This is a genomic window from Desulfacinum infernum DSM 9756, assembly GCF_900129305.1.
GTDB classification, from domain to species: Bacteria; Desulfobacterota; Syntrophobacteria; order Syntrophobacterales; family DSM-9756; genus Desulfacinum; species Desulfacinum infernum.
The window spans coordinates 1-56648 of sequence record NZ_FQVB01000009.1; the positions used below are offsets into that span (position 1 = coordinate 1).

Below are 56648 nucleotides of genomic sequence, written 5' to 3' on the forward strand. Positions count from 1 at the left end.
CATCGACGAACTGGGATATCTGCCCATGAGCCGGCAGGCACGCTACAACCTCTTTCAGCTGGTCAACGCCCTTTACGAATACCGTTCCGTGATCATCACCACCAACAAGGAGTTTACCGCCTGGGGCGAGTTCTTCCATGACGACAACGTCGTTGTGCCCATCGTGGACCGCCTCATTCACCATTCACACATCTTCATCATGGGAGGGGAAAGCTATCGACTGAGACAGAAACGACAAGGCTGATTTTTTCGTCCCAAGTGGGTCAAAATTGTTGTCCAAAAAAGGGTCAAAATAATTGGCCATTGACAGTGGATTGGGCGGAATCATAATCGCGGTTAACCTCATCAGGAAAAAGGGATGTTATAGAGATGGTGTAGAATCGGAAGGCTGAATATGGCCTGGGTTGACGAATAGTTGAAGGCCGTGCTGGAAGGGTATTCCAACCTCTTGAAGGAACAGAAGCTGGCCCCGCACAAGCATCAACGCCACCTGGTGCGGTGGGGAGTGGAGTTCCTGCATTTTGCCAGAGAGGATGGCGACTACACTTTCAGGGAAACTTTCAACCTGTTGGTGAACGCGCTGGGCAAGCGCGCTGGCGTCAAGGCGTGGAAAATCCAGCAGGCTGGGGACGCCATCCTCATTTATCGGTATCAGTATCGAGGCGGAGGCGGGCCGAAAGTGGATAAGCAGAAAGGAGTCAGCGTTTCGGGGAGTGACGAGAGGCCGCTCCATGGGCTGCGCGAGGTCATCCGACTGTGCCACTATGCAAAGAGTACGGAGAAAACCTACTTGCAGCGGACGCGGAGATGTATCGCGTATCGCGGGCAGGTCGACGCTCGGGTGGCTCCCCAGCGTCGCCCTAACCTCCGCCTGGGCGTGAATCGTAATTCAGGGCTGCGGGTGGGCCAACCTTCGGGCAGGGTCAGCACGACCCCGTAGGATTTAAGCACCTGCCAGGAAACGCTTCATCCGCGTGAACCTGGATGTCGCTAAGATCAAGGAGGTGAAGAGCAACAGGTTGAATACCTTGGCACCGGCGCGGGGTCAGGTGCGCAAAAATAGATGTCGCCTTATTGCGTAAATCTGGGTGTCGCTTGACACCTGTCCGTGACCTGAAAACCGAAGCACGTAGTCCCCTCGACGACCTTTAAGTGCCGGGAGCCCCGCCACGAACGCAGCGAAAGGGCAGGTATGTTCACATTGTGCGAATCCGTCTTGCGTGGAGGAGCAGATGGCGCCAAACTGGGGGCGGGGCGTTCGGGCCTGGACCCGGTTGGGTGTCCCTTGGCGGGCTCTTTCCGCCTGCTACAAACGAGGGGATAAAGGTGATGCACTTGGGCGCAAGTGCCATGAAATGTGTTGCAATATCAGTGTGGTAAGAAACTTCGCCCGTTGATGCTGCCCTTAAGTCAACAGCATTGCAGGGGGCCGAGGGCTGAGTGGGAAGCGGGTGGGGACGAGGTGCCGGCTGTGAAGGCGTGGGATAAGGAATTGCGGGAGCTCAGTGAGGCCGCGGGGCTTTCCCTGGGGGACCGCGAGGTGGCGCTGTGCTGCCGGCACCTGGAGTTGGTCTTCCAGTGGAACCGCCGGATGAACCTCACACGGGTTCGGGAAGAAGAGGCCGTGGCCAAGCACCTTCTGGACAGCCTGATCCCCCTTCCCGTGCTGCCCCCCGAAGGCCGGGTCCTGGACGTGGGAAGCGGGGCGGGGTTTCCGGGGGTCCCTCTGGCCGTGTGCCGCCCCCGATGCCGCGTGACCTTGCTGGATGCGTCCCGGAAAAAGACGAGTTTTCTCAAGGTGGCGGCGGCCGAGCTGGGGCTTTCCCAGGTACGGGTGGTTCACGGGCGCCTGGAGGATTTTGCAGCCGGCGTCCTTGAGGAAAGCTCCTTTGAGAGCTTCCAGCTGATCACCTTCCGGGCGGTGAACCCGGATCCGGAACTGATGGGACTCTTGGCCCGGCTGGCCACGGCCGGGAGGGGTTGCATCGCCTATTGGGCCGGAGCCCGTTCGGGCGCACGGGATGCCAAGGAAGCGGCCCGGGGGGAGGCTCTGGGGCTGGAGCGCCTCGAAGACTTTCACTACGATCTTCCGGCTGACCTGGGACGCCGGACCCTCATCCGCTGGCGCAGGAAGTAGCCTGGCCATTCCCCCACCCCTTGTACGTTGTTGGCACCATGAACATGCGGTACCTAGTATGTACTGGCAGCCGTTATTGGCACTCGCCAGCCAGGCCTGCGGTCGGCCTGTGGGCTGCCGTTTCAGGCACGGCGGTGCAGCCTGTTAGCCCTCTGGGACACCAAGCCCGTGGATAAGCCCATGGCGCACCGCTGTGACCGTTCCTTTGGAGCCCGAACAGTTGCTTGGCCCAAAATCGCATTTGCAAGGATGGGAGAAGAGGAACATGCCTGAAACAATCGTGATCGGCATCGACATTGCCAAACGGACCTTTGACGTGGCCCTCGGCGTTGGTGGAACCATCACAACCTTTCCCAATGACGATGAGGGCCATGAGGCCCTGCTGAACAAACTGTCCGGCCACTCGGTGGACCTGATTGCCATGGAAGCCACCGGTGGTCTGGAACGGGCCCTGGCCTGTAGCCTGCAAGCGGCCGGCTATGGAGTGGCCGTGCTCAATCCCCGCCAGACACGCCACTTCGCCAAAGCCATGGGCTATCTGGCCAAGACTGATCGAATCGATGCAAGAGCCTTGGCTGAACTGGCCCTTTTCCTGGCGAACCGCCCGGATCGACATCGCTACGTGAGGCCCTTGCCGACACCGGAAAGACAGGCTCTGCAGGCCCTGGTTGCTCGACGCCGTCAACTTGTGGAAATGGTTGTCGCTGAGACTCAAAGGCTTTCCAGCTGCCATGTCTCCACAAAGAAGAGCATTGAGACCGTCATTCAAACCCTCCGAGCTGAATTGCGAGAAATTGAAGGCAAGATTTCCGTACATATCAAGATTCACCATGCTGATCTTGCTCACCTTCTGATCACGGTGCCCGGTGTGGGACCGACCACCGTCGCCGTGCTTATTGCTGAAGTCCCGGAGCTGGGACAACTGTCCCGTCGTGAAATCAGCGCCTTGATAGGCGTTGCCCCCTTTAACCGGGATTCAGGGCAGATGCGAGGAAAACGCACCATTTTCTGAGGGCGCGCTCAGGTACGCCACTGTCTTTATATGGCAACATTGGCTGCGATCCGTTCCAATAAAGTGATCAAGCGTTTTTATGATCGACTCATCGCCGCTGGAAAACTCAAAAAAGTCGCCATCGTGGCTTGGATGCGTAAGCTCCTGACCATTCTCAATGCCATGGCTCGAACTGGTCAAAGTTGGGATGAATCACTCCATGCGGCTTGACATTAAACACAGTTGCTCACTCCTCACTCCTCACTCCTTACTCCCCCAAGATCACCGACCTCTTCGCGCTTTCGGGCGCGGGTGACGCGGTCCTGAAGGGTCCGGAGGGCGTCGCTGATCCGAACGGGGTAGCGCTCCGTGGGGCGAAGCACCTTGTATTTTTCAGGGAGGCGGGCCCAGTCTTCCTGGAACCGGCGGCGGATGTCCTGGAGGGATTCCTCGGGTCGCACGCGCTCGCCGTTTCGAAAGATGTCCAGGAGAAGGGGCTCGGTGCCGGGGATCTCTTCTTCGGCCAGGCCCAGCACGTCTTCTTCCATGACCCCGGATGAGCCGTAGGAGCGAAAGACCTGCTTTCGGCCCACCCAGGTGGTCTTTCCGGGGCTGAGCTTCACGATGGGCCGGCCGTCGTATTCCACCAACTTGTAGGCCATGTCCAGGTAGGGGGCGTCGGCGGAAACCCCCAGGCGGGTGCCGATGCCGGCGGCGTCGATGCAGGCGCCTTGGGAGAGGAGTTCTTCCAGGCGGTACTCGTCCAGGTTGCCGCTGGCCATAACGGCCACCTCGTCCAGGCCGTGATGCCGGAACAAGTCCTTCACCTTTTGGCTCAGATGAAGCAGATCGCCGCTGTCCAGGCGCACCCCCCGGAGGGCCTTTCCCTGCTTTTGCAGTTCCTTGGCCAGGAGGACGGCCTTTTCGGCGGCGCTCAGGGTGTCGTAGGTGTCTAAGAGGAGCACGGTGTTGTCGGGAAAGACCCGGGCGTAGGCGCGGAAGGCGTCCATTTCGTGCTGGAAGCTGGTGATGTAGGAATGGGCCATGGTGCCGTAGACGGGGATGCCGTAGAGGCGGCCCGCCAGCACGTTGCTCGTTCCTTGGAAGCCGGTGATGTAGCTGGAACGCGCCGTCTTGAGTCCGGCGTCCACGCCCTGGGTGCGGCGAAGGGAAAAGTCCACGAGCGGTCGGCCTCGGGCGGCGGCCACGCATCGGGCCGCCTTGCTGGCGAGGAGGGTTTCCAGGTGCAGGGTGTTGAGGGCCAGGGTTTCCAGGAGCTGGCCCTGGAGGATGGGTGCGGTGACCTCCAGAAGCGGTTCCTGGGAAAAGAAGATCCGTCCTTCGGGGAGGGCGCGGACGGATCCGGTGAACCGAAAGCGGGCCAGGTAGTCCAGGAAGCCCTTGGGGAATTTTCCGAGAGACCGCAGGTATTCCAAGGAATCGGGATGGAAGCGATATTCCTGGATGGCCGCGGCCAGGCTTTCCAGTCCCGCCGCCACGAAATAGGCGCGATGGGGCGGGTAGTCGCGCACGAAAAGGCTGAAGGTGGCCGTCCCTTCCATTCCCTCCTTCCAGTAGCTGGCGGCCATGGTGAACTGGTAGTAGTCGGTGACCATTTCGGGGTGGTAGCCGTTCCAAAGGTGCATGGGGATTGTCTCCTTGGAAGGGGTGAAGGTCGCGCCGGTCAAGGCTGGAGGATCCGGGCGCCGTAGATGCGTTCCATGCGCTGCAGGGCGAACTGGTGGAACTGGGGGTCGAAGTCCGCCACGGCCTGGGCGGGGACGACCACGGGGTAATCGCGGTTTCTGAGATCTCCCACCGTGTCCATGACGCAGATGGAGGTGCAGACCCCGGTGACCCAGACTTCCTGGGGGGCGGCCTGTCGGAGGATCTCGTCCAGGCGGGTGTTGAAAAAGGCGCTGTATCGGGTCTTTTCCACCACCAGGGCCTGGGGGGGCGGTCCCAGTTCGGCGATGATCTCGGCGCCCCAGGTGCCGCGCACCGCATGGGGGGGAAACATCTGGAATTCGGGGTCGTCGGGGCGGTGGGCGTCTTTCACAAAAATGACCACCCGGTCACTTTCAAGGAACCGGTCCACCAGGTCCCGGATGGGTTGGATGATGCGCCGGGCCGGCGGCCCGCAGGACAAGGCCCCCTGGGGATGGACGAAGTCGTTGAGCATGTCGATGACGAGCAGGGCTTGGCGTTCCATGGCTTCCTCCTGAGCGCTGGGGCGTGCCATAAAAATAATTGTCCGCAAGGGCTGTGAAAAGTATAATCTCCGCGGTTTGCTTTCAAGGGGGGCGGAAGGAGGGGCCCATGCGCTTCGAGCGGATCCAGGTCCGGACCCGGGACGACTACCGGGGGGCCCAGGAACCGGTGGCCTTTGTCTGGCGGGGCGAAACCCACGCGGTGGACCGTGTGGAGGACCGCTGGTACGAGGGATCCCTGAATGCCCGTCGGGTGCCCCTGCGCTACTTCCGGGTGCGGACCGTGGCGGGGCGCCGGTTCATCGTGCGCTACCACGAACTTTTCGACGCCTGGGGCGTCCTGGTGCCGCCGCAAGAGCCTTCCCAAGGCTGAGTGCAGATGCGGGGTGTTCCACGTGGAACACGCCCCCCACATTCCAGAGGAGAAGGGACGCAGCCGCCATGGCCCACATCCTTGCCATCGCCAATCAGAAAGGAGGGGTGGGAAAGACCACCACCGCCATCAACCTGGCCGCCGCCCTGGCCCAGGCCGGACGGCGCGTGCTGCTGGTGGACTGCGACCCCCAGGGCAACGCCTCCAGTGGCCTGGGGATCCGCATCCAGGACCCCGACCAGACCCTCTACCGGGTCCTCCTTCACGAAAACGGCCCCCCGCCCCTGAGCCGGCCCCTGGAGGAGCTCCCCCTCTGGGTGCTCCCGGCCAACCCCACCCTGGCCGCCGCCGAATGGAACCTCACGGCCACGCCCGATTCGGAAACCGTGCTGGCCGCGCGCCTCCAGCCCCTTTCCGACCGGTTCCACTTCATCGTCCTGGACTGCCCCCCGTCCCTGGGGCTTCTCACCGTGAACACCCTGTGCGCCGCCCATTCGGTGCTCATTCCCCTCCAGTGCGAATACTTCGCCATGGAAGGATTGAGCCTCCTTCTCGATACCATCCGGAAGATCAAGCTCCGGTGGAACCCGTCCCTGGCCATCCAGGGAATCCTTCTCACCATGTTTGACCGGCGAAACAACCTGTCCCACCAGGTGGCCACCGAAATCCGAAAACACCTGGGCTCCCGGGTGCTGAAGACCCTCATCCCGCGCAACGTGCGCCTGAGCGAAAGCCCGAGCCACGGGCTTCCCGTGCTGCTCTACGACCGAAGCTGCGCCGGGAGCCGGGCCTACACCGCGCTGGCCCGCGAAATCCTCCAAAAGGGGGCGCACCGTGAGTAGCGACAAGAAAAAAGGACTGGGCCGCGGCCTGGACGACCTCCTCCCGTCCACCGACTGGCTCAGGAGCGAGGCCATCGAAGTCTTCTACTGCGCCGTGGAGCGCCTCACGCCCAACCCCTACCAGCCGCGCCAGAATCTTCAACAGGACGAACACTTCCAGGAATTGGTGGAATCGGTTCGCACCAGCGGCGTGCTCCAGCCCATCCTGGTCACCCGCCCCCCCGACGGGGGGCCCTACCAGATCGTGGCCGGCGAGCGGCGCTGGCAGGCCGCCAAGGCCGCCGGCCTTGCCGAAGTGCCCGTGATCGTCCGGGAGGCCTCGCCCCGGGACGCCCTGGAACTGGCCCTCGTGGAAAACATCCAGCGCCGGGACCTCAACTGCATCGAGGAGGCCCAGGCCTACCACCGGTTGAAGACCGAATTCGGTCTCACCCAGGAAGAGATCGCCCGGCGGGTTGGAAAGAAACGGGCCACGGTGGCCAACCTCCTGCGGCTTGTCCACCTGCCTCCCGCCATCCAGGAAGACGTCCTGAACGAGCGCCTCACCATGGGCCATGCCCGCGCTCTCCTGGCCCTGCCCACGGAAGAGGACCAGTTGCGTCTTCGCGATCAGGTCCTCAGAAGGAATCTTTCCGTGCGTCAGACGGAAGCCCTGGTCCAGCGCGCCCTGGCCGGCGCCCCCAAGACACCGCGATTCCCCCGTCCCTACCGATCCCTCGAAGGGGAACTCAGCCGGCACCTCCAAACCAAGGTGTCCGTCAAGCGCAAGGGGGACAAGGGCACCATCGCCATCACCTTTACGGACGACGACCATCTCCAGCGCCTTCTGGCCCTTCTGGGCCTGGAGACCCCCGCGGAGTCGTCCTGGGAGGCGGGATCATGACCCCGCCTCCCACGCCCCACCTGGTGCTGGGAGGCGCCCGGAGCGGCAAGAGCACCTACGCCGAATCCCTGGTGACCGCCTTTCCGCCTCCCTACGTCTATGTGGCCACGGCCCAGGTGCTGGACGCCGAAATGGAAGCGCGGGTGGCCGCCCACCGGGCCCGGCGCGGCGCCCAGTGGCGTACGGTGGAATCCTTCCTGGAGCTTCCTGCGACCCTCCGGGAACTGGATCGGCAGGGGAACCCCATCCTGGTGGACTGCATCACCCTGTGGCTGTCCAACCTGCTGGCCGATCGCGGAGATCCGGGCGCCAAGGAAGCCGTGTTGGATCTCTGCCGGGTCCTGGAATCCGCCGTCTCCCCCCTGGTGCTGGTTTCCAACGAGGTGGGCTGCGGCATCGTTCCCGCCAACGCCCTGGCCCGCACCTACCGGGACTTGGCCGGCTGGGCAAACCAGAGACTGGCCACCGCATGCCGGGCCGTCACCCTGGTGGCGGCGGGACTGCCCCTTCCCCTGAAACCGCGCGGGGGCTAAGAGCCTGTCGGAAAACGATCGATTTGCGCCGCTCAACGCCCATTCGCCATCCCCGCGAGGCTTGCCCCCCGGCTTGAACGGGAAGCGGGGATCCGGAATGTTCAGGCTGATTCGCTTCCATTGGAACTCCGTACCCCATTCGAACAGGTCCGGCACATGATCCGAGGGTTCCGCACCGCCCTGGCCTTCTTGACCCGACTGAGCCTTCCGGGAGGCGACAAAGGCCCCCTGCAGGCCGAGGACCTGGCGCGCTCCTTCGCCTTTTTCCCGGCGGTTGGGCTGGTCGTCGGGTGCCTTCAGGCGGCCGCAGCCGCCGCCATGCTTCGATTTCTGCCCGCACCGCTCACCGCGGTGTGGGCTCTTGCCTTGGGTACATGGCTCACCCGGGGGCTGCATCTGGACGGGCTCGCTGACGTGGCCGACGGGGTGGGAGGCGGCTTCGATCCTCAAAAGCGCCTGGCCATCATGAAGGACAGCCGAGTGGGCGCCTTCGGGGTCATGGCCGTGGGGCTGGCTCTGCTCCTCAAGGCGGCGGCCCTGGCCCACCTTCTGGAAGCGGGCGCTCTGGCGTCCCTTGTGATCGTACCCGCCGTGAGTCGTTGCGCCATGGTATGGTGCTCCTTCGCAATGCCCTACGCCCGATCGGAAGGCGGCTTGGGAAAGCCCTTCGTGGATCATGTGGGCCGCAAGGAGGTGGGATGGAGCACCGCCGCCACCCTGTTGCCGGGCGTTGGTCTCCTTGGCCTGCGGTTCGTGCCCGTCCTCCTGACGACCATCCTGGCCATCTTGGGACTCCGTATCCTTTCCCGCCGGTGGCTTGGGGGGATCACGGGAGACGTTCTGGGCGCCGCCAACGAGGCGGTGGAGATCGTCGGCTACACCGTGGCGGCGGCCCTGGTCCTGCACTGACGTTCCACGCACTCGCTCGTGGGAGCCTGTCCGAAAACGGGCTTCCGTTCGGAACCGGTAAAGAATCTGACCCCTTTCGTAGCCGCGGGGCTTCAGCCCCGCGGAAAAAGGGTCATCATGAGCCCAGAACCCGGCGGGCAACGCCCAGTTGCGCACCCGACGCCTGGCGCTCTTCCGCAGCCCTCAAGGGTTGTGCCACGACAAGCGGGTTCACCCCGCGGCGTTTTCAGAAAAGCGCCAAGGAGGCTGTCCGACAACGGCAGATTTGTGCCGTTCAATGCCCATTCGTCATCCCCGCGAAGCTTGTCCCTGGCTTGAACGGGGAGCGGGGATCCAGGATTTCCAGTAAGTTATGGACTCCTGCTTGCGCGGGAGTGACGGTTGTCTAAGTTCTCGGACAGGCTCCCAGCAGCGGGGACGAAAAAGCCGAGGACGAGGAAGGTGTGCCATGAACGAAAAAGAACCCACACATCGCTCGATTCTCCGGGCTCTAAGCGAAGCGGACGGGCTCCCGGTCACAGGTGAAGAGCTGGGGCGGCGTCTGGGGGTTTCCCGGACGGCCATCTGGAAGCACGTTCAAAAGCTCAAGGCCATGGGATATGGGATCGAAAGCATGGGCAAACGAGGCTACCGGCTCCAGGCCCATACGGACGTGCTATTGGGCCACCAGCTGGAAATGCATCTCACCACCCGTTGGCTGGGGCGCACCTACGAACACCATGAAAGCTTGGGGTCCACCAACGATCGGGCCATGGAACTGGCCCGCTCGGGGGCTCCGGCCGGTACCGTGGTGGTGGCGGAAGAGCAGACCCAGGGGAGGGGTCGCCTGCGGAGGGTCTGGCAATCCCCCAAAGGGAAGGGAATCTACGCCTCCCTCATCTTCCGCCCGGAGCTTCCCCCGCGCCGAGGCCCCGAAATGACCCTCGTGGCGGCCCTCGCTCTCGCCGAGTCCATCCGGGACCAGTGGCATCTGGATGCCCGCATCAAGTGGCCCAACGATGTGCTCCTTTCCGGGCGGAAAGCGGCGGGGATCCTGACGGAGATGCAGTCGGACCCCGATGGGATCCAGTTCCTGGTGGTCGGGACGGGGATCAATGTGTTTCATGATCGTCCGCACTTCGGGGAAAATACGCTCTATCCCGCCACGTCCCTGGCCTTGGAGCTGAGATCGGCAGGGGGCGCCACTCCGCCCGGCCCCCCCCATCTGACGAGGGCCAGGGTGCTGGCAGGATATCTCAACCGCCTGGAAGAGGTCTATGAAGGGTGGGTCCGGGACGGCCTGGCACCCTACCTGGAACGGCTGAAGGCGGCCTCGGCCGTCCTGGGAAAACAAGTGGTCGTCCGGACTGGTGAAGAAACCGTGGAAGGATGGGCGGCGGACATATCCCCTGACGGGGCGCTCGTCCTTGAAGAAAAGTCGGGCGGAAGGCGGGCCCTCTACGTGGGGGATATCGTGAGGCTTCGCGAAGCCGATCAGAAAAAGGCCGGCATGTGAGCATGACATGCGGGCGGTCCGGGCCTTGACAGAGAAGGAATCGTTAGGGGCTCTCCGCCCGTTGAAGACTTCCGCTCGTGCAGGAGACTCGCAACTGGAAATCTCCGGGCGGCCTCTTAGGCCTCCCGGACCCTCTCCATGGCCTCCTGACGGCGCTTGCAATCGATGCACAGCGTGGTGACGGGTCGGGCCTTCAGTCGCTCGATGCCGATATCATCCCCGCACGCCTCGCAGATGCCGAACGATCCGTCTTCGATGCGCTGCAGGGCCTCCCGGATCTTGATGATGAGTTTGCGCTCCCGGTCCCGAATCCGCAACATGAAATTCCGGTCCGATTCGAGAGACGCCCGGTCCGTGGGATCGGGGAACGTTTCCCCCTCGTCGGTCATGCCCGTGACCGTCTTTTCCGCCTCGGCGTAGAGTTCTTCCAGTCTCTTTTCCAGGATGTCCTTGAAGTAAGCCAGTGTTTCTCTATCCATAGGGACCCTCCACGCGGTGGATTGAAGGGTTAGTCGCTAGCACAGTCCGTGCCGATTTGTAAAGAGTAAAGTCCGCGTCACGAATCCTCTTCGACGGAGAAGGTGCCACTCCGGCCTCCGCTCTTGTGGACGAGCCGGATTCCGTCCAGGCACATGGTCCGGTCCAGGGCTTTGCACATGTCGTAGATGGTGAGGGCCGCGTGGGTCACGGCGGTGAGGGCTTCCATCTCCACACCTGTCCGGTCGCAGGTCTTGGTGCGCGCCCGGATGCGGATGCCGGGAAGATCCGGGTCCGCTTCGAAGGAAACCTCCACGGCCGTGAGGGGGATGGGATGGCACAGGGGGATGAGTTCCCACGTCCTCTTGGCCGCCATGATCCCCGCCAGGCGGGCGGCTTCCAGCACGTTTCCTTTGGTCACCTCGCCCTCCCGGATGCGCCGGAGCGTCTCCGGGGCCATGAGCACCCGGCCGACGGCCCTCGCCTCACGCCACGTGGGCGCCTTGTCGCTCACGTCCACCATCTTCAGACGGCCCTTCTCGTCCAGATGGGTCCAGGGGTGATCGTTGGAAGGCACGGCCGTCTCCTTTCCTCGATTCCGTCCTCTGTCACACTCTTTCCATAAAGCCACAACGATCCCGTCACATGACCATGGTCTCATTTCCTTGATGATTCAATCGACCAGTGGCCGGGAAAACTGGAGTGAAAAGAAGATAAGGAACCTACCATGAGTGAGCCCGTGTATGAAATGAAATTCGCCTTCAGAGATGCCCGCCCGGGCGATCTGATGACTGTCTTGGCCCTGTTGCTTCACCTCGGGTACCCCCGTCCATCCAACGAGCTGGAGCCCATCTACCGGACCCTTATCGAAGACGCCCAATACCGCTGCATCCTGGCCCTGGCGCCTCCCGACGATGCCGTTGCCGGGATGGTCACGTTTCGAACTCAACCCGTCCTTCGACTCGCCGGAATTCAGACCACCATCGAAGAACTGGTGGTTCTGCCGGAATGGCGCGGCTTCGGTCTGGGGCGCGCCTTGGTGAACCTGGCCGTGGAGGTGTCGAGACACAAGAGGGCGGCGCGGTTGGAAGTGGTCACCAGTGAAGAGAGGGAAAGTACACGCCGCTTGTTTTACGAAAAGGCGGGTCTGCAACGGGCCTGGTCCCGAATCTATCGCCTGGATTTCCCACATATGACACGGCATTCGCAGCCGGGTGTCCGAACCGAAGAGTCGCAAGCCTTGCCGGAGGAGCAGGCATGAAGACGCTTCTCTACGATGGCCCGATCTTTGACGGCCGGCATCTGTCCCCGCGCGGAGCGATCCTTTTTGATGAGAAGGGCATCCTTGCCCTGGATCCTCCGGTGAAGTGCCCGGACCCTTCGTGGACAACCGTCCGTTTGGACGACGCCCTGGTTGTGCCGGCGTTGGTGGATTTGCACTGCGATGCACTGGAAAAGTGTATCGAGATGCGCCCGGGGGTCCACTTCGACGCCGAATTCGCCCTGCAGGCCCTGGATCGAAGGCTGGCGGCGGCGGGAATCGGCACTTTTTGTCATGCGGTCAGTCTGGCGGACAGCGACCTGGGCTTGCGCTCACCGGATCGAGCGGCCGAGCTGATTCGCACCATCCGTCGGTTTGCACGCTCGGAAGCGGCGACGGTCCGTCATCTGGTCCATGCCCGCTACGAGGTGGGATCCCGCCGAGGCGCGCGGGTTCTCCTGGAACTGCTGGATGAGGACCTGGTGGATGTGGCGTCCATCATGGACCACACTCCCGGTCAGGGACAGTTCCGGTCCTTTGAAGCCTACGAACGCTACTACTCGGGGACCTACAACCTCACCCGAGAAGAAGTGCAGACCATGGCCAGGGAAAAACGGGAACTGCGCTCCGAAGGCTGGCGTGAAATCAGGCGGCTGACCCAACGAATCGTCGACCAAGGGATCCCGCTCCTCAGCCACGACGACGACACCGCCGAGAAGGTGAGACTGGTCGCCGGCCTCGGGGCATGCGGCTGCGAATTTCCGGTCACTCTGGAAGCGGCCCGGGAGGCCAAGGCGCGGTCCATGGCGGTTCTCGTGGGAGCCCCCAACGTGGTTCGGGGAATCTCCTCCAACGGGCATCTCAGCGCACGCTCGGCGGTGGCCGCGGGCGTAGTGGACGCCCTGGTGAGCGACTACTATCCGGAATGTCTTCTTCAGGCGCCCTTCGTGCTCACCGCCTGCACGGGCGGAAGTCTGGCCGCGCATCTGACGAAGGCAACCGAAGGGCCGGCGAAGATTCTCGGCACCCGTCATCCGTGCGGTCGTCTGAGTCCGGGGCGACCGGCCGACGTGGCGGTTCTTCAAATGGAAGGCCCTTGGGTTCGGGTGAGTCAGCTATGGATCGGCGGGCGCAAGGTTTACGCAAGCGGCGGTCCCGCATGGAAAAGAGGGGAGGGGAGCCTTCGACCGGTCACCCCCATGGAAAAAACGGCATCGGCTTAAGGAGGTACGTGCATGGCTGTCCAGACCGCAGCACCCAAGGAGACAGGCCTAGCTCCCGTGGTGGAGGTTCGTGATCTGGTCAAACGCTATCCTTCGGGAACGACGGCCCTCAAGGGAGTGAGTTTTCAGGTGAGCGCCCGGGACTTCATCGTGATCATCGGTTGCTCGGGGGCCGGGAAGTCCACCCTGCTCCGCTGCCTCAACCGGCTTCTCAAGCCCACTTCCGGTCAGATACTGCTCCTCGGCGAAGACATCTCGGCCGTTTCGGGCGGTTGTCTCCAGAAAGTTCGGAGGCGGGTGGGAATGATCTTTCAGCAATTTCATCTGGTTCCCCGCCTGACCGTTCTGGAGAACGTCCTGGCCGGGCGACTTCGATTCCAAAATTCACCGATCCCCCACACCCTCTCGTTGGCTCGCATCTTTCCGAAGCGGGACCTGGAGCACGCGGTTCGCTGCCTGGCGGAAGTGGGAATCGAGGACCTGGCTTATCAACGGGCAGACACCTTGTCCGGCGGACAGCAGCAACGAGTGGCCATCGCGAGGGTCCTGGCCCAGGAACCGGATGTGATCCTCGCCGACGAGCCCATTGCCAGCCTGGATCCCAGGAGCGCCTCGGCGGTGATGAATCTTCTCCGGGAAATCCACGAAACCAAGGGAATCCCTGTGCTGGTGAACCTGCACCATCTGGATTTCGTGAAACGCTACGCCAAGAGAATCCTTGGGATGCAAAACGGACGACTGGTGTACGACGGGCCGTCGTCTCTCCTGGAGGCGGAGCTGGTGGAGCGGATCTATCAGGGGAGTTGCGATACGGCGTGGGAGGAGCTTCCCGCCTGCGCCTGAACTTTCAACTCATCATGGAGGTATGAACCAATGAACCGTGCCAGGAAAACGTATGTCAAGGTTGCCATCCTTGTGCTCGCCCTGTGTGCCGCCTTTTGTCCCGGAGCCTGGGCCGATCCGGGGCTGTGGCCGGAGGTCGTTCGGTTGGGCCTCATCCCCACGGAAGGCGGTGCGGATATCGTCAAGCGCTTCCAGCCCCTCATCGACCATCTGGAAAAGACACTGGGCGTGAAGGTGGAGGCGCAAAGTGCGTCCGACTATGCAGGCGTCATCACAGCTATGGCCCATAAGCACATTGATTTCGCCTATCTGGGTCCCAAGAGCTACACGGAGGCGGCTGAAAAGGCCAACGCGCAGGCGGTGGCCCTGGAAAGAAACAAAAGGGGAGAACCGGGCTACTACGGGGTCATCATCAGCCGGAAGGACTCCGGTATCAAAACCCTCGAAGATGCCCGGGGCCGTGTGTTTGCCTTTACAGACCCCAACTCCACCTCGGGCTACTTGGTTCCCAACGTGCTCTTCTACCGGGACCTGAAGGTGGATCCGAAGAAGTACTTCAAGGAGGTCAAGTTTTCCGGATCTCATGGGGCCAGCATTCTTGCCGTTAAGAACGGATCCATCGAGGTGGCGGCCACCAACAACATCGATTTGGACCGCATGGCGGAAAAGGGTCAGGCCTCCTGGGACGATTTCAACATCCTGTGGAAATCCGAACTCATTCCAGGCTCGCCCATGTGTGTGCGGGCCGATCTTCCGGAGAGTCTGAAGGCCGCCTTCGCCGGAGCGCTCATGATGTTCAACGCCAATAAACAGGGACTGGAGAAGCTCCAGATCGGCGGCTACCTGCCTGCGGACGACACCACCTACGATGTGATCCGCTACCTGAAACAGCTCAAGAAGCAGCTGGCCCAGGCCTCCTAGGGCTACCGGCCGCTCCCAAGACAAAGAGAAGGTCGACCTTTGGAGAACCCCTCATCGCGAGTTCTCCAAAGGGCCGTCCATGTACCTTCTGGGAGGGACTCCCGCGACGATGGAATCCACAGGAATTGATCACATGAATCTGAGCGATACGCAAGCCGCCTTGTCCCGCCCCACCCCGTGGCCGGCCTGGAATTCCCTGAAAAAGGCAATGGTCGCGGTGACGGTTCTGGCCGTGCTGGCCGTCACCTATGTGTGGACGGGAATCAATCCCGTGAAGCTCTGGGAAAGAAGGGAAAACGCCTGGGCCTATCTCTTCGGGCGCCGTCTGAGCCAGGAGGAACTCCGGGATGCCCGACGGCAAGCGGAACGCATGCCGCTCATCGTGCTCACCCAGGAAATCCTACAAGGCATCAAGGAGGATGCCCGGCAGCGAGGCGTTGCGGAGGACCCGGCGGCCATGTATCGGCGCGCCCAGGAGCTGGCTCAGGAGCGCCTGGAATCCATGTCGGCTGATCGCCGGGAAACGCTGGTTCACGAAGAGTTTGCGCGGATCGTGGATGAAAGGCGCGGCGGGTTTTTCCCGCCGGAGACGGGAAGAGGCCCCTTGATGTCCTACACCAAGGCGCTTCTGGAAACGGTGGCCATGGCCGTCTGGGGAAGCCTGCTGGCCATCGTCTGGGCCTTACCGTTTTCCTTCCTGGCTGCGCGAAACAGCCTGGAGGTGCTCTTTCCCGGGGACGGCGCCTTGTTTCGCTGGGCCCGCGGGTCGTGCCAGTTCGTGACTCGGCGGCTGCTCGACTTCTGCCGCGGTTTCAACGAATTCGTCATGGCCCTCGTTTTTGTGGCCGTCATCGGCTTGGGGCCTTTCGCGGGCGTGATGGCTTTGGCCATTCACACCTTCGGTATTCTGGGAAAGGTCTTCAGTGAGGCCATCGAAGCGGTGGAGCCCGGTCAGGTGGAGGCCGTGGCCGCCAGCGGAGCCGGGTCGCTTCAGGTGCTTTCCTTTGCGGTGCTTCCCCAGGTGATGCCCTTGGTGGTCAGCTACAGCCTGTTGCGGTTCGAATCCAACGTGCGGAGCGCATCCATTCTGGGATTCTGCGGTGCGGGAGGCATCGGCTTTCTCATGTTCGACAAGCTCAACGGCTACCAGTATCGGGAAGTGGCCACCATGATGCTTCTCGTGATCGTCAGCGTGACCATCATCGACTATCTGTGCGGCGCCTTGCGTAGGCGTTTCATTTGAGGAGACATGTCGTGATCATTGGGTCCAAAATCGACGAGGTGCGGGTGGATGGAAATCCGGCGAAATTTGCCGACGACCTGAAGCGGCTGCGCGAGGCCCGCATGAAAGCCGTGGAGCTGCCGCCCCACGGGCTGGACGCCATTCGCGCCGGGCGACTGGATGTGAGAAAGGTGGAGGAAACGGCACTGATCCTCAATGACGCTGGAATGGATCCGGCTTCGGGAATCTCCCTGAGCGTTCATGCGCCCAATCCCATTAATCTCATGGATCCGACGGAGTCCATGCTCCATGCGGACGTATTGAGGGCCAGTCTGGAATTTGCCGACCGTCTGGGGGCGACGTGCGTGGTGGTCCATGCGGGCCGCTACATCCCGGAAGAAACCTTCGCCATCGGCTATGAGAGGCCGTCCCGGGAAGCGTGCTGCCGCCTGCTGGAACAGGAAAGGGAGTGGCTCCTGGACGTGGCCCTGGAATTTCCCGATCAGGTTTTGTGCGTGGAGAACGCTCGTCCCTACCGTCATCACAGCCCCTATTGTTACGGAGAGGATTTGGAGGCCCTGGGGGCCCAGGTCCGTGCGGTGGGTCTTTCCAACGTTCGCGTAACGTTGGATGTGGGCCATGCGCACATGGCGGCGCACTACTACGGTACGGACCTCCTGGAGGGGATCCGCTCCGTGCGGGACCTGATCGCACACGTACACGTGCACGACAATTTCGGCGGCGCCGTGGGCCACCACGAAAAGCAACAAACCCATCAGATTCCCTTCGGGCGAGGCGACAACCACATGCCGGTGGGCTGGGGAAGCGTTCCACTGGAGGCCGTGCTGCGGGAACTGCTCCCCGCCTATCGGGGGCTGTTCATCATGGAGTTGAGAAGTCGCTATTGGCATCACCTGGAAGAATCCGCCGTGAATCTGAAGGCCTTGATCGACCGGGTTGCCGGCGCATCGGTTGGATCCTGCCGGGAGGAGGACGAATGGATCAATCAGGCGCATCCAGTGAAAAGCGCTGTTGGTGGATGAGCGTACTGGCGGAATCAAACCCTGCCGACCTGGAGGCGTTGTGGGATCGGTACGGTGAGAAGCCGGACTATCAGGTGGTTCTTGGGCCTGAAATCGGGCTCCTGCTGGTGCAGGGAAGAGTCGGCGGCAGGGGACGGCGATTCCATGTGGGTGAAGTTACGGTTACGCGCTGCAACGTGCGGATATCCGGAGGTGCCGTGGGGACCGCCATGGTCCTGGGATGCCGACCCCGCCAGGCGGAGATCGCCGCCGTGTTGGATGCCGCGCTGCAGGACGACCGCCGAAGGCCGGACCTCCTGGAATCCGTCGTGCGGCCCCTGGAGCGCCGCCTGAAGGAGGCCCGACGCAGGGAAGCCGTCCGGGTGGCGGCCACGCAAGTCGATTTTTCCACCATGGTTCGAGGAGAATAGAGCATGGGGTTTCATCATGCGGTGCCGTGCGGCGCCCCGTCGGGTTTTTCAGATCCGGTGCTGGACAGTCAGAGGGTTTTCCGGGCTCTTTTGGCCGCCATGTCCTATCCGGGACGCATCCTGAGGCTCACGCCTCCCGCGCACGTTCCCGAAGGCCTGTGCGAAGCGTCCTGGAGTGTGCTGCTGACCCTGGCGGATCACGCTGTCTCCTTGTGGACGGACCTCCCGGAAGGGGCGCCCGCTCGGGAAAGCATCCGCGCCCACTGCGGGAGTCCAGCAACGGAGCGGCCGGTGGATGCGGATCTGGCCCTTATCACGCGGCCCATGGAGGCCGGGGCTGCCTATGATTTCCGGTTGGGCACCGAAAAACGTCCGGAGCTCGGCGCCACATTGGTGATTCAGACGGATACGCTGAGTGCCGGCGAAGGCTTCGCCCTTTCGGGGCCGGGAATCCGCAAGGAAGCCTTCTTGAAGGTGACAGGAGTCCCGGAATCCTTTTGGCTATGGCGCCGGAGTCTTGAGAATCGATACCCGCTTGGAGTGGATCTGATTCTCACCTGCGGGACGTCCCTGGCGGCGATTCCGCGCACCACCCGTATGGGAGAGTGACCATGTACGTTGCGGCCAAAGGCGGTGAAAAAGCGATTGGCAATGCCCATCGTTTCCTGGCGGAAAGGCGCCGGGGGGACATCCGGTTGCCGGAAGTGAGTGTGGAGCAGATTCGGGAGCAGCTGGGCCTGGCCGTGGACCGGGTCATGGCGGAGGGATCGCTCTACGATCGGGATCTGGCTGCTTTGGCCGTGAAGCAGGCTCAGGGGGATCTGGTGGAGGCGGCCTTCCTGCTCCGTGCCTACCGGACCACTCTTCCCCGTTTCAGTCCGTGTCCGGTGCTGGACACGGGGCGCATGCGTCCTCTTCGGCGCATATCGGCCGCCTACAAGGATCTGCCCGGCGGACAGGTCCTGGGTCCCACCTACGACTATTCCCATCGGCTGCTGGATTTTTCGCTGATGGAGGCACAGGCCGCCGCCAATGTGGTCTATCTGGTGGACAAGGTGGGCACGCTTCCATCCAGGATGCCGCGGCTGACGGAAATCCTGGACTCCGACGGCCTGGTGGAGACTCCGGAGCCGGAGCGGGACGATGAGGCTGCGGTTCCCGATATCACCCGAGAGCCCTTGGAGTTTCCCGCGTCCCGGAGTGCCAGATTGCAGGCCCTGGCGCGGGGCGACGAGGGGTTTTTGCTGGGATTGGCCTATTCGGCTCAGCGGGGGTTCGGATTCCAGGGGCATCCCTTCGTGGGGGAAATCCGCATGGGATACGTGCCGCTGGAAGTGGAGTTTCCCGATGAGAGCCTGAAGGTTCGGATCGGTTGGATCCTGGTGACCGAATGCGTCATGCTGAGCCGGGCGGTGGAAGCGGGGGCCTGCGAGTGCGGTTTCGTCCAGGGCTACGGCCTGGTCTTCGGTGCCAATGAGCGAAAGGCCATGGCCGTGGCTCTGGTGGACCGGGCCTTGCGGTCCCGGGAACTGGGCGAGGAGGTGCGCTATCCGGCCCAAGACGAGGAGTACGTGCTCCGACATTGCGACAATGTGGAATCGTCGGGCTTCGTCCAGCACCTGAAACTGCCCCATTACGTGGATTTTCAGGCGGAACTGGTCCACGTGCGCCGGGTCGGAAAAGAATCCGAGGGCGGGATCGATGAGGGATCATCGTTGGCCGGATCCGGGCAGGAGGGGAGATGACATGACCACGACGCCCGGTTTTCCCGTGCCGAATCGCCCCGAGGAAGGGGGGAGTGGCCCTCGGAGGGTCTGGAAAGGACTTCCCGGGTACAACGTGGCCTTCCTGGACGAAGTGACCAAGCGCATGATCCGCAGGACGATCCTGAAGGCCGTCGCCATTCCCGGACATCAGATTCCCTTCGCGAGCCGCGAGATGCCCCTTCCCTACGGATGGGGGACGGGCGGCATCCAGATCACGGCGTCCCTTCTCGGGCCGGACGACGTGCTCAAGGTGATCGACCAGGGGGCGGACGACACCACCAATGCGGTGAGCATCCGGAACTTCTTCCGAAAGACGGCGGGCGTCGCAACTACTACCCGGACGGAAGACGCCACGGTCATCCAGACGAGGCATCGGATTCCAGAACGGCCCCTCCGGGAGGACCAGATTCTGGTCTACCAGGTGCCCATTCCGGAGCCGCTTCGGTTCATCGAGCCCCGGGAGGAAGAATGCCGTCTGGTGCATGCCTGGGCGGATTACGGGATCATGTACGTGAAGCTCTACGAGGACGTGTCCCGCACGGGTCGTATCGCCACCACGTTCGACTATCCGGTACTGGTCAACGGGCGGTACGTGATGAGCCCGTCGCCCATTCCCAAGTTCGACACTCCCAAGATGCATCGGATGCCGGCCGTGCAGCTTTTCGGGGCCGGAAGGGAAAAGAGAATCTACGCGATACCGCCCTATACCGACGTGAAGCCGCTGGATTTCGAGGATGTCCCCTTTGAAATCGAAAAGTGGTCTCAGTGTTGCGCCTTGTGCGGAGCGACCGACCACTACCTGGATGAAATCGTGACGGATGATGCGGGCGGACGCCTGTTCGTATGTTCCGATACGGACGCCTGCGCCCGGAGGAGGGCGGAAGCGGCCCGCGGTTCATCCGGGAATCGGTGAACGTGAGCTCCCAAGCCAAGGAAAAGAACTCCTGAAGGGGATCCCATGACGTCTGCATACCAAAGAACCTCCGATGTCCAACCGGAAGAGACGGAACCCGTGCTTCGTGCGGTGCGCCTGAGTCACTTTTACGGCAAGCGGGTCGGCTGCGCCGATGTGAGCCTGGATCTGGGACCCGGCGAGGTGTTGGGAATCGTGGGGGAATCGGGTTCGGGCAAGAGTACCCTCCTGAGATGCCTTTCCGGCTGGCAGAAACCTTCTCGCGGGCGGGTTCTGATCCGCCGAGAAGGGGAGGTGATGGACCTGTACGCCCTGGAAGAGTCCGTTCGCCGAAGGCTTCTGCGGACGGAAATCGGCGTCGTCTTCCAGCGGGCGGAGGAAGGGGTGCGCATGCGAGTGAGCGCGGGAGGAAACATCGGCGAACGGCTCATGGCCGAAGGCGTTCGCCATTACGGTCGTCTGCGGGAAGGCGCTCGCCGGTGGATGGAGCGGGTGGAATTGGACCCGGAGCGTCTGGACGACCTCCCTTCCACCTACTCGGGAGGGATGCTGCAGCGGCTTCAGATCGCCAAGAACCTGGTCACGGAACCCCGCCTTCTCTTCCTGGACGAGCCCACCACCGGCTTGGATGTTTCGGTGCAGGCCCGCCTCCTGGACCTCTTGAGGCGTTTGGTGCGCGAAATGAACCTTTCCGTGGTCATGGTGACCCACGACCTGGCGGTGGCGCGCGTGTTGGCCCACCGGCTCTTGGTCATGGTGGGGGGACGAGTGGTGGAAGAGGGACTCATGGACCGGGTGTTGGACGATCCCCAGCATCCTTACACCCAACTGCTGGTCTCGTCACGCCTGGTGGCCTGAGGTCGGAGTCGTCGGGGCGCCGAGCGGCAAGAGTCCAATCAAGTGGGGGGCAAGGCAAAGAGGAGTCCAGGATATGGAAGAAACCGGTTGGGTGCTTCGGCTGGAAGCGGTGGCCAAATCCTTCACCCTGCACACCCAGGGCGGCGCTAGCCTTACCGTGTTCCGCAACCTCACCTTTGAAGTCCGCCGGGGGGAAAGCGTGGCGCTCACCGGCCCTTCGGGGATCGGGAAGAGTTCCATCTTGCGCATGATCTACGGCAACTACGCGGCGGACCGGGGCCGCATCCTGGTTCGAAACCGCGGTGCCGTGGTGGATGTCACCAAGGCCTCTGCGGCGTCTGTCCTTTGGCTGCGGCGCTGGACGTTGGGTTACGTGAGCCAGTTTCTGCGGGTGATTCCCAGAGTGCCCGCGCTGCAGATTGTCATGGAGCCGCTTCTGGAGCGAGGAGTGGATGCGGGTCGGGCTCGGGAGCGGGCGGAAGCCGTGCTGCATCGTCTCCAAATTCCGGAACGACTGTGGAGTCTGTCGCCCACCACCTTTTCCGGCGGGGAGCAGCAGCGGGTCAACATCGCCCGGGTATGGGCCGGGGATTACCCCGTTCTTCTTCTGGATGAACCCACGGCTTCCCTGGATCCGGGCAATCGCGAGATCGTCGTGGAACTGATCGGCCAAGCTCGCGAAAGCGGCACCGCCCTTTTGGGCGTGTACCACGATCCCGAGCTGAGGGGCCGGATTGCCGAGAGGACGGTGGACGTGGGCGCATTCGCAACATCGGCAACCAGCGAAGAAGGAGGAGAGACGGATGGATCCTTTCACACGGAAGCGATTCCGGACAAGACTCTTGACCATGCAGGCGGCTCTTGTTCGCTCCCTGGAGGCGGTCCAGGAAACGCTTGGGTCCCGTGAAGAACATCGCGGGCCCATGGACATGGCGGACGAGGCGGAAATGGAACATCAACGCGAAACGCTCTGGAATCTTGGGTACCGGTATCGCCAATTTTATCGGGAGGTGACCATGGCCTTGAATCGCCTGGCAAAGGACGAGTTCGGTTATTGCGAGGATTGCGGGGATCCCATCGCGGAGGCGCGGCTGGAAGTGCAACCCACGGCGCGCCTTTGCATCGACTGTCAACGGGAGTTGGAAAGACGCACTTCCCTTTCGAGGCAAGGGGGGCGGAAAAGATCCTCGGATGGCGCCGCGCCCGAGCGGATGTGGGATGTGGACTGGCGCCATCCGGAATGCGTCAACGCCTGAGGGCGTCCGATTCCAGCCAGTTCAGCACCTTGTGTTTGACGGCATCGCGGATGGTGCGGATGTAAGCCATGGGAAAAGCCTCCTTCCAGGGGACTCCGGCCACGATCGTAAAAAGCGCCACATCCCGGGTGACCACGGCCCCGGCTCCCACCACCGATCCGGTTCCTATTTGCACACCCGGCAGAATCACGGCGCCGTGGCCCACCCACACGTCATGGTCCAGTTGAACGGAATGGGTGCGGCGCCACTGGAAAAAATCCTCGTCGTCGGGTGCCATCCGGTACAGGCTGCTCCGATAGGTAAAGTGGTGTAAGGCCGCCCGCCACAAGGGGTGGTTGCCGGGGTTGATGCGGCAGGCGGCCGCTATGGTGCAGAACTTTCCGATCCGCGCATGGTCGATTTGGCAATCTTCCATCACGTAGCTGTAATCGCCGAGGACCGTGTCCTCCAGGCGGCTACGCGGGCCCACTTCGGTCCATGCCCCCAGCCGGCACCTTCGGATCACGGCACGGGGATGCACGGAAGGCTTCTCATGAAGACGTTTCAAGGCGGTTTCCATGGATTTTCAGCTTCTTGCTTCTCTTTCCTTCCGGCAATTCCTCAGAGGGCGAGGGCGCCCATCTCCGCGACGCGGGAGCGCTCGCCCTTTCTCAAGGTGATATGGCCCGCCAGGCGCTCCATTTTCAGCCGCTCCACGAGATAGGTGAGGCCGTTGCTGCCGGCGTCCAGATAGGGGTGGTCGATCTGGTCTGGATCCCCCGTGAAGACGATCTTGGTTCCCTTTCCCACCCGCGTGATGAGGGTTTTCACCATGCTCGGGGTCAGGTTCTGGGCTTCGTCGCAAAGGATGAATTGGTTGGGTATGCTCCGGCCCCGGATGTAGGTGAACGTCTCCATTTGAAGCACGCCCCGCTGCAGCAGATGATCAATGGGTTCCGAAGGGTCATCGGCGTCCTGGAAAAGCAATTCCAGGTTGTCGTGGATGGGCTGCATCCAGGGCCGAAGTTTTTCTTCCCGGCTTCCCGGAAGATATCCCAGGTCGTTGCCGACCGGCACCACGGGTCGGGTGACGAGCAGGCGATGATAGGCGTGCTGCTCCACCACCTTTTCCAATCCGGCAGCCAAAGCCAGCAGCGTCTTGCCCGTACCGGCTCTGCCCACCAAGGTCACCACCCGAACCGCGTCGTCCAGAAGCAGTTCCATGGCCAGTTTTTGCTCCTTGTTCCTGGCGGAAAGACCCCAAATGGTGGTCCCGGCGAACCGGAGCGGTGTGAGCGTGCCGTCGCGGTGGCGGGCCAGGGCCGACTGGGAAGGGTTGACCTGATTTTTGAGTACGGCGAATTCGTTGGGATGCAGGTTCACGCCTTCCGGAACGGGCAGTGCCTGCTCCCGGAAAAAGGAGTTGATCTCCGAGCCCGATACGGAAAGGGTGCGGAAACCATCGTAAAGCTCGCTGTAGTTCACCTTGTCACTGTCATAGTCCTGGGTGGTGATGCCCAAAACGTCCGCCTTGATCCTCAGGTTCAGATCTTTCGTGACCAGCACGACCCGGGAGGATTCCTGCCCGGCAAGCGACTGGGCCAGGGCGAGGATGCGGTTGTCGTACTTGTGGGGCGCCAGAACCGCGGGCAAGGAGGAGATGTCGAGGTGATTGAGCTCGATGCGCAGGGAGCCGCCGTTGGGCAAGGGCACTCCCCGGGAAAGGGGGCCCCGGGAACGGAGCTCGTCGAGACGGCGGGATGCCAGCCGGGCGTTCCGGCCCACCTCGTCCTGGCGTTTCTTCTGATCGTCGATCTCTTCGATGACCGCCAGGGGAATGACGAGCCGGGCGTTGGGGAAGGAAAAGAGGGCATCGGGATCGTGAAGGAGAACATTGGTGTCGAGGACGTAGATCGATTGGTCGCTCATGGGGGCCACTACCCTCCGGATCCCTTGACTCGGGCCACCGGTGCCTGAGTTCCTTTGGCGCGGAAACCACGCTCGATTTTCATGGGCTTGCTCAGGGATCGATTCATCGACGTGCCCCCAGCCGGTTGAGCAGGTCGATGATCAGATCCGTCTTGGGGTGGCGTTCGGGAATGAGTTTGATCCGGGCGACGGTCATGACGGCGAGAAGGAGGCACACGCCAACCAAAAGCAACCCCTCTTTCATGAAACTCCCCCGCAGGGCCTTTTGGGTTCAGAAGTCCTAAATGGCGGGTGAAAGCCCGCCTCCGCAAGAACTCATCGACCGCTCGGGGCGGGATTTAGCCCCGCCCGTCAAGCAAGCGACGGCGGAAAGGTTGGACGAAAGACGTTCGGCTTGAGCTCGGCGAAAGCTTCGCTCTTTCGGATGGCGGTTTTGCGACGGTCCTGTGGCAATCGTGTGAAAACGAGTAAGGTTGGTTATCTCGATCGCTTACATGGTCGTCCATAAAGCTTGGGCCGGCTCGGATTTGCCCACCGCAAGGATTTGTTCCAGCGGTCGACCTTCCCATGGAAGGTGCTCATGGGCCACTTCCATGAGCCGGCAGATGGTGGGAGCCGTATCCAAAATCGACACCGGCCCCTCAATCGGGTAGGCCTTGCGGCTGGATGGTCCACTGCAGATCCACGGGATGGTCAGCACTTCGGGATGGGGAGTCGTGTGGTCGTGGTCTCTGCCGCCGTGGTCGCTCTGGACAATGAGGTTGTAGCGCTGATCCAGGCCCGATTCCGAAAGGGTGCGCCATAGATAGCCCACCGCGGCATCCGCCTGTTCCAGTTGTTTCAGGTAAGCCGGGGACATGAAGCCGTACCGGTGGGCGATCAGGTCCGTCGTTCCCAAGTAGACGAAACAGAAATCGGAAGGAAGCGTGAAAAGGGTCTTTCTCGCGCCGCAGGAGCATTATACGCGATCGCTTCTGGCCGCGGTGCCCACCTTGCGCGGCCGGGAGCTTTTGGCTGTCTGAAAGGACTTGTCCTATGCGCGGTCGGGCTTCGCACAAGCCGTCCCCACTTTTCACCTTCTTTTGACCTTCATGACACATTTCCGTAACCGGCACACGATACCCAAGGACAACCACTCAAAAGGACTCGGGCTCCCGTCTTTGCTGTCCGAGGGAGTTCAAAGACTGGCAGCGGGCGGAGGCCCGCCCATCCAGGTTCTCATGATTGCGGAGGTAGGGATATGAACGACGGCGTGCTCATGGAACGACGGAAGTTTCTCCAACTGGGTCTCATGGCGGGAGGAATGGCGGTACTGCATGCGGCACTGCCCAGGGTCTCGTCGGCGCAAATCAGGACGGTCACCCTGGAAGAATGCCTGAATCTCAGCCCGCTGGACATGGCCCAACGATCGGAAATGGTCCTGCAATCGTGGAACACGCTTCGACAGGCTGTTTCGGAAATCCGAGACGCCTCTCTTCGACAGGCTGTTTTCGAAATTCTGGACAATCCGGCTCCCACTTTTATCGAACCACTGAGCTCGGAAAAGGACCGCAAAGAGGTCTACCGGCGGCTGCAGGCGGAAGGGGCGGTGGATGAGATCCCCTTCGACCAGTTTCTTCCTCCCGTGGACGATCCCCGTCAATCCCCATGGCCCTTCCTGGCGGCGCCGGGAAGCGGCTACCAGAGCCATCATGCCTACCCGGGCGGGCTCGTTACCCACACGGCGCTCAACACCATGGTGTCTCTCAGCCTCTATGAACACTACAAGACGGTCTACGATTTTCAGCTGGACCGGGATGTGGTGATCGCTTCCCAGGTGCTCCACGATCTGCACAAACCATGGGTTTTTCAATGGCAGGAAGACGGCCGATCCCGCGCGGAGCGAAAACTGGCCGGCACCGGCGAACACCACCCGTACAGCGTTGCCGAAAGCCTCCATCGCGGCCTTCCTGCCGAGGTGTGTGTGGCCCAGGCCTGTGCGCACAACCACCCGGGCTTTCCAAAAGATGAAGAAGGGCCGGTGCGCTGGCTCAAAGCCGCTGCAGCCCTCACCGGGAAGGATCCCGTGAGGGCGGACCTGCTGGATTCAGACGGCAAAACGCTGCCCCTGCCGCGGCGGATGGAAAACTTCGTCTGCCACCTGGGAGACCACGACTGGGTGCTGACCGTGCCGGCCGCCAAGTGGGTGATTGAAGAAATGAAGGGAATCGCCGTGAAAGACTACGGCCTGTCGGAGGCGGACCTCAAGGGGCGTCGGTTCCATCAGCTGAGAAATTATGTCTTTTCCCAGGCGTCCATCATGACGCTTTACCACGTGCTGAGCACGCGCGGTTCCGATGCGCTTTCCCACACGGTGCGGTCCATCGTGATTCCCGCTTGAAAAGGTCCGAGAGGCGGTTGCATTTGGGCGGATTTCCAGGGATAGATCAGAAAAGACCAAGGAGGAGCAAGATGCGGTCGGAAATGGCAAAATCAAGGAAAGTCTTCAGGGCGATGGTCCTTCTGGGGCTCGTAGCCCTGTCGGCCCTGCAGCCCCATGGCGGGCTGTGGGCGGCGGAAGGCTACTCCCAAACGGCCAAGTACATTTTCTACTTCATCGGAGACGGTATGGGCATTCCGCAGCGTGCCGCCGCATCGGCTTATGCCGGAAAGCCCCTCACCGTGGACACATTTCCGGCCCAGGGGGTGACCACCACCGCTGCTGCCGACCGCTTCATCACAGATTCGGCGGCGGCGGGCACCGCCATGGCGTCGGGAACCAAGACCAAGATCGGCTTCGTGGGTCTGGACCCCGACCTGAGGCCTGTCAAGACCGTAGCCGAGATGGCCAAAGAGCAGGGAAAGAAGGTGGGCATCGTTTCCAGCGTGAGCATCGATCATGCCACGCCGGCGGCCTTCTATGCCCACGTTCCATCCCGGAGCATGTACCATGAAATCGGCATGGCCTTGGTGAAAAGCGGTTTCGATTTCTTCGGTGGCGGCGGTTTCAAGGATCCCGAGGGCAAGAAGTCCAAGGCGCCGCAGGGCAACGTGCGGGAGGCAGCCCGTGCGGCCGGCTACACCCTGGTGGACAACAGGCGGGACTTCATGGCCCTGAAGGCTTCTCCAGGGCTCAAGGTGATCGCCGTCAACCCCTGGCTCCAGGACAGTGCCGCCCTGCCCTACGAAATCGACCGAAGGCCCGAAGACATCTCGCTGGCCGAATTCACCGCAAAGGCCGTGGAACTTCTCGATAACCCGCAGGGGTTTTTCCTCATGGTGGAAGGCGGCAAGATCGACTGGGCCTGCCATGCCAACGATGCCGTGGCCGCCATCCAGGACACACTGGCGTTCGACGAGGCCGTGCGGGTGGCTTTGCGCTTCTACGAAAAACATCCCCGGGAGACGCTCATCGTGGTGACGGGGGATCATGAATGCGGCGGACTCACCTTGGGCTTTGCCGGAACCAAGTACGAGACGGAATTCAACATGCTGAAGCACCAGAAGGTGTCCTTCCAGAAATTCAGCGACCAGGTGTTGAAGGAGTTCCGGAAGCAATGCGGCGACCGCTGCGATTTTGAGAAGATCAAGCCCGTTATCACCGCCCATTTCGGATTGAAGTTCACCGGGGATCCCCAAACGGACCCGCTTATGGTCAAACCCTACCAGGAAGCCATGCTTCGGGAGGCCTTTGAACGGTCCATGGCGGCCGAGCGGGTCAAGTCGGACGATCCCCAAACCTACCTTCTCTACGGGGATTACGACTCGCTCACCGTGACCATCACCCACGTGCTCGACAACAACGCAGGACTTGCCTGGACGTCGTTCAAGCACACGGGGGCGCCCGTCACCACGTCGGCCCTCGGGGTGGGGGCGGAGCTCTTCAACGGCTATTATGACAACACGGATTTGGCCAAAAAGATCATGTCCGTCATGGGCCTGGCGCCCAAGGTGGTCCAGATGGCCGACGCGGCCTGATCTTTTCCTCGCGCCATGTGCACCGCAAGGCAGCGGAGACGGCCGGGGCCGTCTCCGCGCGTCTTTCTTCGGAAAAAGGAGCTTCTATGGGCGGCCCTTGGAGACGTCGGCTGGCGGGCTTTTGCGCCATCGTCTGCCTCACGGCGGCTTGTTTTTTCTTTCCGTCGTCCTACGGCGATCGCGTGGACGACCGGGCCGTTCGCTGCACCGGCCGGGTCGTTGCCGTGGATGATTCACAGGTTTACCAGTTCGGATTGATTCGAAAGGGATCCCAGCTGCTTTCGCTCCGGATCGAAGACGGCCCCTTCGAAGGCAGGCGGGTGGAAGCCGGGAACCAGCTGCTGGGGCGAATGGACATCGACAAGGTCTTTCGGCCCGGCGACCGAGCTTTGGTGGTCTTGTCTCTGAATCCCAAAGGGGAGATCGTCTTTGCCGCCGCCCAGGACCATTGGCGCATCGGATGGGAAGTCGGCCTGCTGGGTCTCTTTTGTCTTTTGCTCCTATTGTTTGCCGGCTGGACGGGGGCCAAGGCCGTCGGGTCCTTTCTCTTTTCGGCCGTCTTCATCTGGAGGGTCCTGATCCCCGCCTTCCTGGAAGGTTGGGACCCCGTGCCCGTGGCCCTGGCCGGTACGTCGCTCCTTACCGGAGTGATCATCTTCATGGTCGCGGGATTCACCTGGCGCGGCTTGACGGCCTTTCTGGGAGCCATGCTGGGGGTGATCACCAGCTGCGCCCTCGCCATGGTCTTCGTGCCGCTTTTTCACACCAACGGGGCGGTGCTTCCCTTTTCGGAAACCATGCTGTATGCGGGATACGCCCATTTGAGTCTGCCGCGTCTTTTCACGGCGGCCATTTTCGTGGCGGCCTCCGGGGCCCTCATGGACCTGGCCATGGATGTGGCCGCGGCCATGGAGGAGGTGGCGCGCGCCCGGCCGGACTATTCCTTCTCCCGGCTTCTGTCCAGCGGGCTTCAGGTGGGCCGGGCCGTGGTGGGCACCATGACCACCACGCTGCTGCTGGCCTACTCCGGCGGTTACATGACGCTGCTGATGGCCTTCATGGCCCAGGGAGTGCCGGTGCTCAACCTCATGAACCACGTGTATGTGGCTTCGGAAATCCTGAAGACCCTGGTGGGAAGCTTCGGTCTGGTGACCGTGGCGCCCTTCACGGCCGTTGCCGGCGCGTTCATCTACGGGCGGGTAAGGCTTTCCAGCACTCCGGCTCCGCGGCGCTCGGGGGCTGGAAATGCGGTGATCGAGAGCCGTGCCTCGACGGTCTCATCAGGCGGCTTCAAGGGTTCGGTGATTTCCTGAGTGGAAGGCCAGGTAGGACTGCGCCGCTTCTCTTCCCATGGTTTTCTCCAGAAGTTTGGGATCCATCCGGGTGAGATCCACCAAGACCAGGGCGTCCAGCGCGTTGGAAAAGCGCGGGTCCTCGTTGAAACCCAGCACCGTTGCGCCAACCTTCAGGTAGTGCCTCAGCAGGACCGGCAGGGATCGTTTCCGGTTTTCCAGGTCGGCCACCAGTTCCGAGAAAAGGTCGACGTTCCTCAGTCCGCGGCACAGGAGGCCGGTGTCCCAGGGCGGCGAAGGGTGGAGGCGCGGCGGCCTCCGGGGCCGAACCCAGCGCCCCAGTTCCCTGGAGAAATAGTGGGCCTGGAGCACCGAACGGATCAGGTGGCGGGAGAGGACGTGATAGTCGTCGCTGATGCTCACCGGGCCGATGAGGTTCGTGTAGATGCGCCGTCGGGCCACATACCGGCCGATCCCTTTCCATAAGAGCCACAAGGGTGCGTAGGCCTTTTGGTATTCCGGGCGCACGAAGGATCGGCCCAGTTCGAGACTTGCCGGCAAAAGGCGGCGAATGCCCCGCCCGTACCTGAAAAGCGTATGGGTGTAGAGGCCCGAAACCCCGAACTGGTTGAGGATCTGATCGGCCCTTCCGATCCGGTACGCCCCCACCACTTCCCGGTTGATCTCGTGCCAGACGAAGAGGTGTAGATAATAGAGATCGAAGCGGTCCAGATCCATGGATCTGCCGGTCCCCTCCCCCTCATTCCGGAAGGCGATTTCCCGCAAGCGCCCGATTTCCCTCAACACGTGGGGGATCCGCTCGGCGGCGGTGCAGTAGACCCTGTAAGGACCGGACTGGAGAAGGCAATCTGCATCGGGCAAGCGCCGCACGTCCCGCTCAAGGAGCTCCACCGGCGGGGCGGGAGCCACGGGAGATCCCGGGGGGCGAGGCGGCGAAAGAGCGACATGGGTGCCGAAAGACTTTCGGGTGCGCGGGGGCCCGCCGGGGTGTCCGCCCAAGCCCAGTGCATAGGTTCGGGCTCGGAGGTACTCCGCCGCATGGCGCGCCTCTGCGGGTGGAGGGGGATCCCGAAACGCCACGGGTTTTCCCACGGTCACGCACACCGTCGTCCCGTTCTTGTTCAGCAACTCCCGGGGCAACAAGAGGGTGCGGAGGCCCGGGTGGACAAGCCCCAGAAGCTGAAACAGCAGACTGTTTCGCCCTTCGAAGTGGACCGGAACCACGGGGCATCGGCTCCGGAAGGCCAGGCGGGCCACGGCTGGCTTCCACGGGGGGTCCATGATGCGCCTTCGCCGCACATGCATGTGGGAAACGGTGCCCGCGGGAAAAACCACCAGGGCGCCTCCGGATTCCAGCCATTTCAGGCATCGACGAAGCGGCCGGACGTTTCTTTCGGCGGATCCCTTCCGTCCGAAAGGATCCACTCCGATCACCAGCTGCCGCACTTCCGGGATTCTTTCCAAAAGCCAATTGGCCAAGATTTTCACGTCGGGGCGGATGCCGAGCAGGATGCGGGCCAGGATGAGCCCTTCCAGGCCCCCGAAAGGATGGTTGGCCGCCACGATCACCGCCCCCTCACGGGGAACGGCGTCCATCATTCCGCGCATGCGGACCCGAACCTGGAGGGCCCGGAGGGAACCGTCCAGGAATCCTTCCAGATCTGCGGTGGTTGCCACGGACCGATAAACTTCTTGCAGTTGATCCAAAGCGGCGATTTTCCCAAGCGGCTTGAACAGCCGGAGGCGGCGCACCGGGTCGGTGCCGCCTTGCACAAAAAGCCATGGCCCTTTCTCCTTCATGGCGAGGCTCCTTTCCGTTCTCTTCTCACACGGCTTTGCGCAGAGGGGTCTCGTCGTCTCCGTCTTCGCGAAAGGCTCCCTCGTAGAGCCGCCACGTGGCCAGGAAGGCCTCCCTGAAAGACCGTTTTTCCATGAGGGTACGGGCTTTCCTCCCCATTTCACGGCGCGTTTCAGGACGGCTGCTCATCCATGCCAGGGCCTGCAGCAGACTGTCTTCGTCCCCGGCCCGGAAGATGAGGCCGGTTGTCCCATCGATCACGTTTTCCCGGGGACCGCCCTGGTCGCTCACCACAGCGGGAAGGGCCGAGGCCTGGGCTTCCAGAACCGCGTTGCCGAAGGTGTCCGTGGTGCTGGGAAAAACGAAAAAGTCGCAGGATGCGTAGGCCTCGGAGAGGTCCTTGCCGGAGAGATAACCGGTGAAGACAGCGGGGGTTCCCCGAAGGGCCCGTTCCATTTGCTCACGGTAGGGGCCGTCGCCCACCACCACCAGGGCCGTTTCCGGGTGCATGGCGAGAAGCCGCCTGTAGGCACGGCACAAGATATCCAGGTCCTTTTCCTTGGACACGCGGCCCACGTAGAGGGCCGCCGTCTTCCCGTCCAATCCGTGCTCCAGGCGAAAACGCTCCGAGGCATTGTGAGGATGGAATTGTTCCGTGTCCACTCCGCGGGGATAGGTCCGGATCTTTTCCCGGGGAAGGCCGTGGCGCATGAGCTCGCGACCGGTGGCGACGGAGGGCACATAGATGTAATCCATTTGATTATAGTACCAGATCATGTAGTGCCAGGTGGCCGCCTCCAGGCCTTCATCGCCGGTCAGGCGCTTCACGTACTGGGGAAACGCCGTGTGGTAGGTGGCCGCGATGGGAAGGGAAAGAATGCGGGCCGCGGCCAGGGCGGCCAGGCCCATGGGTCCCGGGGTGGCGGAATGGATCTGCGTGAAGCCCCTCTCGTAGCAGGCGGCCAGAATGGGAAGGAAAGGCGGGATGTTGAGGGACAATTCCGGATATTCGGGCAGTTGATACCTGCCCACGGGCCGGAAGTTCACCACTCCTTCGGGCAGCTCCAGGTCCGTCTCCTCCGCCGTGAAGAGCGTCAGACGATGCCCCAAGTCCCGGGCTGTGTGGAGCTGCTGGAGGAGCGTTTTGGCCACCCCGTTCACGTCCCGCACCGTGTCCGTAAAGTGGACCACGGAGAAGCTCCCCGCGGACGGTTCGACACCCCTGGGAAGATGGTGACGTCGGGAAATCTCCAATGCCAGGACCTTGTCCTTGGTGAAGTGCGAATAGGCCACGAAGTAAGGGGCCAGCAAGCTGTAGAGAGCCCCGGCTGAACCCAGGCTGCCGAAGGTGTCGAACAGATTGGCGCCCCGCAGGTGCCGGCCGGCTCGATCCACCAGGTGAACCAGGAGGGAGTCGGCCACTTGGCCCACGAATTGGTGCCAGATCTTCTCCGCCTTGGAAGCGGAAGGGCTCCGGGGGGCATGGACCACGGCCGTGAATCGCGCGTCTTTGGACACCAGGCACTGGGAGGTTCTCCAGAAGGCCTTTACGGGGGGAAGCTCTTCTTCCGGGGTGGAGCTCCCCCATCGACGGCGCGCGGCCCGGGCCAGGTCGTAGACTCTCGAGGGCCAGGACGCCGATGTTTCTTCCCGGTTCACGTCCAGGACCTTTTCCAGAAACCGGAACAGCACGTCCTTGTGCATGTGACGGTCCAGGCGGAACCTTTCGCGATAATACTGGTAAGCGATGGCATAGAGATTGTGGGCCATGGCGAGGGGCGTGGCCGGGGTGCCCCCGGTCTGTGCGTGCCCGGCGGCGACCCCTGCCAGGAAGGAGCGCACGTCCCGCGCCTGGGACACCCGGGTCCAGGCGCGGGCGATGTTAAGGGAGCTGTGGTCGTCCGAACCGGCGATCACCACTTTCTTCTCGGGCTCGGTGCCCATGGGAAGGATCCTGTGCGTTTCCGCCAGCCGAAAGAGGTGAGCCCTTTCGAGCCGTTTGAGGACCGCGCCCAGGACCTGGTTTTGGAAGTCGTTTCGGGCGCCGTTGAGCTCGAAGACCTGGAAAAGCAGGAGCATCTTTTCGAAGTGCTCCACGGTGAGCTTGTCGTTGATGCCGTAGAGGGGATGGGCCACGGCGTGGAGGATGTTTTGCTCGTTCAGGAAGGAAACCAGCTCATGGATGTTTTCCCTTACTTTCTGGATGTCCCGGTGCTGGTCCTCCGAAATGTCGTAGGCCAGCACATGCACCTTGCACCCGTCTTTGGGAAAATAGGTGGTGATTTCCTCACTGATGAATACATCGGGCAGATGGGCGATCTCCAGGGCGCCCCGGATGGTGTTGTGGTCCGTCAACGTGACCAGGTCCATGCCGTGTGCCTTTGCGATGCGATACACCTCGGCCGGCTCGGTGAAGCTTTCCGGACAGCCGATCTTTTGCAGGATCCACTGGGACGGCCGGGTGGAAAATCGGGAATGGACATGCAGGTCTGCTTTCATCTGTCTCCCTCGCTTGCCTGGGTTTCTGGACTCAAGGGATTGTGAGGGCGGCGTGTTGCCGTTTCGTCTCGCTTCGGTGACGATTTGGTGGTCGAAAGGATCGGCTTTTTGGGCTATCAATCAACGATTATGTGGTGTCTATCCGGGACGGATGTCCGAGCTGCGCGCGGCTCATTTCCGCCGACGTTCAATGGCGGTTCCCTTTCACATCAACCCGCAAGGAGAGATACATGACGGTACAAGGGGACCTTCCCAAGATCACTTCGGCCAACACGAAGAAGGAGATGCTGGAGGCTTACAACAAGCTGAAAAAGATCCTGGAGGAACGGTCCAGGGAGGCCCTGAAGCCCAAGGAGGAGAAGGAAAAGCGGGAAAAGCAGGAAGTGGTGGCCGCCGCCGATTCCCTTCCCACGGAAAAGGTTTTGGAAGCCATCAACCAGCTCAAGATGGAAACCGTGGCGGCGCTCAACGCCGTTTCCACCCGCCTGGAAGAAGAGACGGCCCGCTATGCCAAGATCCGCAGGGCCATTGAAGTCAAGGAGAAGGAACTGGAGGAGATCTTCGGCATCGAACGCGAGGCTCACAGTCTGGCGGCCCTTCTGGAGGCTCAACGGGAAAAGAAGGCCCAGTTTGAACAGGAGATGGCGGCCCGAAGGGAAGAACTGGAACAGGAAATACGCACGAAGCGGGCCGAATGGGAAAAGCAAAAAAGGGACATGGCCGAACACCTGAAGGAGCTTCAGCGCGAGGAGGAAAAGAAGCGCATCCGGGAGCGCGAAGAATATGAATACAACCTGAAAAGGGAGCGGGAACAGAAGGTGAACGCCCTCCAGGACGAGCTGGCCCGGCTGCAGAAGGAGATCGAAGAAAGAAAGTCGGCATTCGAGCAGGAAACGGCGGCCGTGAAAAAGGCGCTGGAGGACCGAGAGGCCCAGGTCGCCGAGCGCGAAAAGCGCGTGGACGACCTGGAGGCCAAGGTGGCCGGCTTCCCCCAGGAACTGGAAAAAGAGGTGAAGAAGGCGGTCCGGGAAGCTGCGGAGCGAATCCAGGCGGAAGCGGCGGCCCGGGAAGCCCTGCTGAAAAAGAGCTTCGAAGGAGAAAAGAACGTTCTGTCGGCCAGGATCGCTTCCCTGGAATCCCTGGTGGAAGCACAAAAGGCTCAGATCGAAAAACTGACCCAGCAGGTGGAAGCCGCCTACGGGAAGGTCCAGGACATCGCCGTGCGCGCCGTGGGAGCCGCGGGGCGTTCCCAGGTTTCCATGCCCGCCGCGGTGAACGTCCGAAAGGACGAGGATCTCTAGCGAGCGGGGCGTCCGGCCACCTGTCCTGGAATCGTCCTTTCCCCGGCGCAGTCGCGGGGCCTCCATTCCTCGGGAACAACCGCGGACGAAGGATGGAATCAATCTGTCGGTTCAGCTGCCGTCTTGTGGAGTGGCGGGGTGGATCCCCGCCCGCGGATCCCACCTTACGGATCCCGGATCCCGAACCCCAAATCACGGTTTACGGATCACGGATCACGGATCGCGGAATTCGATCAGATGGCAGACGATGACCAGATCTCCCGGGCGGGTCCGGGGATGGGGCTGATCGCCCACGCCGGGAATGCGGATGCGGCTCTGGTGGGTGCAGCCCGGGGGGATGGTGACGGTGAGGGACTGTTCTTCCACGATTTCGCCCGTCCCGCGGCAGCGGGCACAGGGTCCCTCGCCGAGCTTTCGGGAATTTCCGTTACTCCGACAGTCCGGGCAGTAGCGGACCCGCTCGAAGCGGATCTCTTCTTCCGATCCCCACAGGAGGGTCTCCAGGGTCACTTCCAGGTCGAAGCGCAGGTCCACCTTCCTTTCCGGATACGCTCCCTGGGGGTGGATGCCCAGAATGTCGTGGAGCACCTCCGAGACCGCGTCGCACACGTCCTCGGTCCATCGGAACGTATAGCCGTTGTCGGGGCGGGAGATGCCGCGCCGGCGATCGTAAAGCTTTCGTTTTTCGGGATCGGACAGGATTTCGTAGGCGCGGCGGATGCGCCGGAAGGTCTCGGCCACGTCGCTGCAGCCGGGATTGCGGTCGGGATGCCAACGCAGGGCCAGACGGCGGAAGGCCCCCTTGATTTCTTCTTGACTGGCAGTCCTGGAGACGCCAAGGATATCGTAATAACAAGCGATCATGGTTTCGATGGATCCCGCCTTCCCCAGGGGGGCTTCCCATGGACCGCCCCGGTGATCGTTTGGTCGCTTCCGGAAGATTGGGATTCTAAAAGAGATCTCCCGCACAAGACAAGCTTCTTTCTCAACAGGACCCGCACCCATGGTGGCCAAGACCTACACCTTCGGTGTCGTCGGCATCGAGGCCTTCCTGGTGGAAGTGGAAGTCCACATCGCCTCGGGGCTTCCGGCGTTCACCGTGGTGGGGCTTCCCGACAGCATCGTCCGGGAGAGCAAGGAGCGGGTGAAGAGCGCCCTTCACAACTGTGGGTATCCCTTCCCCATGGACCGCATCACGGTAAATCTGGCTCCGGCCCATCTCAAAAAGGAAGGCGCCGGATTCGATCTGCCGGTGGCGGTGGGACTCCTGGCCGCATCGGGCCTGCTGGACCTGGACCCTGATCGCCTGCCCATCCTGGTGGGGGAACTCTCCCTGGACGGTCGGATCAAGGCCGTGGCCGGCTGCCTTCCCATGGCCATGGGAGCCAGGGCTTTGGGCTGCCGGGAGATGATCGTGCCGAGGGAAAACGCCGCCGAAGCGGCGGTGGTGGAGGGGGTGACGATCTACGCGGCGGACCATCTGGCCCGGGTGGTGGAACATCTGGGCGGACATCGGACGTTGGACCCCTACGAAAAGGTCGAAGCAGGGCTCCTTCGGGATCCCCCGCCGGAATCGCTCGATCTCCGGGACATCAAGGGTCAGGAACACGCCAAGCGCGCCCTGGAAGTGGCGGCGGCCGGAAACCACAACATCCTGCTGGTGGGCCCGCCGGGGTCGGGAAAGAGCATGCTGGCCCAGAGGCTCCCGTCCATCCTGCCGCCGCTCAGCCTGGAAGAATCCCTGGAGACGTCCCAGATTTACAGTGTGGCGGGACTTCTCAACGACCGTCCGCTGGTGACCGCGCGCCCCTTTCGGCATCCCCACCACACCATCTCCGACGCGGGCCTCATCGGAGGCGGGCACGTGCCGCGCCCGGGCGAGGTGAGTCTGGCGCACAACGGAGTGCTCTTCCTGGACGAATTTCCCGAATTCCGCCGCAACATCTTGGACCTGCTGCGCCAGCCCATGGAAGACGGCCGGGTGACCATCGCCCGCGCCGGCATCACCCTCACCTACCCGGCCCGCTTCATGCTCGCCGCCGCCATGAACCCCTGTCCATGCGGCTATGCCGGAGAACCCCGCCGACCCTGCTGTTGTTCGTCCGTCCAGATCCAGCGCTACCGGAGCCGCATCTCGGGGCCCATCCTGGACCGCATCGACCTGCACGTGGAAGTGCCCGCGGTGGACGTGGAGGACTTGCGGAACGGATCGCGCGGGGAGCCGTCCCGGGCGGTACGGGAGCGGGTATGCGCTGCCCGAAGCCTCCAGCAGGAGCGGTTTGCAGGCACGGGGATCCACGCCAACGCCTTCATGGGTCCCCGGGAGTTGGAGCGGTTCTGCCGACTGGATCTGCGGGGCGAGCGGCTTCTGGAGGATGCCCTTCGTCGGCTGCATCTGAGCGCACGGGCCTACCATCGGATCCTCAAGGTGGCGCGCACCATCGCGGACCTGGAGCAATGCCCCTCCATCGCCTCCCATCACCTCCTGGAAGCCATCCAGTACCGTTCCCTGGACCGGGATCTGTTTGCGTGAGTCGTGAGTCGTGAGTCGTGAGTCGTGAGTCGTGAGTCGTGAGTCGTGAGTCGTGAGTCGTGGAGGGGGCGGGGCTCCGACTGTTTCCCTCCCTTAATCCTTCAATCCTCTAATCCTTCAATCCTCTTTTGCTCCTTTTCCTTCGCGCCTCGTTCCGGTAGGATGACTCCTTCCCGGCCGAAAGGGGTGCCCTGGCCGGGAAGCTCATGCGAATGGGCGGAACCGGAGCCGCTGACGAAAACTTCCTTTGACGTCTTGGGTGGAACCGCCCCACACGAGGACGCTGATGCATTACATGGAAAGGGATCCAGGTCGGGACGGAGGACCGAAGAGCCGCGGCAAATCCAGGGCGGGCTGGTGGGTCGGCGCGGCGGCCCTGGTGGTCGTGACGGTGGGGGTGGCGGCCTTCGTGGCCGTGGCTTCCTACATGCAGTTGGAACGATCGTTGCCCAGCATCCAGTCGCTCAAGGAATACCGGCCTCCCGTGGTGAGCCGGATGTATGCGGCGGACGGCACTCTCATCGGCGAATACTACAGGGAGCGGCGTTATGTACGCCCTCTCGAATCCTTCCCGCGGCACGTGATCCAGGCCTTTCTCGCCGCCGAGGATGCCCGGTTCTATGAACACGGAGGGCTGGATCTGGCGGGGATCTTCCGAGCCATGGTGAAAAACCTGAGGGCGGGGGAGATCGTCCAGGGGGGGAGCACCATCACCCAGCAGGTGGTCAAGTCCCTGCTCCTGAGTCCCGAGCGCACCTACATCCGCAAGATCAAGGAAGCGATTCTGGCCTACCGGATCGACCGGTCCATGACCAAGGACGAGATTCTTTATCTTTATCTCAACCAGATCTATCTGGGATCGGGGGCCTACGGGGTGGAGGCGGCCGCCCGAACCTATTTTGGCAAGAGCGCCGAGGACCTCACGGTGGCCCAGGCGGCTCTTTTGGCGGGACTGCCCAAGGCCCCCAGCCGCTTCAGCCCGTTCAGGAACCTGGAAAAGGCCCTGGAAAGACAGCACTACGTGCTGGAGCGCATGGTGGAGGTGGGCTTTCTGGGCCCGGATGAGGCCGCCGCGGCTCGGAAGGAACCTCTGGATTTCGCTGACCCGGAGGCCTCCCGGGTGCAGGTCCTGAACAGTTTCACCGAAGAAGTGCGGCGCCGGGTGGAAGCGGATTTTGGAAGTGACGTGCTTTACGGGGACGGGCTGTCCATCCACACCACGCTGGATCTCGAGGCCCAGCGGGCCGCGGAAGCGGCGGTGCGAAAGGGCCTGGAGGAGCTGGACAAGCGCCACGGGTACCGCGGACCCCACGGCCACGTGGAGGGCCCCGAACGGGATGCCTTCCTGCAGCAGCTGGCGGAAAAGAACCGAAACCTGGGACCGGGCGCCGTGGTGGAGGCGGTGGTGCTGGAATGTGCGGACGGGGGGATGTGCCGGCTGTTGCTGGGCGGGGAGCGGACGGCCCGCCTGCTGCCTCCGGAAAAGGAAAAGTGGGCGGCGGGATATTTCCAGTCCCGCAAGAAGGCTTTTCGGCCCGGCGACGTGATCCGGGTGCGGCTGGAAGAGGAAGGGGACGGTTCCACGTGGAACGCGCGCCTGGCCCAGGAGCCCGCCGCCGAAGGGGCCTTCCTGGCCATGGACCCCCGATCGGGCCGGGTCTACTGCTTGGTGGGCGGCAAAGACTTTTCCAAGAGTCAGTTCAATCGGGCCATCCAGGCCATCCGGCAGCCGGGATCGGCCTTCAAGCCCATCATCTACGCCGCCGCCCTGGACCGAGGATTCACGGCGGCCTCCGTGCTCATCGATTCCCCCATCATCCAGGACGACCCCAGCCTGCAGGGACCCTGGAAGCCGGCCAACTACGACCGGAGTTTCTGGGGGCCCATCCTGCTTCGCGACGCCCTCATCCACTCCCGTAACGTGGTCACCATCAAGCTCCTGCAGCAGGTGGGGATCGACTACGTGGTGGATTACGCTCACCGGCTGGGGATCCGATCGCCGCTCACCCCCACCCTCTCCCTGGCCCTGGGGGCTTCCGGGCTGAGCCTGTGGGAGCTTCTCACGGCCTATTCGGCCTTCGCCAATCAGGGGGTGCGCTCGGAACCCTACCTGGTGGAAGCGGTCTATGATCGCGACGGGCGCCTTCTCCAGCGGCACCAGCCGAGGCAGGAGGCGGTCATCGCCCCCCAGACGGCCTTTCTCGTAACCCACATCCTCCAAGGGGTGATCCAGGAAGGGACCGGCCAGGGGGTGCGCCGCCTGGGGCGCCCCGCCGCGGGCAAGACGGGCACCACCAACGACCTCAAGGACGCCTGGTTCATTGGCTACACGCCCTCCACGCTGGCCGGCGCCTGGGTGGGCCACGACGACCATCGCCTCTCCCTGGGGCGCAAGGAAACGGGAGGCCGGGCCGCCGCTCCCATCTGGCTCTACTTCATGGAATCGTGGCTCAAGGGAAAACCCGTGGAAAACTTCACCATCCCTCAGGGAATCGTCTTCGCCAAGGTTCAGCGAAAGGCCGGCCCCAAATCGGAGGAGCCGCCGGAGGCGGCCTATGTGGCCTTTGCGGAGGGAACGGAACCCGGGACCACGGAAACGGCCCAAACCCAATCGGATTCGGAAGAAGCCACTTCCGATTCCTTTTTCAAGTCGGACCTGTTCTGGAAGGATTGACGGCGTTCCATGGCCAATGCCCCCAGCGTGGAATCCTTTTTCGACCGGGACGGCCACTTGTCCCGGGTGGTGGACCGGTACGAACATCGCCCGGCCCAGCTTCGGATGGCAGAGGCCGTCTGGGAGGCCATGGCCCAATCCACGCCGCTTCTGGCCGAAGCGGGCACCGGAACCGGCAAGACCTTCGCCTATCTGGTGCCAGCGCTTCTCAGCGGAAAAAAAACGGTGGTTTCCACGGCCACCAAGGCCCTGCAGGACCAGATCCTGGAACACGACATCCCTTTCCTGAAGAAGCATTTTTTCCCCAAACTTCGCATGAAGGTCCTGAAAGGCCGAAGAAATTACCTGTGCCTTCGCCGCTACCATGAATTCAGCTACCAACCGTCTTTCTTCAACCGGGAGGAAGCCGCCTCCTTTCATCGGCTTCGCGCCTGGGCGTCCCGGACCCGGACGGGAGACCGCGCGGAAGTGGACGCCCTTCCAGAAGACGCCCCCATCTGGAGCGAGCTGACGGCTTCCGGAGACCAATGTCTGGGGATTCAGTGCTCCCACAACGAGGAATGCTTCGTCCAGAAAAACCGCCTGGAAGCCGCCCGGGCGGATCTTCTGGTGGTCAACCACCACCTCTTTTTCGCCTCTCTGTCCCTGGAAGGCGAAGGTGCCTGGGACCTCCTGTCCTCCTTCGATGTGTTCGTCTTCGATGAGGCCCACCGGCTGGAGGACGTGGCGGCTATGTATTTCGGCCTGGAATTTTCCAGCTTCCAGGTGGTGGAAACCCTTCGCGATCTCCAAAGGGCCGCTTCCGCCCCCAAGGCTCCCGCGGAACTGAGATCCCGGGTGGCGGGCACCGGGGAGCACCTTTCCCGCAAGCTGTGGGATCTTCACCAGGTGCTGGTGGAGGGGGCGGGGAAGAGGGGCGGCCGGGTGCGCCTGGATCCCCTCGCCTTGGGAAAGCCGTTTGTTGAAACCTGCGGGGACCTGCAGGAGTCTTTGCGGGAACTGGCGGCCTTTCTGGAAGCCCACAGTTCCCTTTCGCCTGCGGTGGAAATGGCCCGTGGGCGCCTGGGGGCCCTGTCGCGAAGTCTGGAGATGCTTTCGGAGCGGGAAGATCCCCGCATGACCTACTGGTACGAAGCCTCTCCGGTCCGAAAAAGCTTCACCCTTCGCGCCACCCCCCTGGAAGTGGCGCCCATCCTCTCGGAAAGGCTCTTCGGGCGCACCGGCGCCGTCATCCTCACCTCGGCCACCCTCACCACGGCCCAGAAGGGGCGGCCCGGCTTCCACTTCATCCGTGAGCGCCTGGGAGTGCCACAGGAAGGCGCGGAGAAGATCTTCCCGTCACCCTTCGACTTTTCCCGGCAGGCCCTCCTCTATCTGCCCCAGCCCTTTCCCGACCCCCAGGATCCCAGATTCTGCGATGCCGTGGCGCAGGAGGCCCGGGCCGTCCTGGAACGAACCCGAGGCCGCGCTCTCTTTCTCTTCACCAGCTACCGGAACATGCACGAAGTGCATCAAAGGCTCGCGGCCCGGGACTTTCCCTATCCCATCCTGTGCCAGGGGGAACGTCCCAAGAGGGCTCTTCTGGCGGATTTCAAGAGCGAGCTGCATTCGGTGCTGCTGGCCACCTATTCCTTTTGGGAAGGCATCGACGTGCCCGGCGAGGCCCTGAGCTGCGTGCTCATCGACAAGCTGCCCTTCGAAGTCCCCGACGATCCCGTGACGGCGGCGCGCCTGGAGGTCCTGAAGCGGGCCGGGGAAAACGCCTTCTACCGCTATCAGGTGCCGCGGGCCGTGCTGCTCCTCAAGCAGGGCATCGGGCGCCTCATCCGATCCCGTTCGGACCGCGGGCTGGTGGTCCTGTTCGACTGCCGGCTCACCACCAAGCACTACGGGCGGCTCTTCCTCGAGAGTCTCCCGCCCATGCCCGTCCTTCGCAGGCTGTCCGACCTTCCCGGCGATTTCCTCTGAACGTTGTGTGCAGAGCCAAAGGCATTGCCGTCCTGGAAGACGGCCAACATTCCTTTTCGGATGAACTCCGGGGTGGGGGCCCACTGGGAGCTGAGCGGGGAACTTCGGGGTTTCCCCTTGAGTCACGACTCGCTCTGTTCGTCAAAGTCCAGATCGATCTCGGGATATCGTTCTTTGGCGCAGTCCGGGCAGATTCCGTGACTGAACCTGGCCTTGGAATGCTTCCGGATATAGGTTTCGATTCGGTTCCAATACCCTTGGTCATCTCGAATCTTCTTGCACACCATGCAGATGGGCAGGAGTCCTCGGAGCATGCTGACTTCGCTGATGTCCTGCGCCACACAAACATAGCCCTCAATCTTCCCGTGCCGGGTTTCTATCTTGCTGCATGAGAAGAGAACGGGGATCTCTTTGCCATCCTTCGAGCGGTAACTGGTTTCGTGGGCCTTCACGGTTTCCATGGGGGGCGCATCGTGGACGTGGCGGTCGCGGGAAGCGTCGGGATGGACATGGATCTTGGTAAACGGAGCGCCCACCAGGTCGTTTTCCGAATATCCCAGCATTCGGGTGGTTTCCCTGTTGACGGAACGAATTCGAAACTCCGCGTCGGTGATGATGAGGCTGTTGAGCATGCTCTCGATGATATTGTCCAGGAAGTCCCTGGAAACCGTCGTCTGTTGCAAGTCCTCCATCATTTCCCTGAACGCCTTGGCCAGCTGTCCCAATTCGTCGGAGGACTTGATGTCCGCCAGTCTTTCCGTGGACCAGGTGCCTTTGCGGACGTTTTCAATGGATCGCATGAGGTTTTCCACCGGCTTGGTGACCCAGAGATCGAACAAGGTGAAGATGAGAAGGGCGCCCACGAGAAGGAACACGGTGGCGGTGATGGCCGAATAAGAGATGAGGGAAAGCGCCTTGTTGAGGATGAAGGCGCGGGGAAAGCCGATTCGGATGGTGGCGACGGGCTCGTCTTGGCTCCCCAAAACAGGCAGCTGGAAATCGTAATAGGCTTGTCCGTTCATGGAAAAGAGCCGTACCGTCTTTTGCCGGCTCCCCGGGGCCGCCGGGGGTACGCCATCCCCGATGCTTCCGCTGCCTTTCCGCGGGTCGCTCCGGAAAAGCACCTTGCCTTGCGGGTCCAGCACCATGGCATAGGACAAGAACTTGAAGTTTTCCACGACTTCCGTGCACATCACCTCGAACCCTTCCAGTTGCTCCAAGGGAATGCGCATCTTCAAGATTCTGTCCAGCTGCGATTTCAGGCTCTGGGCAATGACGAAGGTTTCCGATTTGCGAGCTTCGAAGTATTCCCGGACAAAGTAAATGCCGTTGACGGCCGTGCTGGATCCAATGGCCAGCAGAAAGATCCCGATTCCGATGAGGATGGTTTTTGTTCGGAGACGGACGACCATCTATTGCTCCCATTTGAATTGAGTGACGATTTCCGCGGACAAGAGGAGGCTTGCCTGGATGGTGAGGCCCAGGTTCCGCGCTCGCGCAAGGCTGATGACGGGCTCTCCCTTCAAGGACGGATGCATGGTGAGCGAACGGGGCGGCACGCCGTCCACCAGGATGCGGCGGGCTAGTTTTCCCGCCTCAAAGCCTTGATTGAATCCCGAGACCGTCACTGCGCAGAGGGTTCCGTAGGAGATCCGATCCTTCCAAAAGGAGAAATCGGGCAGGGAACTGTTTTCGGCCGTCCAGCGAAGGACTTCCGTGTAGGGCACGTTCCGGCCGGAAGAGTCCTTGAAGGTGAAGATCCCCAAGAGGGCCACGGCATCGGCTTCGTTGGGGAGCTCCTTGATCCGCTTCTTGTAGTGGTCGAAGGTCCGGATCACGTCCCAGCTGACCACCTCAATATCTTTCAGTTTCGGCAAGAGCGTCAGCATGCGCTCCGCCACCCCTTCCCATGTGGGGTCGTCATCGAAGATGACGGCGATCCTTTTGACGTTCGGAACGATTTCCCTCAACAAGTTGACCGTTTCCACAAAATGCTCCTGCTCCATGATGCCCGTCACGTTGGAGCTTCCCACATAGCCGTACTTGAAGGGATTGGCGTTGACGCCGCTGAAGACGATGGGAATTTCCCTGTTGACGTAATGGGCGGCGACACGGGCCTGTGCCAGATCGTCCGTGGCGTAGACGAGGTCGGGGCGCCAGCTCTCGATGATTTCCCGGGCTTCTCGGCTCACCTTTTCAAGATGGGCTTCGGACGTGTTTCGCTTTCCGTCCAGCTGGACCACGCGGTATTCGACGTCCAAATCCTTCAAAACGGCCTTGAAGCCGTTGAACTGATCATCGGTCCACTTCCAAGGGGAGTGGTAGCTCATGACGTGGAGGATCTTGAAGCGGCGCTGAGCCTCTGCTGAGGCCTGGCCTCCGAGACAGGACACGGCCAAGGCGAATGCACACAGCCATACGGCGAGTCTTCGAACGGACAATCGTGATCGGCCCATTGTCATCCCCCTGAAGCATCAGAAACTAAACCCGGTATGCGCTCTATCCTAAAGGCACTTTTTCATGGGTTCGAGGTGTTGTCAAATCCCAGCGTTAAGGTGGGAAAGGCGATGTCTCTCCAAACAGGAGATGGCTCTCTTGGACCGGCGGGTTATATTGGTGGCAGAGGAGAACCCCATTTCGGAGGATCTTTGTCGTCCGCCCCGTACGGGACGCCCGTCCCGAAAGGAGGGACCGCCATGGAAGAGCGCCTGGACAAGTGCGTTTTGGTGGCCGTGGACGGATCGGAGAGGTGTCTGCAAGCCGTCTCCCGGTTCGCATCGTTCCTTCGCGGCCGAAAGGATTGTTGCTTCGTTCTGCTGCACTGCGTGCAGCAGAACCTGCTCCTCTATCCCGGGGAATTGTGGGACGCGGAAACATCGCTTCGGATCGCCAAGGACACCCAGGAAAAAATCTGCCGCAGCATCACCGAACCGTGCCGGAAGGCACTCCGCGAAACCCACTTCGCAGAAGAGCAGGTGGAAACGGTCTGCTGTTTCGACAGCCTGGACCCGGGCATGGACATCCTCCGGACGGCGGAAAGGCACAAGATCCGAACCATCGCCGTGGGTCGGCGCGGCCTCACCCCGGCCGAAAACCTGCTGCTGGGTAGCGTCTCCAGCCGTGTGGCCCAGTACGCCGAACACCGCACCGTGTGGGTGATGGATCCGGAAGCGCCCTCCAGCGGCAAGGTGCTGGTGGCCGTGGAAGGAAGGCCCGAATGCCGGGCGCTCACCTACTATGTCAACGAATGGATCGCTCCCGCGTCCGGTCTTGCCTATACCATCCTGCACATCCTGCCGCCCCTTCCCCCCGCGCTTTGGGACGACGGCCACATTCTGGATGCGGAGGAGCGGGATGAACGCCGTGTGTGGCGCAAGGGATGGGAGACGGAAACCCGCCGCCACGTGGACCAGTTCATGGATGAGGCCCGCCATGCCCTGATTCTTCAAGGGATTCCGGAATCGGCCATTGAAACGCGGGTTGTCACCGCCCGGCGCGGCATCGCCCAGGATCTCCTGGCGGAGATCGAAAGGGGAGACTACGAGGCGGTCCTGATCGGCAAGCGGAGCTTCAAGGAGCGCAAGCCCTTCCTCATGGGAAGCCACGCCAACAAGCTCCTTCACAACGCCCGGAAGGTCCACCTGTGCCTGGTGGAGGCGCCCTGACCGAAGGCCGATTTCGCTACCAACCGCTGCCGCCTCCGCCGCCGCCCCCGCCTCCCGAAGAGCCTCCGCCTCCCGATCCCGACGAAGAACCGGGAGGTGAAGACGCGGAGGCCACGGCTCCCGCAAAGGAGCTTCCCAAGCTTTCGGCGAAAGACCGCGTGCCCAGGGAGGACCAGTGGGTGCCCCGATACCACGCGGGGCGGTAGCGGCGGTCCGGGGCGCCGTCCGCTTCCAGGATCCCGGCGAATCTCTCGCACCATTCCTGCTCCACGTCCAGGGCCATGGCGTAAGGGAGGTTCTTTTCGAAATGCTCCGGGGTCCGGTCGGGGGGATGAAGGATGTTGAGGCGCTCTTCTTCCGCTACGGAGAGATACCGGCGGAATCCTTCGATTTGATCCAGGAGCTTTCGGCCGAACGAGGTGGGAGCCTTTAAAAGGAAATAGAAAACCGGGTGCGTGATCGCGAGGCACACCAGAAGCAGAGCGCCTCCCCACGACACGGCGCCGGCGAACAGGGTCAAACCCACCACTTCGAAGCCGCAGAAGGCCGTCGCCATGAAGGTAGCAGTCAGCGCGGCCGCCTTGGATGGGGCCGATTTCCAGGCAGTGATGGCTCGACGGACCAAGAGGAGACAGGCGACGGTCCAGATGGAAAGCCACAGGGTCATGAACGCGGCCGTGGAACGGTCCCGGGAGCCCAGGACCATGGCCGCCAGGGTGGCCAGGGTCATCAACAGCGCAGGGGCCATATACTTGGAATTGGTGTAAAAGGCGACCTTTCGGTACCTCTGGGAAAGCTCCTTGTGGAGCGCTTCCATGGCCTGGCGAAGCCTCGGCGTGTAACGCCTGCCGAAGTGAACGGAGGCGGCCTTGCTGCGGGTGAAAAGCTCCTCCGCCACCGGCCTTTCCTCCGGCGAAAGCCCCTCTTCCCCCTGGTTCGTGCGCCGGAGCGTGTAGCCCTTGTCCTCCTCCTCGATGGTCAGATATCCCTTCACGGCCATGTTCACAAGCGTTGCGGCCAGGGCCTTTTGATCGAATCCCATGCGCCGCACATAGCGCGCGGCCGCGGGGGAAAGATCCTGGGGAGGATGGAAGAGCGGAATGATGGTTCCCGGTTTGGGATCCCTTCCGACGCGGGCCCAAACGACCAGGTAATAAGCCACAATGCAGAGCAGGCCCAGGAGTCCGACGCCCAGTCCCGGGTTGTCTTCCAATAGGTAGCCCGCTCGATCCAGTGCGCCGGGTTCCGCAACAAACCCCTTGGGCCAGGCCACCGCCACGGTCAGCCCTTCGCGGGGCTTCAGCGGACGACTGGTTTCGAAGGTCACCCAGCCGTCACCTTCGGATGAAAAGCGAAAATCCTTCCCCCTGGCTCCCGCGGGACCCGTATAGGCCGCATATTGCACGAGCGATGCGCCTTCGGGCAGGCGGATCCGGGCCGTCACCCGCTCCATGGGAAAGGTCCAGTCGGTTCCGGTCACGTTCCAGTAAAGTTCGTCGTATTCCGGGAAGAACCCCAGCTGCCGGGTGGTGCGGTACGTGATTTCGTAACGATAGACCCCCGGTTTCAGGAAAACGTCCTTGCGCCCGATGTAGATCCGGACCCCGTTGGAGGCAGGCCGCATGTGGTAGGGTTCGGGCCTCCCGTCCCGCCGGACCTCCACCACCTCGAAGCCCACCCGCACAGTGTTGCCGTAGCGGTCCTTGTACGTCGTGGGAAAATCCCTCACGATGCCGCGCTTGATGGTCCGGCCGAGGGCCTGCACCGTGAGGGTTTCCGTCACGAGAAGGCCGGCGTCGGCCTCGATGAGGATGGTGCTGTGGAAATGGAGGATCTTTTCCGTTTCAGCGGCGGATGCCGGGGCGGGGGCGACCCAAAGAAGGGCCGGCACCAGGAGCGCCCAAGCTGTTTGAAGAAACCTTCGGATCATGGGGCTCACCTCGTCAGGAAAAGCTCACCTTGGGGACCGCCCGTTCCCCTTCCTCGATTTCCAGAAACCGGGCCTTCCGGAATCCGAACAGGGAAGCGAAGAGATTGCTGGGAAACGATTCCACCAGGATGTTCAGGTCCCGGACCGTGCCGTTGTAGTAGCGTCGGGCCAGTTGGATCTCGTTTTCTATGTCGGCCAAGGCCTGCTGAAGCTCCAGAAAATTCTGGTTCGCCTTGAGATCCGGGTAGTTTTCCGCCACCGCGAAAAGGGCCCCCAGGGCGCGACCCAGGCCGCGCTCCGCCTGCTCGCGCTCTTCCACGGAAGATGCCTGCAGGGTCCGGGTCCGTTGCGCCGTCACTTCCTCCAGCACCCCCCGCTCGTGCTGCACGTAGCCGCGGACCGTCTCCACCAGGTTGGGGATGAGGTCCGTGCGCCGCTTGAGTTGCACATCGATGCCGCTCCAGGCCTCCTCCACAAGGTTCCGGGCGCGCACCAGCCGGTTGTACAAGACCACGGAAAACAGAAGCACCAAGACAAGAACCGCTCCGATCACCAGGGTCGTCATGGCGGATCCTCCCGCAATTTCAAAGGTGAGCCGATCGTTCCAACACCACGGGTTTGTCTGAGAATGGCCCTTCGGCTGAAGATGCCCGGGGCTTGCGTTTCCCTCGTAGCCGCGGGGCTTCAGTTCCGCGGAAAGGGGCATCGTAACTCTATGAAGTAACAGGAAATGCGCGATGGCCTATCCGACGCCGGGGTTCCTCCGCAGCCCTAACGGGCTGCGCTACGAGAAAAGAGGTCGTCCGCGGCGTTCTCAGACAGCCTCCTGGTTTGCCAGCACACCGAACATAGGAAAAAACTTCTTGGAGTGCAAAGGCGAAACGGGCTTCTGAGACTTGACAGGAAAGGGTGCGGGGGCTATTTGCTCGTATGCAAGTAAAGTGACTGCGAGGGAATGGCATGCTCAAAAAACCGGAAGACTGCATCTTTTTCCAGCTGGCCAAGGCCGCCCAGGCGGGTGTGAGATACTGGACGTCCCGGATCGCCCACCTGAACGTGACCGCCGTGCAGGGCCTCGTGCTGGCCTTTCTGGCCGATGAGGACCGGGTCACCTCCGCCCGGTTGGGCCAGCGGGTTCAACTGGACAGCGCCACCCTGACCGGCATCCTGGACCGGTTGGAGCGGCTGGGCTTTGTGGAGCGGCGAAAGAACCCCCATGACCGCCGGTCCATCCTCATCTGCCTCACGGACGAGGGAAAACGCGTGGCCCGGGAGATCCTCCGGATCAGCCGCGAAGCCAACGCATCGTTCCTGAAGGAGATTTCTCAAGAGGAGGAGGCGCTCTTTCGAAGCCTTCTGGTGCGTTTGGCCCAGGGCGGCTGACGGGATTGGAGCCTTGTAAAGGACGAGTGATCATGAAGCGGACCAAGATCACCGAGACGGTGGAATACGTAGAGCCGCGCTCCATGAAGCTCTTTCGGGCCTGCGCCGGGGCTCTGGTTCACGGCTCTCGGCGCATCGCCATGGACGCCAACCCGGGCCCCGGGGACGTGGAAGCCCTGCTGGAGGAGTTTCGGCCCCACGTGGCCTTTCTGAGCCATTACCACATCGACCACACCATCTGGGCCCGGGCGGCGGTCCAAGCGGGCGCCCGGGTGGTCATTGCGGAATCGGAAGTGCCCCTTGTGCGGTCGCTGGCCCATTTCGTGGAAAGAACGGCGGGACCTGCGGGGCTCACGGAATCGTGGGAGCGGTTTGTGACGGAGACGGCCGGCTATGGGCAAGTGCCCGCCGTGGCGCCCCTCCGGGCCGGCGACGGCGTCTTGGACTGTGGCGTTCCCATGGAGCTGGTGCCCACGCCCGGACATTCGCCCGGCCACACGGCCGTCTTCTTTCCCCGGGACAGGATTCTCTTCACCGGGGACATGGGACTGGACCGATTCGGCCCCTGGTATGGGTGGGTGGACTGTGATCTCGCGAAGATGGTCGAATCCTACTTGCGCCTGAAGGCCCTGGATGCCCGGGTGCTTCTCACGAGCCACGGAGGGGTGATAACGGGAGATATACCGGCGGTCTGGGACAGGGCGCTGGGGGCGATCTTTCGCCGGGAAGCCAAGGTGGAATCGTGGCTGGATCAGGGCTGGGACCGGGAGCACATGATCCGAGAAGGGCTCTTTTTCCCCAACAAGGACGCGGTGGCCGAACCCATGCGATCCTTTCTCCGCATGTGGGACGGAACCATGGTGGACCATCATGCGAAGGCCCTGGCGCAGGGGGGACTGAGGAGTCTTTTCCCGGATGTCTGCAAAGGTCTTGGGATTCGCTGAGATCGAATGGAGGGGCGCCGACGTCATGGGCGGTGTCGTGTCGCTCCAAAGGGGGAGATCTTTCAAGGAGGGGATGGTCATGAATCACCGTCAATTTCGATGGCTGCTCAACGTGTATCCGCCGTATCTGGGTGCGGGAGTCCGCGTCCGGCACCTATCGGAAGATTACCGGGACATTGTGGTGGAGATGCCGCTCACCTTCCTGAACCGAAACTACGTGGGGACCCATTTCGGCGGAAGCCTCTATTCCATGGTGGATCCCTTCTACATGCTCATGCTCATCAAAAACCTGGGACCCGACTACATCGTCTGGGACAAGGCGGCTTCCATCGATTTCGTCAAGCCCGGCCGCGGGACCGTCCGGGCGCGCTTTCATCTGGACGAGGAAACCCTTAGGGATATCCGCCGAAAGGTGGCGGAACGGGGCAAGGTCCTGCCCACATTCACGGTGGATGTGGTGGACGAATCGGGGGACGTGGTGGCGAGGATCGAAAAGGTGCTCTACATCCGCAAGAAGACCCCTTGAGACTTGGGGGCTTCTTGACGTCTCTCGTCCAGATAGCGGCGGACGACCCCGTGGGCCTTTCTCACGGAGAGTGCGTCGCGCAGTTCCAACACCCACCAGTCACAGAAAGGAAGTGCCGCCAGGAGGTCCAGGCGGGGAGAGAGATCCGCGGGGTCTTCCGGAGGGATATGGTGATCCTCCACTTCCAGGTGGTAGACGTGGGCATTGAGAATCCGATCCGGCTGGGGCGAGACCAGGTCTTCCAGTTCGAATTGTTGGCTGGTGATGGACGGGCTCACGGCCGCATGACCGATGTCCAGGGTGGCCCAGAGTCCCGTCTTTCGAAGCATCTTCTCATAGAGGTCCGGGCGGCTCGTCCATCCCCAGGCCAGGTTTTCCAGGCAGAGGCGCAGCCCCAGGTTCCGGGCCGTTTCGTTCAGACGGTTCAGGTTTTCCAGGGTTCGGTGCCAGGAAAGATCCTGGGTGGTGGACCGCCCGAGACCCACATGAATGGTGAGGACGCGGCCTCCCAGCCCGGCCGTCACCCGGCAGAGCCTTTCCAGAACGCTCAGGGCGGCTTGCGCCCGGTTCGGATCGCGGTCCCCCGGATCCACATGGGGGAGTGCCGCATGATAGCGGATCTCCAAGGGTTCCAAACGGGCCAGGGTGCGGGCCAGCCGCGTCTGTTCCAGCGGGGTGCGGGGAAGCGTGTGGGGGCGGAAGCTCCAGTCAATGCCCTCCGCCCCCAGTTCCATGGCCAGATGGCGCAAGACTTCCACATCATCCACAAAATTGGGTAGGGCCAGCTTGGGTGTGATCAAAAGCCCGTCCTTTCCGTAATCCGTAATCCGTAATCCGTAATCCGTAATCCGTGATCCGTAATCCGTGATCCGTAATCCGTGATCCGTAATCCGTGATCCGTGGTCCGTGATCCGTGGTCCGTGATCCGTGGAGGCTGTCCGACAATGGCTCACCGACCTACGAGGCCGAGGAATTTGGGTCCTCCTCGTAGCCGCGGGGCTTCAGCCCCGCGGGAAAGGGCTGACGTAACTACATGAAACGACACAACATACGCGAGGGTCATCCAACGCGCGGAGCTTCTTCCGCACCCCTAAAGGGCTGCGCTACGGGAAAAGCGGTCATCCGGAACGTTTTCGGACAGCCTCTGTGATCCGCCAGGGGAGGTCCTCCACTCTGGTCCGGCGATCCGCGGGCCACCCCCACCCTTTTCAACGCCGAGGATTGGCCGGATTTGAGTGCGCCTATTGCGCTCCATCCTCCGGGAGGGTTGTCGCCTCCCTTTTCACAGGGGGCAGTGCCCAAGGCACTCCTGTAATCATTTCCTTTCCGTGCGTCCAATAGGAAAAGGCGATGGAAGGGAGGCTGTCATCCCCAGGAAATCCAATCGCTCAAGGTGGGCGGGGGCGTGGTGAAGCTGAAGCTGGGCTTCCAGCGGCAGACGGCGGTGAGTTCCACGCCGCCCTGGATGACCGAAACCGGCCGGTCGGACGAAACGACCACCACCAATAGCTGATCGTGTTCCGCCGTAAAACGCAGGGCGGAGTTGAAGCGGGCGCCCCGGGCCCGGTCCTCTCCGGGAACCGCCCGGCCGTCCAGGAGGCAGGCGAAGCGATGCAGGCGGCCGTCGCGGCCGATGTGGAGAGCCCCGTCCACCTTGGCCAGGGATTTGGCCAGGTCCAGGTAGGCCGGGTCCTGTAGATCCAAGGGCCGGTCCAGTTCCTGACCGGAAATGGCGATGGGGGTTTCGTTCAAGTCCAGAACCAGCGTACAGCCGTGTTTTTTTTCCTCGGCCCCGTGCACGATGGCGGCGGTGATCCGGAACAGGGTGTGCGCCACCGACGAATCCACCGAGGAGCTGAGCAGGGCCTCTTCCAGCTGAACCAGTTTGGCCCGGCGGTTGGTGGAATGGAATCGGCCGTCGGAAAAGCTGCAGACAGGACTCCCGTTCAGATGCAGAAAGCCGTAGCTTCCGCGGAAATCAGCCGTGACCCGGCAGTCCGGCAGGGCGCCGCGGGCGATGCCCACCAGGGAGCGGCCGTCGGAAACCAGCTGGCGATCGGAATATTCCACGGCCTGGAGAAGTTTTCGAATGTGTTTGGTGTTCTTGATGTCCGGCTGTTCCAGCCTGGGGAATCGCGCCATGAAGGGAATCTCTTCCAGGAACCGCTCCTCCACGAAGACCAATTCCCCCCGCGGCCAGGCTCCTTCTTCCGGTGTCTTGGATATCTCCAGGACGGCGTCCAGGATGGGATAGACCTGGAGACGGTTGTCCCAGCCGATCATCATGTTGAGGCCGTCCATGACGGCGTCCCGCACGGCGTGGGTGGCGTATTCGCGAAGCACGTACCTGGACGATCCCGTGTAGAACGCGCTGGAGGTGGCGAAGTCGTGGCTGAGCAGCCACACGGCGTGTTCCAGCCACCTTTCCGTGGGGGCCACGGAACACATGTCCGGGTGGTGTTCCGTAAACCACATCTGGTAGAAGATGGATCGGGATCGACCGCCGTAGGAGATGAGCCCCGCCATTTCCAGGTTCTTTTCCGGGTAAATCTGGCCGAAGCGCTTCATGCCGTGGGTGTCCGGAGCATTGGAGCGCCACTCGTCGGAATCCAGATAAAGCGCCTTGAGCATGGGCTCATGGCCCCGGAGCAGGTTCTCCGGATCGCAGATCCTCATGGGGTCCCCGGGGGATTCGGCATAGAGCAGAGCGGCCCGGCTGGGGCCCGAGAATTGCGAAAGGCCTTCCCGCAAGCCGTCCAGGACGTTGAAGATGAAGAGGTTCTTGGCGGATGTGGTGGGCATGGGGGGCTCCCGGCGTGTGCTGGCATGTAGGCACGAGTCGCCCCTTCCTTAGGGTCTTGTGACGAATTTGTCAAACAGGAAGGCCGGATCGCCGATCGGGCGATTCTCCCCCGGCGCGGCCTCCGCGGGCGGGCCGTGGCTGCGAATCATGATTCGTCCCGACGAAAAGGGGTGGACCCCTTGAGTACGGGCGGGGTTTATCCCCGCCCGCACATCGCGATCACTCCCTAGATGTGGCTGTCAGGTGAGGCTGATGACCCGGTGGGCCAGCTGCATGGAGGTGACGATATCCAGCATGTTGGTGGTCTCCCCCACCTTCTTTCTTTCCAGCAGGCCGAAGTGGGAAAGACAGGTGCCGCAAACCAGGATATGGACACCGGACTTTTCCAGGTCCTGGAGCACCCCCAGCACCGGGGAATCGTCCACGGTGAGCGTCACGCCGGCGTTGAGAAAGACCAGGCGCCACAAGGCAGGGCCCATTTCCTTGAGGGTTCCCAGGAAGTTTTCCATGAGCTTCTCGCCCAGCATGTCGTCCCCGGTTCCCATCCGCCGGGTTCCCACCAGCACCAGGATCCGGGCGCTTTCGGCATCCTCGGGTTCGGGAACGAAGACCTCACAGGCCTGGGAGCCGTCCCGGGTCCCTTCCACCATGATGGTTTCGCCCTCCGTCTGCACCGCCACCCGGTAGCCACTTCTGGAAAGAAACCGGCGCACGTTTTCCTTGGCCGCCTCGTTGTCCACCAGAACCGTAATGGGATCCGCGTCCCCCTGATCCACCGCTTCCTTGGTTTTCAACACAGGCGCCGGACAGGCCAGCCCCCGACAGTCGATGTGCTTGTGCGCCATGGTCGAACGCCTCCTCGGTCTGAGCAAAGGATTGGATCACTCGGCAAGATAGGAATCGGAGGGGGCACAAACAAATAGGAAGTTTCGATGAAAGGGGGGCTCAAGAATCGGGACGGCCTATGACCGTCAATCGCTAGGTTGCCAGGCACTGCTCGCAGATGCCGTCCACCCGGATCTCCACCTTTTCGGCGACGCCGGGGAGCGCACCGGAGGCATCCTGCCATGGGACGGGAAGGCTTTCCGGGGGAAGACAGGCCATGAGGCCGCATTGGCGGCAGAAAAAATGCGCATGCCGCGGGTGGTGTTCGTTGGGGGCCGGTCCGTAGCGGAAACTGCGGTCCCCTGCGCTTATCTTTTCCACCAGTCCGCTTTCCACCAGGGAATCCAGGACCCTGTAGACCGTCACGCGGTTGATGGGCCGGTCCGTCTGGACGGCCTCATACACGTCCTGGGCCGTCAAGGGCGCCGGAGCGGCTCCCACCACCCGAAGCACCGCCAAACGGTGTAGGGTCGGTCGAAGCCCTACCGCACGCAGAAGCCCCGAATAGTCGCAGCGCTCACACATGATCCTTCCCTTTTCCCAGCTTTCTTGTCTCCCGGCCCATGGGCCCCATCAGGGCCGCCCCTGGACCCGACGCACGTCACATCTCAAGGCTTCAGGCCCGGCGCCTCAGGGCCGCCCCTCCCACGAAGGCGAAATAGGCCAGGGAGGCCACGCAGATGATGGCGGCTCCCGACGTCACGTTGAACTGGATGGAGATCCACAGGCCCGCCAGGGCGAAGACGCAGTTGAGAAGCCCGGCCGTCACCATCATGGACGCCAGGGACCGACATCGTTTTTCGGCCATGTAGGGGGCGATGGTGAGCAGGGCGATGACCAGGATGAGCCCCACCACCCGAATGAGCACCACCACGGATAGCGCCACGGCTCCGATGAGCAGAAGCTGGAGGGCGGTCACCGGAATGCCTCGCACCCGGGCGAATTCGTCGTCGTAGGAAACCGCCGCCAGGTCCCGGTAAAAGAGAGCCACGAAGAGGAGGACGGCGGCGATGAGGGCGGCCATGGCCGCCAGGGATTCCCTGGAAATGGTGAGGATGCTGCCGAAGAGATAGCTCATGAGGTCCACGTTGTAGCCCGGCGTCAGGTCGGTCAGCAGAACCCCCACGGCCATGCCGAAGGCCCAAAGGACTCCGATGGCCGTGTCGGCGCGGTGGCGTTCCTTCAGGTAGAGCCATCCCATGATGAGCGCGCCGGTGAGGGTGAAGCCCAGCACGCCCCAAAGAGGCGAAAAGCCCAAGAAAAGGGCGAGCCCCACGCCTCCATAGGCCGAGTGGGCGATGCCGCCCGCCAGGTAGGCGATCCGGTTGGCCACCACGTAGGTGCCCATGATTCCGCACAGGATGCCGGCCAGAATGCCGCCCGCCAGGGCGTTCTGAACGAAGGGAAGCTGCAGCCATTCACTCACAGCAGGGCCCTCCGTGGCACGGAAGCACGCGGTGGGGCAGGTGTCCGTGGCCCAGCAATTCCACGGGGCACCGGTAGCCCAGCCGGAGCATGTCCGGAGTGACCTCCGGGGCGTGGTGGTGGATGAGGGAGCGATTGACGCAGATCACCGATTTCACGTAGCTGGAGAGCACCATGAGGTCGTGGGTGACCACCAGGATGGTGATCTGCTCGTTCAAATCCTTCAGGTGGCTGTAGAGATCCGTCTGGCCCATGGCGTCCACACTGGCCGTGGGTTCGTCCAGAAAGAGGGCCCTCGGGTTGGAAGCCAGGGCCCGGGCGATGAAGACCCGCTGTCGCTGCCCGCCTGAGAGTTCTTCCATCCTCTTGTGGCGCTCCGGCCACATCTCCATCCGGTCCAGGGCTTCTTCCGCGGCCCGATGGTCGTCCCGGGAGTAGCGGTGAAAAAGCCGGCCGGGGCGAAGGCGGCCCATGAGGACCACGTCCAGGGCCGAGATGGGGAAGTGCTTGTTGGCATGAATATCCTGGGGCACGTAACCCACCAGGTGCGCGGTGCGCTCCGGCGACTCT

At 62.4% G+C, this 56648-nt stretch carries 53 protein-coding genes and 2 pseudogenes (1 of these 55 running past the window's edge); 34 read left to right on the forward strand and 21 right to left on the reverse strand.

The annotated features are described in order from the left end of the window. The 4 genes and pseudogenes from BUB04_RS05260 to BUB04_RS05275 all read left to right on the forward strand — a co-directional run. Nucleotides 1-244 (forward strand): ATP-binding protein (locus tag BUB04_RS05260; RefSeq protein WP_178371911.1); only part of this gene is annotated, 244 nt, incomplete at its 5' end. A 171-nt stretch (nt 245-415) separates the two neighbouring features. Beyond that, a complete protein-coding gene (locus BUB04_RS05265; RefSeq protein ID WP_143156361.1) occupies nt 416-940 on the forward strand; it encodes a hypothetical protein in 525 nt (174 codons plus the stop codon). Nucleotides 941-1471: 531 nt separating this feature from the next. Further along, the gene (rsmG, locus tag BUB04_RS05270) at nt 1472-2137 is read left to right on the forward strand and encodes a 16S rRNA (guanine(527)-N(7))-methyltransferase RsmG (RefSeq protein ID WP_073037665.1); all 666 of its coding nucleotides are present in this window, start codon (nt 1472-1474) and stop codon (nt 2135-2137) included. A 265-nt stretch (nt 2138-2402) separates the two neighbouring features. Then, nucleotides 2403-3359 (forward strand): annotated as a pseudogene (locus BUB04_RS05275) (IS110 family RNA-guided transposase). 23 nt (nt 3360-3382) lie between these two features. On the opposite strand, the gene BUB04_RS05280 reads toward BUB04_RS05275, so the two are convergent. Both BUB04_RS05280 and BUB04_RS05285 read right to left on the reverse strand, forming a co-directional pair. Beyond that, nucleotides 3383-4774 carry a nicotinate phosphoribosyltransferase gene (locus BUB04_RS05280; protein WP_073037666.1) on the reverse strand — a complete coding sequence of 464 codons (1392 nt, stop codon included), beginning with the start codon at nt 4772-4774 and terminating at the stop codon, nt 3383-3385. A 38-nt stretch (nt 4775-4812) separates the two neighbouring features. Continuing rightward, nucleotides 4813-5340 carry a cysteine hydrolase family protein gene (locus BUB04_RS05285; protein WP_073037668.1) on the reverse strand — a complete coding sequence of 176 codons (528 nt, stop codon included), beginning with the start codon at nt 5338-5340 and terminating at the stop codon, nt 4813-4815. Nucleotides 5341-5447: 107 nt separating this feature from the next. On the opposite strand from BUB04_RS05285, the gene BUB04_RS05290 reads away from it, so the two are divergent. The 6 genes from BUB04_RS05290 (at nt 5448) to BUB04_RS05315 (ending at nt 10373) form a co-directional block, all read left to right on the forward strand. Further along, nucleotides 5448-5711, forward strand: a complete 264-nt coding sequence (locus BUB04_RS05290) for a DUF6504 family protein (RefSeq protein WP_073037670.1) — start codon at nt 5448-5450, stop codon at nt 5709-5711. 68 nt (nt 5712-5779) lie between these two features. Further along, nucleotides 5780-6553, forward strand: coding sequence for a ParA family protein (locus BUB04_RS05295; RefSeq protein WP_073037672.1), 774 nt, complete (start codon nt 5780-5782; stop codon nt 6551-6553). Then, nucleotides 6546-7436, forward strand: a complete 891-nt coding sequence (locus tag BUB04_RS05300) for a ParB/RepB/Spo0J family partition protein (RefSeq protein ID WP_073037674.1) — start codon at nt 6546-6548, stop codon at nt 7434-7436. Before BUB04_RS05295 ends, BUB04_RS05300 begins: the two co-directional genes overlap by 8 nt. Continuing rightward, nucleotides 7433-7969 (forward strand): bifunctional adenosylcobinamide kinase/adenosylcobinamide-phosphate guanylyltransferase, encoded by a 537-nt coding sequence (gene cobU, locus BUB04_RS05305; RefSeq protein WP_073037676.1) that lies wholly within the window; start codon nt 7433-7435, stop codon nt 7967-7969. Before BUB04_RS05300 ends, cobU begins: the two co-directional genes overlap by 4 nt. Nucleotides 7970-8125: 156 nt before the next feature. Continuing rightward, a complete protein-coding gene (gene cobS, locus BUB04_RS05310) occupies nt 8126-8878 on the forward strand; it encodes an adenosylcobinamide-GDP ribazoletransferase (RefSeq protein ID WP_073037678.1) in 753 nt (250 codons plus the stop codon). A gap of 448 nt (nt 8879-9326) precedes the next feature. Beyond that, nucleotides 9327-10373 carry a biotin--[acetyl-CoA-carboxylase] ligase gene (locus tag BUB04_RS05315; RefSeq protein WP_073037679.1) on the forward strand — a complete coding sequence of 349 codons (1047 nt, stop codon included), beginning with the start codon at nt 9327-9329 and terminating at the stop codon, nt 10371-10373. A 116-nt stretch (nt 10374-10489) separates the two neighbouring features. Here BUB04_RS05315 and dksA read toward each other — a convergent pair whose 3' ends face one another. Together dksA and moaC are read right to left on the reverse strand one after the other, a co-directional pair. Next, nucleotides 10490-10852, reverse strand: coding sequence for an RNA polymerase-binding protein DksA (gene dksA / locus BUB04_RS05320; protein WP_073037681.1), 363 nt, complete (start codon nt 10850-10852; stop codon nt 10490-10492). Nucleotides 10853-10929: 77 nt separating this feature from the next. Beyond that, nucleotides 10930-11427: a cyclic pyranopterin monophosphate synthase MoaC gene (gene moaC / locus BUB04_RS05325; protein ID WP_073037683.1), complete on the reverse strand. Its 498-nt coding sequence runs from the start codon at nt 11425-11427 to the stop codon at nt 10930-10932. A 150-nt stretch (nt 11428-11577) separates the two neighbouring features. On the opposite strand from moaC, the gene BUB04_RS05330 reads away from it, so the two are divergent. From BUB04_RS05330 to BUB04_RS05390, 13 genes are all read left to right on the forward strand, one after another. Beyond that, complete coding sequence (locus BUB04_RS05330; RefSeq protein ID WP_073037685.1) at nt 11578-12111, forward strand: GNAT family N-acetyltransferase; 534 nt, start codon at nt 11578-11580, stop codon at nt 12109-12111. Beyond that, nucleotides 12108-13334 carry an alpha-D-ribose 1-methylphosphonate 5-triphosphate diphosphatase gene (locus BUB04_RS05335; protein WP_073037687.1) on the forward strand — a complete coding sequence of 409 codons (1227 nt, stop codon included), beginning with the start codon at nt 12108-12110 and terminating at the stop codon, nt 13332-13334. Before BUB04_RS05330 ends, BUB04_RS05335 begins: the two co-directional genes overlap by 4 nt. Nucleotides 13335-13346: 12 nt before the next feature. Further along, entirely contained in the window at nt 13347-14177 is an 831-nt protein-coding gene (phnC, locus tag BUB04_RS05340; RefSeq protein WP_073037689.1) for a phosphonate ABC transporter ATP-binding protein, read from the forward strand. 30 nt (nt 14178-14207) lie between these two features. Continuing rightward, nucleotides 14208-15098: a phosphonate ABC transporter substrate-binding protein gene (gene phnD / locus BUB04_RS05345; RefSeq protein WP_073037691.1), complete on the forward strand. Its 891-nt coding sequence runs from the start codon at nt 14208-14210 to the stop codon at nt 15096-15098. A 133-nt stretch (nt 15099-15231) separates the two neighbouring features. Further along, on the forward strand, nt 15232-16341 hold the full coding sequence (gene phnE, locus BUB04_RS05350) for a phosphonate ABC transporter, permease protein PhnE (RefSeq protein ID WP_084076216.1): 1110 nt from the start codon (nt 15232-15234) through the stop codon (nt 16339-16341). 11 nt (nt 16342-16352) lie between these two features. Further along, a complete protein-coding gene (locus BUB04_RS05355; RefSeq protein WP_073037693.1) occupies nt 16353-17363 on the forward strand; it encodes a sugar phosphate isomerase/epimerase family protein in 1011 nt (336 codons plus the stop codon). Next, entirely contained in the window at nt 17318-17773 is a 456-nt protein-coding gene (gene phnG, locus BUB04_RS05360; RefSeq protein ID WP_073037695.1) for a phosphonate C-P lyase system protein PhnG, read from the forward strand. Before BUB04_RS05355 ends, phnG begins: the two co-directional genes overlap by 46 nt. A gap of 3 nt (nt 17774-17776) precedes the next feature. After that, nucleotides 17777-18382 (forward strand): phosphonate C-P lyase system protein PhnH, encoded by a 606-nt coding sequence (phnH, locus tag BUB04_RS05365; protein ID WP_073037696.1) that lies wholly within the window; start codon nt 17777-17779, stop codon nt 18380-18382. Nucleotides 18383-18384: 2 nt separating this feature from the next. Continuing rightward, a complete protein-coding gene (locus BUB04_RS05370) occupies nt 18385-19518 on the forward strand; it encodes a carbon-phosphorus lyase complex subunit (RefSeq protein ID WP_073037698.1) in 1134 nt (377 codons plus the stop codon). A 1-nt stretch (nt 19519) separates the two neighbouring features. Continuing rightward, entirely contained in the window at nt 19520-20452 is a 933-nt protein-coding gene (locus tag BUB04_RS05375) for an alpha-D-ribose 1-methylphosphonate 5-phosphate C-P-lyase PhnJ (protein WP_084076217.1), read from the forward strand. Between the two features lie 45 nt (nt 20453-20497). Beyond that, on the forward strand, nt 20498-21310 hold the full coding sequence (phnK, locus tag BUB04_RS05380; protein WP_073037700.1) for a phosphonate C-P lyase system protein PhnK: 813 nt from the start codon (nt 20498-20500) through the stop codon (nt 21308-21310). A gap of 73 nt (nt 21311-21383) precedes the next feature. After that, complete coding sequence (gene phnL, locus BUB04_RS05385) at nt 21384-22217, forward strand: phosphonate C-P lyase system protein PhnL (protein WP_073037702.1); 834 nt, start codon at nt 21384-21386, stop codon at nt 22215-22217. Nucleotides 22218-22257: 40 nt separating this feature from the next. Beyond that, nucleotides 22258-22566 (forward strand): TraR/DksA family transcriptional regulator, encoded by a 309-nt coding sequence (locus BUB04_RS05390; RefSeq protein WP_178371912.1) that lies wholly within the window; start codon nt 22258-22260, stop codon nt 22564-22566. Here the strand turns inward: BUB04_RS05390 and BUB04_RS05395 are convergent. The 4 genes and pseudogenes from BUB04_RS05395 to BUB04_RS05405 all read right to left on the reverse strand — a co-directional run. Beyond that, entirely contained in the window at nt 22556-23113 is a 558-nt protein-coding gene (locus BUB04_RS05395; RefSeq protein WP_281246578.1) for an LbetaH domain-containing protein, read from the reverse strand. The genes BUB04_RS05390 and BUB04_RS05395 overlap by 11 nt on opposite strands. Before the next feature lie 53 nt (nt 23114-23166). Then, entirely contained in the window at nt 23167-24474 is a 1308-nt protein-coding gene (locus tag BUB04_RS05400) for a PhoH family protein (RefSeq protein ID WP_073037872.1), read from the reverse strand. Between the two features lie 103 nt (nt 24475-24577). Next, nucleotides 24578-24718 carry a hypothetical protein gene (locus tag BUB04_RS19255; protein ID WP_178371913.1) on the reverse strand — a complete coding sequence of 47 codons (141 nt, stop codon included), beginning with the start codon at nt 24716-24718 and terminating at the stop codon, nt 24578-24580. Nucleotides 24719-24964: 246 nt separating this feature from the next. After that, nucleotides 24965-25381 (reverse strand): annotated as a pseudogene (locus tag BUB04_RS05405) (alkaline phosphatase family protein); the annotation flags it as partial. Nucleotides 25382-25714: 333 nt separating this feature from the next. On the opposite strand from BUB04_RS05405, the gene BUB04_RS05410 reads away from it, so the two are divergent. The 3 genes from BUB04_RS05410 to BUB04_RS05420 all read left to right on the forward strand — a co-directional run bounded on the left by BUB04_RS05410 (nt 25715) and on the right by BUB04_RS05420 (nt 29744). Next, on the forward strand, nt 25715-26854 hold the full coding sequence (locus BUB04_RS05410; RefSeq protein ID WP_073037709.1) for a metal-dependent phosphohydrolase: 1140 nt from the start codon (nt 25715-25717) through the stop codon (nt 26852-26854). Between the two features lie 71 nt (nt 26855-26925). Further along, nucleotides 26926-28431, forward strand: coding sequence for an alkaline phosphatase (locus tag BUB04_RS05415; protein ID WP_218588373.1), 1506 nt, complete (start codon nt 26926-26928; stop codon nt 28429-28431). Nucleotides 28432-28517: 86 nt separating this feature from the next. Further along, the gene (locus BUB04_RS05420) at nt 28518-29744 is read left to right on the forward strand and encodes a YibE/F family protein (RefSeq protein WP_073037712.1); all 1227 of its coding nucleotides are present in this window, start codon (nt 28518-28520) and stop codon (nt 29742-29744) included. On the opposite strand, the gene BUB04_RS05425 is transcribed toward BUB04_RS05420, so the two are convergent. Further along, on the reverse strand, nt 29712-31544 hold the full coding sequence (locus BUB04_RS05425) for a bifunctional lysophospholipid acyltransferase family protein/GNAT family N-acetyltransferase (RefSeq protein WP_073037714.1): 1833 nt from the start codon (nt 31542-31544) through the stop codon (nt 29712-29714). The two genes, BUB04_RS05420 and BUB04_RS05425, sit on opposite strands and share 33 nt — an antisense overlap. A 25-nt stretch (nt 31545-31569) precedes the next feature. Further along, entirely contained in the window at nt 31570-34041 is a 2472-nt protein-coding gene (locus tag BUB04_RS05430; protein ID WP_073037716.1) for a glycosyltransferase, read from the reverse strand. Between the two features lie 230 nt (nt 34042-34271). On the opposite strand from BUB04_RS05430, the gene BUB04_RS05435 reads away from it, so the two are divergent. Beyond that, complete coding sequence (locus tag BUB04_RS05435) at nt 34272-35342, forward strand: coiled-coil domain-containing protein (protein ID WP_073037717.1); 1071 nt, start codon at nt 34272-34274, stop codon at nt 35340-35342. 213 nt (nt 35343-35555) lie between these two features. Here the strand turns inward: BUB04_RS05435 and BUB04_RS05440 are convergent, their stop codons facing one another. Beyond that, nucleotides 35556-36206, reverse strand: coding sequence for a DnaJ domain-containing protein (locus tag BUB04_RS05440; RefSeq protein WP_178371914.1), 651 nt, complete (start codon nt 36204-36206; stop codon nt 35556-35558). A gap of 139 nt (nt 36207-36345) precedes the next feature. Here BUB04_RS05440 and BUB04_RS05445 point away from each other — a divergent pair, with 139 nt between their 5' ends. The 3 genes from BUB04_RS05445 (at nt 36346) to yoaA (ending at nt 42517) form a co-directional block, all read left to right on the forward strand. Further along, nucleotides 36346-37875 (forward strand): YifB family Mg chelatase-like AAA ATPase, encoded by a 1530-nt coding sequence (locus BUB04_RS05445; RefSeq protein ID WP_073037721.1) that lies wholly within the window; start codon nt 36346-36348, stop codon nt 37873-37875. Between the two features lie 286 nt (nt 37876-38161). Beyond that, on the forward strand, nt 38162-40549 hold the full coding sequence (locus BUB04_RS05450; RefSeq protein WP_218588374.1) for a penicillin-binding protein 1A: 2388 nt from the start codon (nt 38162-38164) through the stop codon (nt 40547-40549). Between the two features lie 9 nt (nt 40550-40558). Continuing rightward, entirely contained in the window at nt 40559-42517 is a 1959-nt protein-coding gene (gene yoaA / locus BUB04_RS05455) for a DNA repair helicase YoaA (protein ID WP_073037723.1), read from the forward strand. A 122-nt stretch (nt 42518-42639) separates the two neighbouring features. Here the strand turns inward: yoaA and BUB04_RS05460 are convergent, their stop codons facing one another. Together BUB04_RS05460 and BUB04_RS05465 are read right to left on the reverse strand one after the other, a co-directional pair. Next, nucleotides 42640-43929, reverse strand: a complete 1290-nt coding sequence (locus tag BUB04_RS05460) for a PAS domain S-box protein (protein WP_073037725.1) — start codon at nt 43927-43929, stop codon at nt 42640-42642. Then, a complete protein-coding gene (locus BUB04_RS05465) occupies nt 43930-44973 on the reverse strand; it encodes an ABC transporter substrate-binding protein (RefSeq protein ID WP_073037727.1) in 1044 nt (347 codons plus the stop codon). It abuts the gene before it with no gap. A 240-nt stretch (nt 44974-45213) separates the two neighbouring features. Between BUB04_RS05465 and BUB04_RS05470 the strand changes: the two genes are divergently transcribed. Further along, a complete protein-coding gene (locus tag BUB04_RS05470; protein ID WP_073037729.1) occupies nt 45214-46182 on the forward strand; it encodes a universal stress protein in 969 nt (322 codons plus the stop codon). A gap of 16 nt (nt 46183-46198) precedes the next feature. On the opposite strand, the gene BUB04_RS05475 is transcribed toward BUB04_RS05470, so the two are convergent. After that, entirely contained in the window at nt 46199-48112 is a 1914-nt protein-coding gene (locus BUB04_RS05475; protein ID WP_073037731.1) for a DUF2207 domain-containing protein, read from the reverse strand. Nucleotides 48113-48125: 13 nt separating this feature from the next. Continuing rightward, nucleotides 48126-48677, reverse strand: coding sequence for a LemA family protein (locus BUB04_RS05480; RefSeq protein ID WP_073037878.1), 552 nt, complete (start codon nt 48675-48677; stop codon nt 48126-48128). A 395-nt stretch (nt 48678-49072) separates the two neighbouring features. On the opposite strand from BUB04_RS05480, the gene BUB04_RS05485 reads away from it, so the two are divergent. From BUB04_RS05485 to BUB04_RS05495, 3 genes are all read left to right on the forward strand, one after another. Continuing rightward, the gene (locus tag BUB04_RS05485; protein WP_073037733.1) at nt 49073-49495 is read left to right on the forward strand and encodes a MarR family winged helix-turn-helix transcriptional regulator; all 423 of its coding nucleotides are present in this window, start codon (nt 49073-49075) and stop codon (nt 49493-49495) included. A 32-nt stretch (nt 49496-49527) separates the two neighbouring features. Then, complete coding sequence (locus tag BUB04_RS05490) at nt 49528-50439, forward strand: MBL fold metallo-hydrolase (protein WP_073037735.1); 912 nt, start codon at nt 49528-49530, stop codon at nt 50437-50439. Between the two features lie 79 nt (nt 50440-50518). Beyond that, a complete protein-coding gene (locus BUB04_RS05495; RefSeq protein WP_218588375.1) occupies nt 50519-50965 on the forward strand; it encodes a DUF4442 domain-containing protein in 447 nt (148 codons plus the stop codon). On the opposite strand, the gene BUB04_RS05500 is transcribed toward BUB04_RS05495, so the two are convergent. From BUB04_RS05500 to BUB04_RS05530, 6 genes are all read right to left on the reverse strand, one after another. Then, on the reverse strand, nt 50941-51765 hold the full coding sequence (locus BUB04_RS05500; protein ID WP_143156364.1) for a sugar phosphate isomerase/epimerase family protein: 825 nt from the start codon (nt 51763-51765) through the stop codon (nt 50941-50943). The genes BUB04_RS05495 and BUB04_RS05500 overlap by 25 nt on opposite strands. Nucleotides 51766-52330: 565 nt before the next feature. After that, complete coding sequence (locus BUB04_RS05510; protein ID WP_073037739.1) at nt 52331-53767, reverse strand: DNA integrity scanning protein DisA nucleotide-binding domain protein; 1437 nt, start codon at nt 53765-53767, stop codon at nt 52331-52333. 240 nt (nt 53768-54007) lie between these two features. After that, nucleotides 54008-54613 (reverse strand): sulfurtransferase-like selenium metabolism protein YedF, encoded by a 606-nt coding sequence (gene yedF / locus BUB04_RS05515; protein WP_073037741.1) that lies wholly within the window; start codon nt 54611-54613, stop codon nt 54008-54010. 133 nt (nt 54614-54746) lie between these two features. Continuing rightward, entirely contained in the window at nt 54747-55178 is a 432-nt protein-coding gene (locus BUB04_RS05520) for a Fur family transcriptional regulator (protein ID WP_073037743.1), read from the reverse strand. A gap of 91 nt (nt 55179-55269) precedes the next feature. Continuing rightward, nucleotides 55270-56079 carry a metal ABC transporter permease gene (locus BUB04_RS05525; RefSeq protein WP_073037745.1) on the reverse strand — a complete coding sequence of 270 codons (810 nt, stop codon included), beginning with the start codon at nt 56077-56079 and terminating at the stop codon, nt 55270-55272. Next, on the reverse strand, nt 56072-56648 hold the 3' portion of the coding sequence (locus BUB04_RS05530; RefSeq protein ID WP_073037747.1) for a metal ABC transporter ATP-binding protein. The gene runs 209 nt beyond the window's last position; 577 of the gene's 786 nt are visible here — the last part of the coding sequence; its start codon lies off the right edge, out of view — the gene reads right to left on this strand; the stop codon is at nt 56072-56074. The genes BUB04_RS05525 and BUB04_RS05530 overlap by 8 nt, the downstream gene beginning before the upstream one ends.

Bases quoted from the DNA above. Each gene is read 5' to 3' on its own strand.
- BUB04_RS05280 (WP_073037666.1), bottom strand. From the start codon at position 4,774: ATGCACCTTTGGAACGGCTACCACCCCGAAATGGTCACCGACTACTAC.
- BUB04_RS05285 (WP_073037668.1), bottom strand. From the start codon at position 5,340: ATGGAACGCCAAGCCCTGCTCGTCATCGACATGCTCAACGACTTCGTC.
- BUB04_RS05290 (WP_073037670.1), top strand. From the start codon at position 5,448: ATGCGCTTCGAGCGGATCCAGGTCCGGACCCGGGACGACTACCGGGGG.
- BUB04_RS05295 (WP_073037672.1), top strand. From the start codon at position 5,780: ATGGCCCACATCCTTGCCATCGCCAATCAGAAAGGAGGGGTGGGAAAG.
- cobU (WP_073037676.1), top strand. From the start codon at position 7,433: ATGACCCCGCCTCCCACGCCCCACCTGGTGCTGGGAGGCGCCCGGAGC.
- cobS (WP_073037678.1), top strand. From the start codon at position 8,126: ATGATCCGAGGGTTCCGCACCGCCCTGGCCTTCTTGACCCGACTGAGC.
- BUB04_RS05315 (WP_073037679.1), top strand. From the start codon at position 9,327: ATGAACGAAAAAGAACCCACACATCGCTCGATTCTCCGGGCTCTAAGC.
- dksA (WP_073037681.1), bottom strand. From the start codon at position 10,852: ATGGATAGAGAAACACTGGCTTACTTCAAGGACATCCTGGAAAAGAGA.
- BUB04_RS05330 (WP_073037685.1), top strand. From the start codon at position 11,578: ATGAGTGAGCCCGTGTATGAAATGAAATTCGCCTTCAGAGATGCCCGC.
- BUB04_RS05335 (WP_073037687.1), top strand. From the start codon at position 12,108: ATGAAGACGCTTCTCTACGATGGCCCGATCTTTGACGGCCGGCATCTG.
- phnC (WP_073037689.1), top strand. From the start codon at position 13,347: ATGGCTGTCCAGACCGCAGCACCCAAGGAGACAGGCCTAGCTCCCGTG.
- phnD (WP_073037691.1), top strand. From the start codon at position 14,208: ATGAACCGTGCCAGGAAAACGTATGTCAAGGTTGCCATCCTTGTGCTC.
- phnE (WP_084076216.1), top strand. From the start codon at position 15,232: ATGAATCTGAGCGATACGCAAGCCGCCTTGTCCCGCCCCACCCCGTGG.
- phnG (WP_073037695.1), top strand. From the start codon at position 17,318: ATGGATCAATCAGGCGCATCCAGTGAAAAGCGCTGTTGGTGGATGAGC.
- phnH (WP_073037696.1), top strand. From the start codon at position 17,777: ATGGGGTTTCATCATGCGGTGCCGTGCGGCGCCCCGTCGGGTTTTTCA.
- BUB04_RS05370 (WP_073037698.1), top strand. From the start codon at position 18,385: ATGTACGTTGCGGCCAAAGGCGGTGAAAAAGCGATTGGCAATGCCCAT.
- BUB04_RS05375 (WP_084076217.1), top strand. From the start codon at position 19,520: ATGACCACGACGCCCGGTTTTCCCGTGCCGAATCGCCCCGAGGAAGGG.
- phnK (WP_073037700.1), top strand. From the start codon at position 20,498: ATGACGTCTGCATACCAAAGAACCTCCGATGTCCAACCGGAAGAGACG.
- phnL (WP_073037702.1), top strand. From the start codon at position 21,384: ATGGAAGAAACCGGTTGGGTGCTTCGGCTGGAAGCGGTGGCCAAATCC.
- BUB04_RS05390 (WP_178371912.1), top strand. From the start codon at position 22,258: ATGGAACATCAACGCGAAACGCTCTGGAATCTTGGGTACCGGTATCGC.
- BUB04_RS05400 (WP_073037872.1), bottom strand. From the start codon at position 24,474: ATGAGCGACCAATCGATCTACGTCCTCGACACCAATGTTCTCCTTCAC.
- BUB04_RS19255 (WP_178371913.1), bottom strand. From the start codon at position 24,718: ATGAAAGAGGGGTTGCTTTTGGTTGGCGTGTGCCTCCTTCTCGCCGTC.
- BUB04_RS05410 (WP_073037709.1), top strand. From the start codon at position 25,715: ATGAACGACGGCGTGCTCATGGAACGACGGAAGTTTCTCCAACTGGGT.
- BUB04_RS05415 (WP_218588373.1), top strand. From the start codon at position 26,926: ATGCGGTCGGAAATGGCAAAATCAAGGAAAGTCTTCAGGGCGATGGTC.
- BUB04_RS05420 (WP_073037712.1), top strand. From the start codon at position 28,518: ATGGGCGGCCCTTGGAGACGTCGGCTGGCGGGCTTTTGCGCCATCGTC.
- BUB04_RS05425 (WP_073037714.1), bottom strand. From the start codon at position 31,544: ATGAAGGAGAAAGGGCCATGGCTTTTTGTGCAAGGCGGCACCGACCCG.
- BUB04_RS05430 (WP_073037716.1), bottom strand. From the start codon at position 34,041: ATGAAAGCAGACCTGCATGTCCATTCCCGATTTTCCACCCGGCCGTCC.
- BUB04_RS05435 (WP_073037717.1), top strand. From the start codon at position 34,272: ATGACGGTACAAGGGGACCTTCCCAAGATCACTTCGGCCAACACGAAG.
- BUB04_RS05440 (WP_178371914.1), bottom strand. From the start codon at position 36,206: ATGATCGCTTGTTATTACGATATCCTTGGCGTCTCCAGGACTGCCAGT.
- BUB04_RS05445 (WP_073037721.1), top strand. From the start codon at position 36,346: ATGGTGGCCAAGACCTACACCTTCGGTGTCGTCGGCATCGAGGCCTTC.
- BUB04_RS05450 (WP_218588374.1), top strand. From the start codon at position 38,162: ATGCATTACATGGAAAGGGATCCAGGTCGGGACGGAGGACCGAAGAGC.
- yoaA (WP_073037723.1), top strand. From the start codon at position 40,559: ATGGCCAATGCCCCCAGCGTGGAATCCTTTTTCGACCGGGACGGCCAC.
- BUB04_RS05460 (WP_073037725.1), bottom strand. From the start codon at position 43,929: ATGGTCGTCCGTCTCCGAACAAAAACCATCCTCATCGGAATCGGGATC.
- BUB04_RS05465 (WP_073037727.1), bottom strand. From the start codon at position 44,973: ATGGGCCGATCACGATTGTCCGTTCGAAGACTCGCCGTATGGCTGTGT.
- BUB04_RS05470 (WP_073037729.1), top strand. From the start codon at position 45,214: ATGGAAGAGCGCCTGGACAAGTGCGTTTTGGTGGCCGTGGACGGATCG.
- BUB04_RS05475 (WP_073037731.1), bottom strand. From the start codon at position 48,112: ATGATCCGAAGGTTTCTTCAAACAGCTTGGGCGCTCCTGGTGCCGGCC.
- BUB04_RS05480 (WP_073037878.1), bottom strand. From the start codon at position 48,677: ATGACGACCCTGGTGATCGGAGCGGTTCTTGTCTTGGTGCTTCTGTTT.
- BUB04_RS05485 (WP_073037733.1), top strand. From the start codon at position 49,073: ATGCTCAAAAAACCGGAAGACTGCATCTTTTTCCAGCTGGCCAAGGCC.
- BUB04_RS05490 (WP_073037735.1), top strand. From the start codon at position 49,528: ATGAAGCGGACCAAGATCACCGAGACGGTGGAATACGTAGAGCCGCGC.
- BUB04_RS05495 (WP_218588375.1), top strand. From the start codon at position 50,519: ATGAATCACCGTCAATTTCGATGGCTGCTCAACGTGTATCCGCCGTAT.
- BUB04_RS05510 (WP_073037739.1), bottom strand. From the start codon at position 53,767: ATGCCCACCACATCCGCCAAGAACCTCTTCATCTTCAACGTCCTGGAC.
- yedF (WP_073037741.1), bottom strand. From the start codon at position 54,613: ATGGCGCACAAGCACATCGACTGTCGGGGGCTGGCCTGTCCGGCGCCT.
- BUB04_RS05520 (WP_073037743.1), bottom strand. From the start codon at position 55,178: ATGTGTGAGCGCTGCGACTATTCGGGGCTTCTGCGTGCGGTAGGGCTT.